Source organism: Delftia sp. WSY_10 (assembly GCF_043104705.1).
Classification (GTDB): Bacteria; Pseudomonadota; Gammaproteobacteria; order Burkholderiales; family Burkholderiaceae_C; genus Comamonas; species Comamonas tsuruhatensis.
On sequence record NZ_JBICKY010000025.1, the window covers coordinates 1 to 41,733 of the forward strand.

36 protein-coding genes and 1 pseudogene are annotated in these 41,733 nt (G+C 69.2%); 31 read left to right on the plus strand and 6 right to left on the minus strand.

The window, feature by feature from the left end; all coding sequences use genetic code 11:
• The 22 genes from ACF8ML_RS12460 to ACF8ML_RS12565 form a co-directional block, all read left to right on the plus strand.
• A partial coding sequence (locus ACF8ML_RS12460) for a hypothetical protein (protein ID WP_392422624.1) occupies positions 1-3,674 on the plus strand: 3,674 nt, incomplete at its 5' end.
• Between the two features lie 82 nt (positions 3,675-3,756).
• Positions 3,757-4,281, plus strand: coding sequence for an OmpA family protein (locus tag ACF8ML_RS12465; RefSeq protein ID WP_016450685.1), 525 nt, complete (start codon positions 3,757-3,759; stop codon positions 4,279-4,281).
• 136 nt (positions 4,282-4,417) lie between these two features.
• On the plus strand, positions 4,418-7,573 hold the full coding sequence (locus ACF8ML_RS12470) for a Mur ligase (protein WP_392405754.1): 3,156 nt from the start codon (positions 4,418-4,420) through the stop codon (positions 7,571-7,573).
• A gap of 99 nt (positions 7,574-7,672) precedes the next feature.
• Positions 7,673-9,517 (plus strand): peptidase domain-containing ABC transporter, encoded by a 1,845-nt coding sequence (locus tag ACF8ML_RS12475; RefSeq protein ID WP_392405756.1) that lies wholly within the window; start codon positions 7,673-7,675, stop codon positions 9,515-9,517.
• A complete protein-coding gene (locus ACF8ML_RS12480) occupies positions 9,514-10,911 on the plus strand; it encodes an HlyD family type I secretion periplasmic adaptor subunit (protein ID WP_016450682.1) in 1,398 nt (465 codons plus the stop codon). Before ACF8ML_RS12475 ends, ACF8ML_RS12480 begins: the two co-directional genes overlap by 4 nt.
• Positions 10,911-12,644, plus strand: a complete 1,734-nt coding sequence (locus ACF8ML_RS12485; protein WP_392405758.1) for a TolC family protein — start codon at positions 10,911-10,913, stop codon at positions 12,642-12,644. The genes ACF8ML_RS12480 and ACF8ML_RS12485 overlap by 1 nt, the downstream gene beginning before the upstream one ends.
• Before the next feature lie 98 nt (positions 12,645-12,742).
• Positions 12,743-12,919 carry a Flp family type IVb pilin gene (locus tag ACF8ML_RS12490; protein WP_013803749.1) on the plus strand — a complete coding sequence of 59 codons (177 nt, stop codon included), beginning with the start codon at positions 12,743-12,745 and terminating at the stop codon, positions 12,917-12,919.
• 109 nt (positions 12,920-13,028) lie between these two features.
• A complete protein-coding gene (locus ACF8ML_RS12495) occupies positions 13,029-13,205 on the plus strand; it encodes a Flp family type IVb pilin (protein WP_043792328.1) in 177 nt (58 codons plus the stop codon).
• Between the two features lie 2 nt (positions 13,206-13,207).
• Positions 13,208-13,792, plus strand: coding sequence for a prepilin peptidase (locus ACF8ML_RS12500; protein ID WP_080649882.1), 585 nt, complete (start codon positions 13,208-13,210; stop codon positions 13,790-13,792).
• Positions 13,793-13,984: 192 nt separating this feature from the next.
• Entirely contained in the window at positions 13,985-15,031 is a 1,047-nt protein-coding gene (gene cpaB / locus ACF8ML_RS12505) for a Flp pilus assembly protein CpaB (protein ID WP_016450677.1), read from the plus strand.
• 25 nt (positions 15,032-15,056) lie between these two features.
• A complete protein-coding gene (locus tag ACF8ML_RS12510) occupies positions 15,057-16,574 on the plus strand; it encodes a type II and III secretion system protein family protein (RefSeq protein ID WP_392405762.1) in 1,518 nt (505 codons plus the stop codon).
• Between the two features lie 4 nt (positions 16,575-16,578).
• A complete protein-coding gene (locus tag ACF8ML_RS12515) occupies positions 16,579-18,105 on the plus strand; it encodes a pilus assembly protein CpaE (RefSeq protein ID WP_126313053.1) in 1,527 nt (508 codons plus the stop codon).
• Between the two features lie 7 nt (positions 18,106-18,112).
• A complete protein-coding gene (locus ACF8ML_RS12520) occupies positions 18,113-19,435 on the plus strand; it encodes a CpaF family protein (protein ID WP_016450674.1) in 1,323 nt (440 codons plus the stop codon).
• On the plus strand, positions 19,432-20,394 hold the full coding sequence (locus ACF8ML_RS12525) for a type II secretion system F family protein (RefSeq protein WP_016450673.1): 963 nt from the start codon (positions 19,432-19,434) through the stop codon (positions 20,392-20,394). The genes ACF8ML_RS12520 and ACF8ML_RS12525 overlap by 4 nt, the downstream gene beginning before the upstream one ends.
• Positions 20,395-20,454: 60 nt before the next feature.
• Entirely contained in the window at positions 20,455-21,459 is a 1,005-nt protein-coding gene (locus tag ACF8ML_RS12530) for a type II secretion system F family protein (RefSeq protein ID WP_034368021.1), read from the plus strand.
• A 2-nt stretch (positions 21,460-21,461) separates the two neighbouring features.
• Positions 21,462-22,436, plus strand: coding sequence for a hypothetical protein (locus tag ACF8ML_RS12535; RefSeq protein WP_392405765.1), 975 nt, complete (start codon positions 21,462-21,464; stop codon positions 22,434-22,436).
• 10 nt (positions 22,437-22,446) lie between these two features.
• The gene (locus ACF8ML_RS12540) at positions 22,447-22,896 is read left to right on the plus strand and encodes a DUF3613 domain-containing protein (RefSeq protein WP_392405766.1); all 450 of its coding nucleotides are present in this window, start codon (positions 22,447-22,449) and stop codon (positions 22,894-22,896) included.
• A 32-nt stretch (positions 22,897-22,928) separates the two neighbouring features.
• Positions 22,929-23,444, plus strand: coding sequence for a TadE/TadG family type IV pilus assembly protein (locus tag ACF8ML_RS12545; RefSeq protein ID WP_026062699.1), 516 nt, complete (start codon positions 22,929-22,931; stop codon positions 23,442-23,444).
• A 140-nt stretch (positions 23,445-23,584) separates the two neighbouring features.
• Entirely contained in the window at positions 23,585-24,103 is a 519-nt protein-coding gene (locus ACF8ML_RS12550; protein ID WP_236884689.1) for a TadE/TadG family type IV pilus assembly protein, read from the plus strand.
• A 17-nt stretch (positions 24,104-24,120) separates the two neighbouring features.
• Positions 24,121-26,385 carry a TadG family pilus assembly protein gene (locus ACF8ML_RS12555; RefSeq protein WP_133073948.1) on the plus strand — a complete coding sequence of 755 codons (2,265 nt, stop codon included), beginning with the start codon at positions 24,121-24,123 and terminating at the stop codon, positions 26,383-26,385.
• Between the two features lie 47 nt (positions 26,386-26,432).
• The gene (locus ACF8ML_RS12560; protein ID WP_016450343.1) at positions 26,433-27,827 is read left to right on the plus strand and encodes a sigma 54-interacting transcriptional regulator; all 1,395 of its coding nucleotides are present in this window, start codon (positions 26,433-26,435) and stop codon (positions 27,825-27,827) included.
• A 34-nt stretch (positions 27,828-27,861) separates the two neighbouring features.
• Positions 27,862-29,136: a glycosyltransferase gene (locus tag ACF8ML_RS12565; protein WP_016450342.1), complete on the plus strand. Its 1,275-nt coding sequence runs from the start codon at positions 27,862-27,864 to the stop codon at positions 29,134-29,136.
• Between the two features lie 52 nt (positions 29,137-29,188).
• On the opposite strand, the gene ACF8ML_RS12570 is transcribed toward ACF8ML_RS12565, so the two are convergent.
• Both ACF8ML_RS12570 and ACF8ML_RS12575 read right to left on the minus strand, forming a co-directional pair.
• On the minus strand, positions 29,189-30,631 hold the full coding sequence (locus ACF8ML_RS12570) for an EAL domain-containing protein (protein WP_392405770.1): 1,443 nt from the start codon (positions 30,629-30,631) through the stop codon (positions 29,189-29,191).
• Between the two features lie 15 nt (positions 30,632-30,646).
• Positions 30,647-31,201: a hypothetical protein gene (locus ACF8ML_RS12575; RefSeq protein WP_392405772.1), complete on the minus strand. Its 555-nt coding sequence runs from the start codon at positions 31,199-31,201 to the stop codon at positions 30,647-30,649.
• 367 nt (positions 31,202-31,568) lie between these two features.
• On the opposite strand from ACF8ML_RS12575, the gene ACF8ML_RS12580 reads away from it, so the two are divergent.
• The 6 genes from ACF8ML_RS12580 to ACF8ML_RS12605 all read left to right on the plus strand — a co-directional run bounded on the left by ACF8ML_RS12580 (position 31,569) and on the right by ACF8ML_RS12605 (position 37,876).
• Positions 31,569-32,921: an ATP-binding protein gene (locus ACF8ML_RS12580; RefSeq protein ID WP_209672535.1), complete on the plus strand. Its 1,353-nt coding sequence runs from the start codon at positions 31,569-31,571 to the stop codon at positions 32,919-32,921.
• Entirely contained in the window at positions 32,906-34,252 is a 1,347-nt protein-coding gene (locus ACF8ML_RS12585) for a sigma-54-dependent transcriptional regulator (protein ID WP_392405774.1), read from the plus strand. Before ACF8ML_RS12580 ends, ACF8ML_RS12585 begins: the two co-directional genes overlap by 16 nt.
• Positions 34,253-34,425: 173 nt before the next feature.
• The gene (locus ACF8ML_RS12590; protein ID WP_047218997.1) at positions 34,426-35,094 is read left to right on the plus strand and encodes a hypothetical protein; all 669 of its coding nucleotides are present in this window, start codon (positions 34,426-34,428) and stop codon (positions 35,092-35,094) included.
• A 96-nt stretch (positions 35,095-35,190) separates the two neighbouring features.
• Positions 35,191-35,538 (plus strand): DMT family protein, encoded by a 348-nt coding sequence (locus ACF8ML_RS12595; RefSeq protein ID WP_012203978.1) that lies wholly within the window; start codon positions 35,191-35,193, stop codon positions 35,536-35,538.
• 11 nt (positions 35,539-35,549) lie between these two features.
• Complete coding sequence (locus tag ACF8ML_RS12600; protein ID WP_046987240.1) at positions 35,550-36,761, plus strand: MFS transporter; 1,212 nt, start codon at positions 35,550-35,552, stop codon at positions 36,759-36,761.
• A 140-nt stretch (positions 36,762-36,901) separates the two neighbouring features.
• Positions 36,902-37,876, plus strand: coding sequence for a DNA/RNA non-specific endonuclease (locus tag ACF8ML_RS12605; RefSeq protein WP_154835202.1), 975 nt, complete (start codon positions 36,902-36,904; stop codon positions 37,874-37,876).
• A 381-nt stretch (positions 37,877-38,257) separates the two neighbouring features.
• On the opposite strand, the gene ACF8ML_RS12610 is transcribed toward ACF8ML_RS12605, so the two are convergent.
• The 3 genes from ACF8ML_RS12610 to ACF8ML_RS12620 all read right to left on the minus strand — a co-directional run bounded on the left by ACF8ML_RS12610 (position 38,258) and on the right by ACF8ML_RS12620 (position 39,633).
• Positions 38,258-38,863 carry an ATP-dependent Clp protease proteolytic subunit gene (locus tag ACF8ML_RS12610; RefSeq protein WP_046240535.1) on the minus strand — a complete coding sequence of 202 codons (606 nt, stop codon included), beginning with the start codon at positions 38,861-38,863 and terminating at the stop codon, positions 38,258-38,260.
• 102 nt (positions 38,864-38,965) lie between these two features.
• The gene (locus tag ACF8ML_RS12615) at positions 38,966-39,322 is read right to left on the minus strand and encodes an SRPBCC domain-containing protein (RefSeq protein ID WP_047471196.1); all 357 of its coding nucleotides are present in this window, start codon (positions 39,320-39,322) and stop codon (positions 38,966-38,968) included.
• Entirely contained in the window at positions 39,319-39,633 is a 315-nt protein-coding gene (locus ACF8ML_RS12620; protein WP_016454521.1) for a helix-turn-helix transcriptional regulator, read from the minus strand. The genes ACF8ML_RS12615 and ACF8ML_RS12620 overlap by 4 nt, the downstream gene beginning before the upstream one ends.
• 238 nt (positions 39,634-39,871) lie before the next feature.
• Here ACF8ML_RS12620 and ACF8ML_RS12625 point away from each other — a divergent pair, with 238 nt between their 5' ends.
• Positions 39,872-40,456: a DUF4124 domain-containing protein gene (locus ACF8ML_RS12625; RefSeq protein WP_152683513.1), complete on the plus strand. Its 585-nt coding sequence runs from the start codon at positions 39,872-39,874 to the stop codon at positions 40,454-40,456.
• Complete coding sequence (locus ACF8ML_RS12630; protein WP_047325944.1) at positions 40,457-40,756, plus strand: hypothetical protein; 300 nt, start codon at positions 40,457-40,459, stop codon at positions 40,754-40,756. It abuts the gene before it with no gap.
• Between the two features lie 205 nt (positions 40,757-40,961).
• On the opposite strand, the gene ACF8ML_RS12635 is transcribed toward ACF8ML_RS12630, so the two are convergent.
• The gene (locus ACF8ML_RS12635; protein WP_392405779.1) at positions 40,962-41,267 is read right to left on the minus strand and encodes a hypothetical protein; all 306 of its coding nucleotides are present in this window, start codon (positions 41,265-41,267) and stop codon (positions 40,962-40,964) included.
• A gap of 187 nt (positions 41,268-41,454) precedes the next feature.
• On the opposite strand from ACF8ML_RS12635, the pseudogene ACF8ML_RS12640 reads away from it, so the two are divergent.
• Positions 41,455-41,733 (plus strand): annotated as a pseudogene (locus ACF8ML_RS12640) (hypothetical protein); the annotation flags it as partial.

Below are 41,733 nucleotides of genomic sequence, written 5' to 3' on the forward strand. Positions count from 1 at the left end.
CTAATCCGACCAACCCCACGGATCCCACGAACCCGACCAATCCTACGAACCCCACCAATCCGACCAACCCCACGGATCCCACCAACCCGACCAACCCCACCAATCCCACGGACCCGACGAACCCGACCAATCCGACCAATCCCACGGACCCCACCAATCCGACGGATCCCACGGACGGCCACGGCCTGATCACCTCCGTGCAGGACGTGGTGGGTGCGCTGTCCGGTGGCACGGTCGCCGGCCCGGTGGGCAACCTGATCGATACGCTGGTCAATCCCGGCAGCGGCACGCTGTCCGGGGTGACAGGGCTGCTGGAGAGCCTGACCAGCACCAATGGCGGGCCGCTGGGCGTGCTCACCGAGCTGGTGGACGGCCTGGTCAACATCCAGAACCAGGGCCTGGAGCCCCTGATCAGCACGCTCAATGAGCTGCTCAAGGGCCTGGACGAAGCGGGCTCCGGCGGCTCCATAGGCACGGTAGTGGACAACGTGCTCGGCGGCCTGCTCGACGAAGACGGTGCGCTGGGCGGCCTGCTCGCCGGCGTGGGTGGCCTGCTGGGCGGCCTGGTGGGCGGCGGAACGGGCAACCCGCCCGGCACGCCTGACAGCGGGGTGGTCACGTCCGTGCAGGACGTCGTGGACGGCCTGCTGGGCGGCACGGTGGCAGCGCCTGTGGGCCAGTTGCTGGATGCCCTGGCCAATCCCACGGACGGACTGCTGTCCACCGTGACCGGCGCGCTGGAGAACCTGACCAATGTCGAGGGCGGCCCCCTGGGTGTGCTGACCGAACTGGTCAACGGCCTCACCCAGGTGGACGGCGAAGGCCTGGCCCCGGTGATCGGCACGCTCAACGAGCTGATTGCCGGCCTGGGCAACGGCCTGGGCGAAGATGGGCTCGGCGGACTGGTCGGCAGCCTGCTGGGTGGATTGGTGCCCGGCGGCGGCACGGGTGGCGGCACGGGAGAAGGCCTGGTCACCACGGTCCAGGACGTGGTGGACGGCCTGCTCGGCGGCACCGTCGCAGCCCCTGTGGGCCAACTGCTGGACGCGCTGGCCAATCCCACCGATGGAACGGCCTCGGTCGTCACCGGCCTGCTGGAAGGCCTGACCAGCGTGGACGGTGGCCCCCTGGGCGTGCTGACCGAACTGGTCAACGGCCTGACCCAGGTGGACGGCCAGGCCCTGCAGCCGGTGATCGGCACCCTCAACGGCCTGATTGCCGGCCTGGGCAGCGGCCTGGGTGAAGGCGGCATCGGTGAACTGGTCGACGGCCTGCTGGGCGGCCTGATCCCGGGCGGCACGGGAGGCGGCAGCGGTGACGGCCTGGTCACCACGGTCCAGGACGTGGTGGACGGCCTGCTCGGCGGCACCGTCGCAGCCCCTGTGGGCCAACTGCTGGACGCGCTGGCCAATCCCACCGATGGAACGGCCTCGGTCGTCACCGGCCTGCTGGAAGGCCTGACAAGCGTGGACGGCGGCCCCCTGGGCGTGCTGACCGAACTGGTCAATGGCCTGACCCAGGTCGATGGCCAGGCACTGCAGCCCGTGATCGGAACCCTCAACGGCCTGATTGCCGGCCTGGGCAGCGGCCTGGGTGAAGGCGGCATCGGCGAGCTGGTCAGCGGCCTGCTGGGCGGTGACAGTGGCCTGCTGGGTGGCGTCCTTGGCGACGACGGCCTGCTCGGCGGTGACGGCGGCCTGCTGGGCGGCGTGCTCGGCGAGGACGGCCTGGTCGGCGGACTGCTGGGCGGCCTGGTTCCGGGTGGCGGCACAGGCAGCGGCGACGGCCTTGTCACCACGGTACAGAACACCGTTGGCGACCTGCTCGGTGGCACGGCCGGAGCGCCTGTGGGCCAGGTACTGGATGCGCTGATCGACCCCGGCACCGGCGCCCTGTCCGTGGTCACGGGTCTGGTGGAAGGCGTGACCCAGGTCAACGGCGGTCCGCTGGGTGTGGTGACGGACCTGGCCAACGGCCTCACGCAGGTCCCGGGCCAGGCACTGCAGCCGGTGATCGGCACCGTCAACGGCGTGCTGGCCAGCCTGACCGGCGGCGATGGCCTGCTGGGTGGTGTGGTCGGCGGTGACGGCGGCCTGCTGGGTGGCGTCCTTGGCGATGACGGCCTGGTCGGCGGCCTGCTCGGCGGTGACGGCGGCCTGCTGGGCGGCGTCCTTGGCGACGACGGCTTGGTCGGTGGCTTGCTCGGCGGTGACGGCGGCTTGCTGGGTGGCGTGCTCGGCGAGGACGGCCTGGTCGGCGGCTTGCTCGGCGGTGACGGCGGCCTGCTGGGCGGCGTCCTTGGCGACGACGGCCTGGTCGGTGGCTTGCTCGGCGGTGACGGCGGCTTGCTGGGTGGCGTCCTTGGCGATGACGGCCTGGTCGGCGGCCTGCTCGGCGGTGACGGCGGCTTGCTGGGTGGCGTGCTCGGCGATGACGGCCTGGTCGGCGGCCTGCTCGGCGGTGACGGCGGCTTGCTGGGTGGCGTGCTCGGCGAGGACGGCCTGGTCGGCGGGCTGCTGGGCGGCCTGGTTCCGGGTGGCGGCACAGGCAGCGGCGAAGGCCTGGTCACCACGGTGCAGAACACCGTCGATGACCTGCTCGGCGGCACGGCCGGAGCGCCTGTGGGCCAGGTGCTGGATGCGGTGATCAACCCCGGCACCGGCGCCCTGTCCGTGGTCACGGGCCTGGTCGAAGGCGTGACCCAGGTGAACGGCGGCCCGCTGGGCGTGGTGACGGACCTGGCCAACGGCCTGACGCAGGTCCCGGGCCAGGCGCTGCAGCCGGTGATCGGCACCGTCAACGGCGTGCTGGCCGGTCTGACGGGAGGCGACGGCCTACTGGGCGGCGTGGTTGGCGGCGTGGTCGGCGGCGACGGTGGCCTGCTGGGTGGCCTCACGGGCGACACCGGCCTGGTCGGCGGCCTGCTCGACACCGTGGCTGGCGACAACGGCATCGTTGGCGGCCTGCTCGGCGGCGACGGTGGCCTGCTGGGCGGCCTCACGGGCGACACCGGCCTGGTCGGCGGCCTGCTCGACACCGTGGCCGGCGACAACGGCATCGTTGGCGGCCTGCTCGGCGGCGACGGTGGCCTGCTGGGCGGCCTCACGGGCGACACCGGACTGGTCGGCGGCCTGCTGGAGACCGTGGCCGGCGACAACGGCATCGTCGGCGGGCTGCTCGGCGGCGACGGTGGCCTGCTGGGCGGCCTCACGGGCGACACCGGCCTGGTCGGCGGCCTGCTGGAGACCGTGGCCGGTGACAACGGCGTCGTCAGCGGCGTGCTGGACACGGTGGCCGGCGACAACGGCATCGTCAGCGGCGTGCTCGACACCGTGGCCGGCGACAACGGCATCGTCAGCGGCGTGCTCGACACCGTGGCCGGCGACAACGGCATCGTCAGCGGTGTGGTCAACACGGTCGTCGGCGACAACGGCATCGTCAGCGGACTGCTGGGCGGCGGCAGCAGTGGCGGTGGCCTGCTGGGCGGGCTGCTGGGGGGATCGTCCGGTGGCGGACTGCTCGGAGGCCTTCTGGGCGGCACTTCGCAAGCGGCAACGGCCTCTGCGGCCGAGCTGGATCCGATTGCCACCTCCATCAGCAGCCATGCCAGCAGCACGGCCGATGCAGCAGCCAGCGTGTTGACGCAGCAGTTGCACCACAACGCCCTGCTGTGAGCTGCAGCGGCGCCTGCGGGCGCCGCATTCCTTCCCTGCGCCGCCGCCTCGCGGTGGCGGCGCACGTCCCAGGAGATTTTCCATGTCACACACTCTCAGGCTGTGCACCATCGTGCTGCTGGCCGCAGGCCTGGCCGCCTGCGGTTCCACCGCCACCACCAGCACGCAGCGTTCCGAACACCACTACGCCTTCGGCAAGGCCCCGGCGCCTGCGCCGGCCAGCTCCGGCGTCGCACCCGTGGTGGCCACGAGCCAGGCCGACCAGCGCGGTCCCGCCAATGTCGCCCACATCGTCTACTTCGACTTTGACGCCTACACCATCCGCAGCAGCGACCGGGCCATCGTGGAAAGCCATGCGCAGTGGCTGCGCAGCAATCCCGGCCGCTCGGTGATGCTGCGCGGCCATACGGACAGGCGCGGCGGCATCGAATACAACCTGGCGCTCGGCCAAAAACGTGCCGACGCGGTGCGCAACAGCCTGCAGCTGCTGGGCGTGAATCCGGCCCGCGTGGAGTCCGTCAGCTACGGCAAGGAGCGGCTGGCCGACGAAGGCACGAGCGAAGACGCCCACCAGCGCAACCGGCGCGTGGAATTCGACTACCGCTGAGCCGCCGCGCTCCGCACTCGCCTGCCGCCGGGCCGCCATGAAAGAACAGATCCGTACGCGGTCAGCGCACCGCAGCCCGGCGTCCCGTTCCCACGGGAAGCGCAGCCTCCCACTGACCTTGACCGAGGCCGAGAGCATGTTGTCGCAGCAATTGGCAAATGGCCTGGAGTACCTGGCACGGCACATGGTGTTGCTGCCCGAGCCCTACCCCGGCTGCATTCTTTTCTTCACGGTGGCGGCCGAGAACAAGGCCGCCTCCGTCTTCCATGTACGCGCCACCACGCTGGAGGCCGCCTGGCGCGAGGGGGCGACCCGCGTGCGCCAGTGGGCCTGGGCCCGCAAGCGCGATGAGGTCGATCTGCGCATCGACTGGGTCCAGGACATCACACCCCTGGAGGCGGACAGTCCCCTGCCCGATTGCCGTGCCTGGACCGAGATGCCCCTGCGCTCCCTTGCCCTGGCCGATGCCAGCCTGGAGCGCGCGCAGTTGCTGCACCCCTTGCTGCCCGATCCGCCCCAGGGTGGGGCTGCCGACGCACCCGACGATGAGCCCCCCCTCCCACGCCCCCTGCATCCCCCCTGCCTGCTGCTGCACCTGCGCGGCATGTACATCAGCGGTGAGCATCCCGCCTTGGCCGTGCCGCGAACCGACCCGCCGCAGCAGCGCCTGTGGCCACACCTCGTGCCGGTGCACGCCGCGGTCCAGCAGCTGCTGGCGCAACAGGGCAAGGAAGGGAGCTGGCCCGGTTGCGAAGACGTGTGCGACCACCTGGGCGTGACCTACGCCCTGCTGCAGGCCCAGCGCCATGCGGGCAGCGCCGCACTGGCGCAGGCCATTGCGCTGGCCATGGGCCACGTGGAGCAGCGGCTGCAGCCGCTGCCCGGCGACTGCCTGTCCGGCGCGCTGGCCATGCTGGTGCTGGCCCGCCACCTGCGCAACAGTTTTGTGCTGGGGCCGGGGGCCGACAGCCAGGCCCGCGCCCGCATTCCGGCGCTGATGGACCCGCTGGCGGAAAGCCTGCTGTCCACCGCGGCCGCGTCGGCCAGCGCCACCAAGGCCGAGGCTGCTGCCCACGCCGATGCATCCCGCAGCGGCCAGCCCCTGCTGAGCTGGGCCGAACTGGCCATGCATGCCTATGCCAGCTCCCGCCCGCCCACCAGCGACAGCCCCACGCTGCGTGCGGCGCGCAGCGCCCTGCCCGAGACGGCCGTCCTGCCCGCCGCCTTCCTGCAGGCAGCGCTGCCGCCGCTGCTGCGCATGCCCGGCAGCCCCGATGACCGCCCTGGCGGGCAGGCCGACGACCCCTGCGCTCGCTGGATAGGCATTGCACTGGTCGAAAGCCTGCAGCTCGACGCTGGCCTGGAGCCACAGCCCACGGACCTGCTGCGCCAGTGGCAAATCGGCCTGCAGCGCCATCTGCAGGCCCTGGCCCAGCGCGCCATCTGGCCGGAACAGGCGCTGTACCTGCCGCCCGCCCGGCGCCGCCATGCCGCCTTTGCCGACGCCAGCCTGCGCCAGGTGCTGCAGTCCCCGCGCGAAATCGCCTGGCTGCTGGCATCCAGCCTGGCCGGCCTGGAGCTGCTGGACGCGCTGGCCCAGGCACTGCGCTCGGCTGCCAGCCACGCAGTGGCCGAAACCGAACCGGAGCACGAAACCGAAGGCGAAGGCGAGGCCGTGCCTGCGCAGGCCGGCAATGGCCCGGATGCGGACGGCAGCCCTGCCAGGGCCTGCTTGCCGGGGGCGCGCGACGGCGAGGCCGCGGGCCGGCCGGCTTTCTCGCCCGCGGCCGGGACCCTGTACCCGTCCATGTCCTGGGAAGGCCCTGCACTGGCCGAGCTGATGAACGGACGCTGGCTGGATGCCCCGTCAGCGCAAGGCAGAGGTGCCGGCACCTGCTGCGCGGGGCTGGACGCCAGCCGCCTGCACCATCAGCCCGGCGCCGCCGTGCTGGTGCGGCGTGCCGGCATGGCCCTGGGCGTGCAGGCCGCCGCGCTGCCCACGCTGCGGGCCTCGGCCCTGATCAGCAGCAGCCCGCAGGGCCTGCTGCACCATGGCGTGCCCGTGCTGCATGTGCCCGACATACAGGAAGGGTTGCGCAGCCTGGCGCAGGCCGCCCGGCGCCGCATCCAGGCGCCCGTGATCGCGGTCAGCGGCTGCGTGGGCAAGACATCCACCCTGGGCATGCTGCGCCAATGCCTGCAGGACGGCGGCGATGCACGGGGCGACGCCCTGCTGTCCCAGGGCACGGCGCTGCAGATGATCAACTGGAGCGAGGCAGCGCCCTGCGCCCTGCTGGAGTTGCCATTGCAGGCACTGCGTGGAGATCTGCCGCTGATTGATCCAGACATTCTGGTTATTACTAATCTTTCAATTAATGACATCCCCAGTACTGGTGATTCCGAGCAGTGCGGACCGGCCGGTCTGTCCGCCTGCCGCAAATACGAGGCGCTGCAGGAAGTCGTGGAAGCCATGCAGCACATGCACAAAGGCAGTGCATTGGTGATCGAACAAGACATAGGTGAAAACCCGTGCATTATTGAGAATGCCCAACGCATGGGAATGCGTCTCATCACCTTCGGTCCGCATTCCAATGCGCAGGTCCGTGAAATGGGATTTCACAATGGAAATCTGCAAATAAGCATAGACAACCGGCGCCTCGGGATTTCCCTGCAATCGGATGGTCACCACATGGCCCGCAATGCTCAGGCCGCGCTGGCCGCCATGCATGCGCTGGGCTATGCGCCTGCACAGGTCCAGGCCTCGCTCGCGCACTGGCGGCCGCTGATCGGCGCTGGCCAGCCGCAGCTGCTGCCCAGTGGAATCTGCCTGCTGGACCACAGCCTGAGCAACCACTTACTGTCCATGCATGCTGCTTTTTCCCAGCTGCAGGAGCACGCCCCCCATGTCAGCCGCAGGCTGATCGTGCTGGCCGGCATACAGCCGGGCCAGGTCAGCATGGACACTGCACAGCTGGCGCTGGAGCCGCTGGTGCGCGCGGCCCAGGCCCGGCGCGTGCTGCTGTACGGCGAGCCGCTGCGGCAGCTGGCGGCGGCGCTGGCAGATCTTCTGCACGTCAATTGGTATGACGATCTCAATCAATTGATCTGTTCACTTCTTCGCACAACCCATAAAGGCGACACGGTTTTGTTGGCAGGCCGCGCCACTACCAATCTGGCCCTGGCCGCAGATGCCATACGAGACAGTTTCAGTGGACACGGGGCCCACCTAATAGCATCCAGCCCCGCCATCCGCTTTGATCCACATCAAAATCAAATGAACATGCATTATTGATTGAATAAAACTTATAGAGGACTGTATATAACTCGCTACAGTATTTGGGAAACGAGCGCCTTTACATTTTGTAAAGACGTTTACTAAGCCCATCAGAACATGATCCGATACCTTCTTCCCCGCCAGTTGGCCAAGGCCACGGCGATGCCGTCGGGAACGGAGACGGTGGGGGCTTTTGCAACTGCCATCGCCGAGTCCTCCGACCGGGCCGCTCACCAGCTGCGCCGTGCCGCGTGGCTGTCCCTGCCCATCAGTGTGCTGGGCCTGTTGCCATCCATCTTCCTGCTGCAGGTCTACAACCGCGTCATTGCACGCGGCGGCACGGCCACGCTCACGGCCATGGTGGCCGGCGTGCTGTGCTTCCTGGGCCTGGAATGGTGGCTGCGCCGCCGGCGCGCCCGCGCCCTGCGCGAAGCCGGCGCCATGATCGACCGCGATGTCTCCCAGGCGCTAATGCATTCCATGCTGCGCCACCCGCTGGCCGCGCTGGAGCAGCGCTCTTCCAGCCAGTGGCTGCAGCTGTTCCGCGACGTGAGCGCCATGCGCTCGGGCATGTCCGGGGGCCTGGCGACCTCGCTGCTGGACCTGCCCATGGCCCTGCTGGCCCTGGTGGTCATCGGCATCATTGCCTGGCCCGTGCTGCCGGTGATCCTGGTGGCCATGCTCATCATGGGCGTGCTGGCCTGGTGGTGGGCCGACGAGGTGCGCAGCGGCCGCGTGGGGGAAATCGCCCAGGCCCGCATGCTGGACCGGGGCACGGCCGAAGTCTGCAACGCCCGCGCCACGCTGAAGGTGCTGGGCTACGACGCCGCCGCGCGCCAGAACTGGCAAAACGGCTATGACCGCTGGCTGGCCGAGAGCTTCGGCAAGAACGGCGAGATGGAAAACGCGCGCGAAGCCAGCACCGTGCTGCTGACGCTGTTCTCCATCGCGGTGATCACCGTGGGTGCCATTGCCATCAATGCGCAGTGGATGAGCATCGGCAGCCTGATGGCCGTGAACCTGCTGTCGGGCAAGGCGCTGGGCCCCATCTCGCAGCTGGCCAGCAACTGGCGCTCGCTGGCCCAGGCCAACGAGGCCGCACGCCGCCTGCAGTCCGTGCTGGAGGAGCCCGTCGAAATCACGGCCGAGACCGTGGACCTGCCGCGTCCCCAGGGCCGGCTGCGCCTGGACCAGGCCAGCTTCCACTACCCGGGCGGCCATGTGGCGCTGGAGCAGGCCTCGCTGGAGATCGGCCCCGGCGGGCTGCACGCCATCGTGGGGCGCAACGGCGCCGGCAAGTCCACCCTGGCCAAGCTGCTGGCAGGGCTCTACCAGCCCACGCAGGGCCGCATCTTCATCGATGAATACGACATGGCCCAGTTCCCGCGCGCCGAGCTGGGCCGCTGGATAGGCTGCCTGGCCCAGCAGGTGTACTGGTTCAGCGGCCCCATCGTGGACGGGCTGCGCATGGTCAATCCCGATGCCGACGACCACAAGATCGTCACCGCCTGCCAGATCTCGGGCGCGCATGGCTTCATCAGCCGCCTGCCCCAGGGCTACCAGACGGTGCTGGGCGAAGGCGGCGCGGGCCTGTCGGCGGGCGAGCTGCGCAAGCTGGCCCTGGCCCAGCTGTTCCTGCGCAACCCCTCCGTACTGATCCTGGACGAGCCCAGCAACGACCTGGATTTCGAGAGCGAAACCGCCCTGCTGCAGACACTGCGGCAGATTGCGCTCAAGCACACGGTCATCGTCGTCACGCACTCGCTGCGCGTGGCCTCCATGGCCCAGCACCTCTACCATGTGCGCGGCGATGGCGGCATCGAGCATGGCTCGCCCCAGCAACTGCTGCCCCAGCTGTTCGGCACGGCACGCGAGGCCGCCGTGCCCGCAGCGGCCCCCGCACCCGCCGACAAGGCCCCGCATCCCGACCAGCCCGCCGTGGCGCCGGAGCTTGCCTCATGAGAGCCGGCCGCTACGACGATCTGCCCCTGGTGCTGCGCCAGTCGCACCAGCCATCCCGCCCGCTCGAGGCCGGGCCGGCCGGGGCCGGCGCGGATGCATCCGGCGCAACGCCACCCGCAACGCCCCCCGTATCGCGCTGGGCAGGCCTGGCGCGCGGCAAGTGGCTGCTCGCCATCCCGGTCACCGCGCTGGTGATCACCGGCCTGTTCTATCCCGTGGAGAACGTGGTGGTGGCCAGCGGCCAGGTCATCCCCTCCGACCGCGTGCAGACCGTGCAGCATCTGGAAGGCGGCATCGTCACCGCCGTCCATGTGCGCGAAGGCCAGGCCGTGACCCAGGGCCAGCCCCTGCTGGAGATCGACCTGGGCGGCAACAGCCTCAACCTCGAACAGCTCACGGCGCGCATGGCCACGGCCCAGGCGGTCAAGGTACGGCTGGGCGCGGAAAGCCAGGGCAGGCCGCTGCAGCGCACCAGTTTCCCGGCCGACCTGGACCCGCAGGTGGTCCAGGCCGAGCTGGGCGCCTTCTCGGCCCGCGCGCTGGAACACCAGGGCAGCATTGCCGCGGCCCAGGCCCAGCTGCAGCAGGCACGCGGCGACGTGGCCCAGGTCCAGGCCCGCATCGAGGGGCTGGAGACCAATCTGCGCCTGCACCAGCAGGAAGCCTCCATTGCCGGGCAGCTCGCCGCCGAGCAGCTGATCGGCCAGCTGGAAGTGCTGGACAAGCAGCGGGCGCTGGAGCAGGTCCGCGCCGAGCTGGCGGCATCGCGCCAGACGCTGTTCAGCAACCGCGCCAAGATCGAGCAGGCCCAGGCCAAGCTGCAGGAGACCCAGGGCGCCTTCCGCCGCCGCGCCTCCGACGAACTGGCCCAGACCGAACGCGAGCTGGCCAGCCTCAACGAAGACCTGGTGCGCGCCCGGACCCAGCGCACGCGCACCGCCGTGCTGGCGCCCACCAGCGGCTTCGTCAAGGGACTGCGCAGCTCGGGTGCAGGCTGGGTGGTCAAGCCCGGCGAGCCCATCCTCGAAGTCGTGCCCGACAAGGACGAGGTCATCGTCGAAGCACGCCTGAGCCCCGCCGACCGTGGCTACGTGCGCACCGGCCAGCCCACCCGGGTGAAGATCTCGGCCTACGATTTCCTGCGCTACGGCTCGGTGCCCGGCCAGGTCACCCTGGTGGCCGCCGATGCCGACCGCGACCCCAACCTGGCCGACTCGCCCTCGTACTTCCGCATCCAGGCCAGCCTGGAGCAGCCCTGGGTGGGCCGCACCGACAACCGCATCACCACCGGCATGCAGGCCGAGCTCGACCTGCTGCTGGGCCACGAACCCTTTATCTGGTACTTGCTGCGGCCCGTGCTGCGCATCCAGAGCGAAGCCTTCCGGGAGCCCTGATGCAAGGCCGCCCGTCCACTCCCACCACAGGCTGGCACGCCCGGCTGCGCCAGCTGCTGGCCACTGCCTGCTGCGTATCGGCCCTGCAGGCGCTGCAGGCTGAGGCCGCGCCCATGGCGGCCGAGGAACCGGACCTGGCCACCACGGCTGCGGCGGGCACGGCGGACTCCGCTCACGCTCACGCTCACGCACCTTCACCCGAACCCGCATCCGTCCCGGTACCCGACGCCGTGGTCCTGCGCCTGGCCCAGCAGCTCACGCCCGGCACCCTGGCCAGCGACAGCGGGCAGCGCCGCCTGCTCGATGCCCTCTACGCCCTGCTCGACGAATACCCCGACGTGCGCAAGGCGCGCGCCGCGCTGGAATCGGCCGGGCATGACGTGAACACCGCGCGCGGCGCGCGCTGGCCCACCTTCAAGGTGGGCACCAACACGGGCGATGCCAAGCTCCGCCGGGGCCGCGAGTCGTACACCGCCGTCAATGCCGAAGTGCGCATGGCCCTGCTCGATGGCGGAGCCATCGGCGCGGGCATCCGCTCGGCCGAATCGCAGGAGGCGGCCCAGGGCAGCGTGCTCTACGGCACGCGCCAGAACGTGCTGCTGGAGGCACTGACCGCCCTGCTGGAGCTGCACCGCTTCGAGGACAAGGCGCGCGTGGCGGCCGAGTCGGCACGCATCATCGGCCAGCTCGCGCGCATCGAGGAGCGCCGCGCCGAACTGGGCGCCGTGGGCCGCAACGACCTGCGCCAGGCCGCCTCGCGCCAGGCCGGCGCCCTGGCCCAGCAGCATGCGCTGGAGTCGCAGCGCATGGATGCGCTGGCCCGCTTCACGCGCTACTTCGGCTTCACGCCCCAGGCCGGCTGGCTGCCCCAGCTCAATGTGCCCGAGCAATGGATGCCGGCCAGCGAAGACTCGGCCCTGCAGGCGTCCGAAGCCGTCAGCCCAGAGCTGCAGGAAATGCAGCAGCAGATCGAGAAGGCCCGCGCCGAAGTCGACCGCAGCAAATCCCAGCGCTTTCCCACCCTGGCCGCCGTGGTGGCCCACACGCGCGACCCCAGCGGCGTGCTCTATGCCGAGGGCACGCGCTACGGCGTGGAGCTGAGCTGGAACTTCGGCAACGGCTTCGAGCTGCGCGACCGCATCCTCAAGGCCATCAACGAACTGCAGGCCCAGGAAGCGCAACAGGAAACCGTGCGCCGCCAGGTGCGCGAGACCGCCTCCGCCGCCTGGGGCCGCACCCAGTCCGGCCGCCAGCGCGAAAGCCAGCTGGCCGACGCCGTGCGCGAGGCGCGCGCCGCCTTCGAGGGCCGCCGGCGCCTGCTCGAAGTCGGCCGCGGCAGCCTGGCCCAGGTGCTGGACGCCCAGCTGGACATGCAGCGCCTGCTGCTGGACGAGGCCGACGCCATCTACGACCAGCGCATCAACGAACTGCGCCTGGCGCGCACCACCGGCCGCCTGCTGCCGCAGGACCCGCCCGACCAATGGCTGAACGCGCTGTTCAGCACGCAAAAACCCATTCCAGCAGGTGGCGGCACGCCGGACCCCTCGCCCGGCACGGTGCCCGGCATGGCTCCCGGCCAGGCCCCCTCGCGCACCCGCCCCGACCCCATGGACGCTGCCGTGGCCACCCTGTCCGCCAGCGCCATGCCCCAACGAATCCAGCTGCGCCTTGAGCAGCAGTTGCGCCCCATTTCAGACGCTTTTCAAACCACCGCCGCGCGACAGCAGTGGTGAAGTGGGAAGCAGGGGTTCCCGTGCAGCGGCCGGCTTGGGCCCATCGCCAGCCGCTGCCATCGACAACGATGGGCTTTTGCAACCGAAAGGACGATGCCATGACCGACATCATCAAGAACTTCTGGAAAGACGAGGAAGGCGCCACCGCCATCGAGTACGGCTTGATCGCCGGCCTCATCGCCGTGGGGATCGTGGTGGGCGCCACTGCGCTGGGCACCAATCTGAACGGCCTGTTCACACGGATCGCCACCAAGCTCACCGGCTTCGTTCCCTGAGCGCCGGCTCCGGCGCGATCCGAGTGGGCCCGCAAGGGGTCGGCCCGATGCGCGATCGCCATGCCGGCCACCGGCCCCGAGGCAACTTGCAAACCGAAAGGACCATGACATGACCGAAACGATCAAGAACTTCTGGAAAGACGAGGAAGGCGCCACCGCCATCGAGTACGGACTGATTGCCGGGCTGATCGCCGTGGGCATCGTCGTGGGCGCCACCGCGCTGGGCACCGATCTGAACGGATTGTTCAGCCGGTTGGCCACCAAGCTCAATGGACTTGCCCCCTGAAGATGGAGCCGACCTCGCTATGGCTATGCGTCTGCATCACATGGCTCGCAACGATTGCGGCCATGGATCTGCGCATCCGCCGCGTGCGCAACTGGATGGTGCTGCTCGGCCTGGCCACAGGCGCTGGCGCACTGGCCAGTGGGGCCCAGCCGTTCCAGGTCTCGGCCTGGAACGCGCTGGCCGGCATGCTGGCGGGGTTTGCCGTACTGCTTCCTTTCTATGCACTGCGCTGGATGGGTGCGGGCGACGTCAAGTTCGGCGCGGTCGCGGGACTGTGGTTCGGGTGGGGCTTCGACCTGCTGCTGATCTGGACCGGCGGCAGCCTGCTGGCCGGCCTGCACGGTGTACTGGTTCTGTCGCTGCGCCACCTTCGGGACAGCCCCACCGGGCTGTGGCTGCAGGCACGGCTGCCACTGTCCAGCGCCGCCCTGTCCTGGACTGCCCGCCTGGCGCCCCTGGGCGCGACGCCCCGGCCCGCAGGCGCCACCGATGGACCGCGCCAGCCCCAGCGCTCCATCCCCTATGCCGGCTACATGGCCATTGCGGCCATCGCCCTGGCCTGGCGCCACAGCCAGCCACTTGTCTGAACCGGAGATGCCCATGCCTGTCACCTGCCTGCCTCCACGCCGTCCATGGACCGGCTCCGCCACACGCCATGGCCGTGCGCTGCCTGGACGCTTTCCTGCCCTGGAGGAGCTTCTCCGCCATGGCAGGAAAGCGCCAGGGCAGCCCCCGGCCCTGAACACCGTCGCAACGCACTTGCACCAGGAGTCCCAGCCATGAACCTCACCAAGATTCTTGCCGGACTGCTGGTGGGGCTTGCCATCGTGCTTGCGGGCCTTGCCTGGATGCTGGGCAGCCAGCCCGCACGCCCCGTGGCTGCCCCCTCCCCCGCGGCCTCGTCGCAGCCGGCCCCCGAACCGGCCCAGCTGCACGCCGTCGTGGTCGTGGCCCAGGCCATTGCCGCAGGCCAGCGCATCGGCAGCGACGATGTGAAGCTGGCCCAGCTGCCTGCCCCCGTGCCGGGCAGCTTTGCCGCAACCGACGACGTGCTGGGCCGCACCACGCTGATGCCGCTCACACCGGGCACCCCGCTGTTCGAGCAGCAACTGCTCAGCGGCCTGGCGCTGCAGCTGGAGCCGGGCCAGCGGGCCGTTGCGATTGCCATCCGGGAGCAGATGGCCGCAGGCCACCATGTGCGCCCCGGTGATTTTGTGGATGTCTACTTCACGCTGGACGGCAAGTCCGACCAGGCGCCCGTGGACGCGCAGACCCGGCTGCTGCTGGCGCGCAGCCGCGTGCTGGCCTATGGCGCCGGAAGCGTCGAGCGCCCGCCTCTGTCGGCGGCCCAGCGCCAGGCACAGCAGGACAAGGAGTCGTCAGGCTCGCCGCTGCGCCGCGCCAGCGCCGGCGATCAGGCAGGCCAGCGCCCGGAGAACGTGCAATCGGCCGTGCTGGCCGTGCCGCTGGACGATGTGGAGCGCCTCACGCTGGCCGAGAAATTCGGCCAGCTCACCCTGGCCCTGCGCAACCCCGACGACCTGTCCGTGCCCGATCCCAAGCTCTTCGCCGCCCTGCCCGGCGCGCTGCAGCCGGTGGCCGGCCGCCTCAGGAAGGACCAGACGCTGGAGGGTGCAGACCGCGCCTTCGCCGGCCTGCGCATGCAGGACCTGGCCACCGGCGCCGACGCCAGGAACATCCGCAAGCCGGCCGCGCAGCCCATGACGGCCCTCGCGCCCGCCGTGCGGCCGCAGCCGCAGCGGGCCCCGCGCGAACGCACGGTGGAGCTGCACAACGGAGCGGCCGTGCAGATGGTGAACTACTGACAACACACAACAAGAGGGAGATGCCATGAAGTGCAAGAACATCTCGACGGCCGGGGCCACGCCGCTGCAGAGGGCGGTCTGGACGCTGTGCGGCAGCATGGCCTTGCTGGCCTTGACGCCGGCGGTGTCTGCCCCAGCGGACACCGCTGCCGGCCAGGGCATGGCCAACCCTGGTGCCGGCGACATGCTTCCTGGCGAATCCCTGCAGCTGGTGGCCGGGCGCCAGCACCTGATGGCGCTGGCCGACGCCCCGGTCCGCATCGCCGTGGGCGACCCCAATGTGCTGGATGTGAAACTGCTGCGCGCCACGCCGGGCTCCGGCGCCAGTGCCGGCTCCGGCTCCGGCTCCGGCTCCGGCTCCGGCGGAACCGAGCTGCTGCTCACGCCCAAGGCCCAGGGCAGCACCAGCTTGGTGGTGTGGCCCCGCAAGGGCGGCGTTCCCCAGCGCTGGGAGGTTCAGGTCAGAGGCCAGCACCTGCTGCTGGAAAAGCGGCTGGCCTCGGTCCCCGAGCATGCCCAGGCCGTGGCCGAACTGCGCCTGGGCGCGCCCGCCCAGACGCCGCTGGTGGACAACGCGCAGATCGATGTCAGGAGCAACACCGTGCAGGTGGACGTGCAGGTGGTGGAGTTCAAGAAATCCGCCATGAAGCGCGTAGGCGTCAATATCTACAGCGGCGGGCGCAACAACCAGGGCTTCAGCTTCGGCAGCTTCAGCCCCGGCGTGGTCGGCAGCATCAGCACCAATACCAACGGCACGGGCACGGGAACGGGCAATACCGGGTCGGGCGGCACGGGCTCGGGCAACACGGGATCGGGCAGCGTGTCCAACAACACCTCCTCGGCCATTGCCAGCGCCATGAGCCTGGTGATGACCTTCGGCAAGGCCTTCAGCGGCGCCGGCATCGTCACGCAGCTGAGCATCCTCGAGGGCAACGGCATGGCCCGCGTGCTGGCCCGGCCGACCCTGCTGGCACAGACCGGCCAGAACGCCAGCTTCCTGGCCGGCGGCGAGCTGCCGATTCCCGTGCCTGCGCGCGACGGCAACATTGCCATCCAGTACAAGGAGTTCGGCATCAAGCTGCAGCTGACGCCCACCATCCTGTCGGACGAGCGCATCGCCCTGAAGGTCTCGCCCGAGGCCAGCGACCTGGACTTCAACAGCGGCGTGACCATCAGCGGCGTCACCGTGCCCGCCATCCGCACGCGCCGCGCCGACACCTCGGTGGAGCTGGCCGATGGCGAGAGCTTCGTCATCGGCGGGCTGGTCAGCCGCGCCACCACCTCCAACGTCAGCAAGGTGCCCGTGCTGGGCGACCTGCCCATCCTGGGCACCTTCTTCAAGAACCTCAACTACACGCAGGAAGAGACCGAGCTGGTGATCATCGTCACCCCGCGCCTGGTCCACCCGCTGCCCGCCAGCACCAACCTCGAAGCCCTGCTGCCGGGCGCGCGCTCCGAGCAGCGCAACGCCGGCAAGGTCTGGCTGCCCTACCTCGCCGGCGGAATGAACCAAGACACCGCCGTACCCGGTTTCTCGTACTGACGACATGACAAGCAAGCCCACCGCAACCGATTCGCCTGTGGACGCCACAGGCTCGCCGGCCATCGGCTCACCCACCTCGCTGGAGACATTGCTGGGTCTGCGTTCCTCGACCTCGCTGGCCGGCAAGCTGCAGCCCGCCACCGACGCGATGGCCCAGGAAAAAGCGCTGCTGGACAAGGCGCCACCGGACAGGATGGCGCCGCCCCATGCCGCAGCGGCGTCCGCCGCTGCATCGACCGCCGCGCTGCGCCAGCCGCCACAGCCGCTCGACGATGTGCTGGAGATGGAGCTGCTGTTCATCCATGCCGGCACGCCCGAAAGCGCGCTGGCCCAGTCCTGGATGCAGCGCATGCTGGACGGCACACGGCTGCACGTGGCGCGCTTCCAGGACAACATCACGGAGCAGGTACAGCGCTTCATGCCGCATGCCATCTTTGTGCATTTCGACCCGCTGTCCACCGACGAGGCCGCCCATCTGGCCTCCCAGCTGCACATCTCCCACCCCCACCTGCCCTGCGTGGCCGTGGGCCGCACCAAGTACCCGCAGTGCATGCTGGCCGCCCTGCGTGCCGGCGTGCAGGATTTCCTGGACGTGGACGCGCCCGTGCAGACCGCGCTGCAGACCGTGCGCGAGTTGATCAAGCGCATGCCGGCACCGCAGTCCAGCGCGCCCAGCGCGCCGCTGACGGCCATCCTGTCCGCACGCGCGGGCCTGGGCAGCAGCCTGCTGGTCTCGCACCTGGCCTGGTATCTGCAAAAGCGCCTGCACGGCCGGATCGAGGGCAAGGAAATCAGCGCCAGCGAAATCAGCAACGAAACGCTGGACGGCCTGCTCATCGACCTGGGCAATCCCAGCGGCGACTGCTCCCTGTACATGGGAACGCAAAGCGACTTCGACTTCATCGAGGCCGTCAACAACCTGCGCCGCTTCGACCGACGCCTGGCCTCCACCGGCCTGTCACGCCACGAAAGCGGCCTGCGCATGCTCACGCTGCCGCGCCAGTCCAGCCGCCTGCGAGATGTCTCGTATGCCGACGTCGATGCCCTGCTGCTGCGCCTGCGCCAGTACTTCCGCCACGTGATTGCCGACCTGGGCGCCGTCGTCCCCACCCACCTGGCCATGCGCGTGGCGCTGCGCGCCAGCCAGGTCTGGGTGGTCTGCGACCAGAGCGTGGCCAGCGTGGTCTCCACCACCGAACTGCTGCGGCAGCTGGACGAGCAAAAGATCGAGCGCGATCGCATGCACCTCATCGTCAGCCGGCACGACAGCCAGCTCGAACTGGAGGCCCAGCAGATCGCCAGGCAGCTGCAGCTGCCGCTGCTGGCCACCATCCCCGAGCGCCGCCGGGAGCTGGCCCAGGCCGTCAACCAGGGCCAGCTGCTGCCCAGCCGCCTGCAGCGGGAGCCCTATGTGCAGGCCGTGGACAAGCTCGCCACCTTGCTGATCACCACCCACCACCAGGCCCATGCGGGCGATCAGGCCGCGCCCGCCCGCGGACTGAACCGTTTCTTCCACCGAACAAGAAGCTGAACGCACCATGACGACCACGGCTTATTCCCATCTGGCGGACGCACAGGCCAGCGAGTTCGAGCAAAGCGCGCTGTTCCTCGACCTGAAGAACCGCACGCACGAGCATTTGCTCAGCCGCATCGAGGAGCTGGGCGCCGAGTTCGGCCGCTGGTCGCAGGCTGCCATCGCGCAGTTCGTGCTGATGGAGCTGGACAGCTTCATCCGCCTGCACTCCGTGCCCGTCAACGAGCAGGAGGCGCTGCAGGTGGCGCGCGCCCTCACGCGCGAACTCACGGGTCTGGGACCGCTGCAGCCGCTGCTGGAGGACCCCCGGGTCGAGGACATCCTCATCAACGGCCATGGCAACATCTACGTCTCGCGCGGCGGCGTGCTGCAGCGCGAGACCCTGCACTTCAAGGACGACGAGCATGTGCTGCGCATCGTGCGCCGCATCCTGGCGCCGCTGGGCCGGCGTCTCGATGAATCCAGCCCCATGGTCGATGCCCGCCTGCCCGATGGAGGGCGCATCAACGTCATCATCGAGCCGCTGTCCATCGACGGCCCCTCGGTCTCCATCCGCAAGTTCCGCAAGGACCCGCTGACGCCTTCCGAGCTGGTGCAGCTGGGCACCTTCAACCACGACATCTGCCGCATCCTGGAGATGGCCGTGCAGGCGCGCTGCAACATCCTGGTCAGCGGCGGCACCAGCTCGGGCAAGACCTCGCTGCTCAACGCGCTGGCCAGCTTCATCCCCTCCAGCGAGCGCATCGTCTCCATCGAGGACACGGCCGAGCTGGCCCTCAACCACAACCATGTGGTGCGGCTGGAAAGCCGCCCCGGCGGCTTCGACGGCTCGGGCCACGTCAGCATCCGCGACCTGCTGCGCAACAGCCTGCGCATGCGGCCCGACCGCATCATCGTCGGCGAAGTGCGCGGCGGCGAAGTGCTGGAGCTGCTGCAGGCCATGAACACCGGCCATGACGGCTCCATGGGCACCATCCACGCCAGCTCGCCGCGCGAGTGCCTGTACCGGGCCGAGATGCTGGCAGGCTTTGCGGGCTTCCAGGGCAGCGAGGTCAGCCTGCGCCGCCAGATCGCCAATGCCGTGGACTTCATCGTGCAGATCGGACGCCTGTCCAACGGCCGCCGGCGCCTGCTGTCGCTGACCGAGGTCACGGGCATGACCGACAACATGATCTCCATGCAGGAGCTGTACCGCTACGAGCCCCAGGTGGGCGGCGACGGGCAGGAAATCGACCACTGGGTCTCGCTGGGCATCTCGCCCCACTCGCCCAAGCTGCTGAGCTGGTGGCGCTCGCAGCAGCAGGCCGGCAGCGGAGGCGTGCGATGACAGGCCTGGCACCCGTCATCCTCATCCTCGGCGCGCTGGCCTGCCTGCTGCTGGCACTGGCGCTGTGGGTGATCATGCGCGGGCGCCGCAAGGAGCATGAGCAGTCGATCAAGCTGCACCTGCAGCGCAGCGTCGAAGGCCACAGGGAGGCGATTGCGCCCGCGCTTGCCATGGCCGAGCCTGTCTACAAGCCCGCCGCGCCGCAGCCTGCGCCGGCGCCTGCCGCGGTGCAATGGCTGAACCAGCGCCTGGGCATCCAGTCCTGGGGCATCTCATCCAACACCCTGGCCCTGTTCGCCATCACCGGCCTGGTCCTGGCCCTGCTGGCTGCCAGCCAGGCAGGAGCGGCGGCAGGGCTGGTGGTGGCCGTGCTCTATGCCGTGCTTCTGGGCCTGGGCATCTGGCGGCGGCAGGCCAAGCGCCGCGAAAGGCTGCTGCAGCAGCTGCCCGGCTTCCTGGACAACATGGTCCGCCTGATCTCCATCGGCAACTCGCCCCATGCAGCCTTCCAGATGGCGCTGAACAACGTCCCCGATCCGCTGGGCGATGCCCTGCAGCAGGCGGCGGCCATGCTCAGTGCCTCGCCCGATCTGGGGCAGGCCATGGGCCAGCTCGAGCGCAACTGGCGCCTGCCCGAATTCGGCCTGCTGGCCGCCGTGTTCCGCATGAGCGTGCGCTATGGCGGCCGCGCCGACCTGGTGCTCGAGCGCGTGTCGGCCTACATCCGCGACCGCCAGTCCGCCGAGCGCGAACTGCATGCGCTGTCCTCCGAGATCCGCATGTCGGCCTGGGTGCTGGCCCTGCTGCCCCTGGTGGTGGGGACGCTGATCATGGTGATCAACCGGGGCTATTTCATGCGCATGTGGAACGACGACAGCGGCCAGACCATGGTCCTGGTCGCCGCCGCCCTGGAAGCCCTGGGCGCCTTTCTCCTGTACCGGCTGGCCAAGCTGAGGTGAACCCATGACAGCACAGGCACAAGCACACGCCCGCCCACCCGTCTGCGCAAGGAGCCACGCATGAACACGCAGCAACTGTGGATCGCCAGCATCGGCCTGGGCGCTCTGGGATTGGTGCTGTGGGCGTCCACCCTGGTGTGGAGGCTGTGGCGCTCGGCACGCGCCTCCAGCCAGGTCGCCAGGATCCTGCAGGCGCGCGACTCGGCATCGACCACGAAGGCGGCCACGAAGAGCGCCATGCAGGCCAACGACGCGCAACTGCTCAACCCGCTGTCCATCAACGTGCGTTCGTCCGATTCCCCGCAGGCGGTGGCGGCCAACCTGCCGCCACCGGCCTGGCTGCAATGGGGCGTGGCCAAGGCCCTGCTGGCCGATGAGGACCGCAAGCTGCTGGACCAGGCCGGCGTGGGCACGCGCAACGGCAGCATGGCCTATGTGGCCAGCCGCATGGTGCTGTGCGTGGTCCTGCCCCTGCTGGCGCTGGGTGTGCTGCGCCCCGGCGAGAACGCTGCGCTGGTCTACGGCTTTGTGGCAGTGAGCCTGGGGCTCATGCTTCCCAAGTGGTTTCTGCGCTCGCGGGCCAAGGGCCGGCGCGAGCAGGTGGTCGAGGAACTGCCGCTGTTCGTGGACCTGCTGAGACTGCTGCAGGGCGTGGGCCTGAGCGTGGACCAGAGCCTGCAGATCCTGGCCTCGGAGTTCAAGGGCGTGCTGCGCGTCATCAGCGGCGAGCTGGCCCTGGCCAACCAGCTCTACAACACCGGCCGCACGCGCGAGCAGTCCTTCCAGCGCATGGTCAACATGAGCGCGGACGACGACATGAGCGCCATCGTCAACCTGCTGGTGCAGGTGGACAAGCATGGCGGCGCAGTGCAGGAGCCGCTCAAGGAATTCAGCATCCGGCTGCGCGAAAAGCGCCAGGCCAGCTTCAAGGAAAAGATAGGTTCCATCACCGTCAAGATGACGGGCGTCATGGTCCTCACGCTTTTGCCCGCCCTGCTGGTCATCACGGCGGGCCCCGGTTTCCTGGCCGTGATCAGGGCATTGACCACCATGGGAGGACGCTAGGCATGAAACACCACAAAGGCCCCCCCGCCGGGCGGACGCCAGCGCTGACAGCACTGACAGCGCGGACAGCCCTGGCCCCCCTGGCCATGGCCCTGGCCCTGGCCGGCTGCGCCGGCAAAGGGCCGCAAGGCTACGGCGCCACCTCTTCGCAGCAGGAGACCGCAGCCCAGGCACAGCAGCAGCTGCAAAACGCCCAGCAGGCCACCCAGGTCGACAACGCCCAGACCTATCTGGACCTGATCACGCAGATGCAGCAGGCCGGCCAGTGGTATGCATCGCTGGCGCATACCGAGGCCTTCGAGCAGCAATACGGCACGCAACCGGAATCGCGCCTGATGCGGGCCGACGCGCTGCGCAACACCGGCCAGGCCGAGCAGGCCCGGCAGGCCTACCAGGCGCTGCTGCAGGGCGCCACCACGGCACGCGCGCGGCGCGGCCTGGGCCTGCTGCACGCAAGCCAGGGCGAGTATGGCCAGGCCGTGGAACAGCTGGAGAAGGCGCGCCAGCTCAATCCCATAGACGCCAACGTCCTCAGCGACCTGGCCTACGCCCACATGCTCGACGGCCAGCTGGCCGCCGCGCAGATGCCCATCATGCAGGCCTCGCAGCTGGCCCCGGCCAACGCGCGGGTGCAGCTGAACATGGCGCTGTTCTGGCTGGCCAGCGGCAACGAGACCCAGGCCTCCCAGCTGCTGCGCCAGCTGGCGCAGCCCCAGGCCAAGGGCGCCCTGCCCATGATCGACCAGACCTCGCTGCAGACCCTGCAGTCCCAGCTGGCCAGCGTGAACGAGGCGGTGCGCCTGCGCGGCGGCCAACTGTCCGCAGCGCCCGCGCCCGGGACCCGGCAGGCGCGGGGCGTGGAGCCCGTGCCCAGGCCCGCCACCGACGCGAGCGCCCTGCCGGCCGGCATCACCCGGCGCATTCTTCTGTCCGAGCCGTCCGGCGCCGCTGGCGCAGCACCGGCCTCGCCACTTTGAGGACCACGACATGCCAGACACACACCGCATGCATTTGCCCCGCCGCGCAGCCGCCGCAGCGCTGGCGCCCTGGCTGCCGTCTGCCGGCCTGGCCCTGACACTGGCCCTGACCCATACGACCCCGGCACACGCCCAGGCCTTTGGCGAAGTGCAGAGCCCGCCCGAGCAGGTGGATGCACGGCCCCATGTGTCCGCCGAGCCCTCCACCGACTCCATCCTGGCCGGCTACACGCTCTACACCAACCCCGATGGAACCGTGATGTACGTGCCCCGGCGCGAGATCGACATCGGCGGCGGCACCCTGCGGCTGTTGGGAATGCAGCACAGCCAGCCGGGCCAGCGTGCCCGCCCCATCGACGGCGAGCAGGCGCGGCGCAGCTATGCGCGCTACCTCAAGAGCTTCGAGACGGAAATCCCCGCCTTGTACAAGACCGGCGTCGAAGCCGGCGGCAAGAACTGAGCCCGCCCCGGCCAGCAGCTTGAGGAACGACCATGATCCGGCGCCCACTCCGCGCTCACCACCCCCACCGGCCTGCCAGCCTGCGGCAGCGGGGGGTGTACGCGCTGGAGTGGGCCATCATCTTCCCGGTGTTCTTCGCCCTGCTGTACGCCTGCATCAGCTATGGGCTGGCGTTCCTGGTGCGCGAATCCATGCAGGCCGCCGCCGAGGACGCCGCGCGGGCCACGCTGCGCTACCAGACCAGCCGCAGCGCCCGCCTGGACGCAGCCCGCAGCCTGGTGCAGCAGCGGCTGGACTGGCTGCCGGCCGACCTGAGGCCCACGGCAGGCAGCATCGACGTGCGCATCTGCAGGCTGCAAAACAGCGAGCTGTGCTCGGCCACGCTGACCTGCGGCGTGCTGGTGGCCGAACGCTGCATGGTGCGCGTGGGCTTCACCATCCCTTATGGAACCAGCCCGATAGCACCCGCCCTGCCGGGCTTCGGCCTGGTCATGCCGACGACGCTGACCGCCAGCGCCAGCATCATGGTGGACAGGGGGGGGCTATGAAGCTCCCCCTGAGTCGCTTCGCGCCTTCCCCCTCTCTCGCTTCGCGGGAGGGGGGCATCCGGGCAACCGGCGACACCCTCGGGGCGGGGCGGCGCGGCCGGCTTAGGCCCTTCCTCGGTGTCCCTGGGTTGGGGCATGCCGTGCGTGGGGCACGCCCTGCTGCATCGGCCGAGTTCATGCAGGACACCGGCGATACCTTCGCGGCAGGGCTGCGCAGGCGGCAGCGCGGCGTGGCGGCGGTGGAGTTCGCGTTGATCGCCGGGGTGATGGTGATGCTGCTGATGGGCATGTTCGTGTACTGGCGCGTGCTGCAGGCCCAGCAGTCGGTGGCGCGCGCCACGGGCGACGGCGCGCGCATGGTCCAGCATCTGGCCTTCGGCGGGATGGCTGGCTTCAATCCGGCCAAGCCGGCCGAGCGCGCCAACATCCTGCAGGCCACCACCGACGTGGTGAACCAGAGCCTGACGGCCAGCGGCATTCCGCCCGGCACGGCGCCCACCCAGGTGCAGATCGACTGGACCAGTTCCCAGGCCACGCTGAGCGTGGTGTACATGCTTCCCCCCGTGCTGGGCCAGGGCCTGCAGGTGGGCAGCCAGACCCTGGGCGAACCCACGCGCCTGGAGGCCCGCAGCCTGATCAGGCTCGCCCCCGGCAGCTAAGACAGGAGGACCAGAGCATGCTCACCCACCTCCCCGCATCCGTACGACGCCCCAGAACGCGCCGGCAAGGGCGCCGGCAAGGCGGCAGCCTGCTTGTGCAGTTCGCCCTGCTGGGCTCGGTGCTGTTCCTGCTGCTCGGCATCGTGGACCTGGGCTATATGTACTACGCCAAGCGCGACCTGCAGCGCATTGCCGATCTGGCAGCCACCCAGGCCGCCCAGACCATCAATGCCGAGCGCAGCAACCGCGCCGCCTGCGTGACGGCGGGCGAGGACAGCATCACGGCCAACTGGCCGGTTCCCCTGACCCGCAGCAGCGCCCAGACCCTGGTCAGCTGCGGCAACTGGAACCCGGCGGACCCGGCCAGGCAGTCCAGCGGCGGCCGCTTCTTCGACGCCGCCTCCGGCCCGCTCAACGCGGCGCGCGTCACGGTGGGCGGCACCTCGCCCACCATCTTTCCCGGCACCTGGAGCCGCCTGGTGGTGGCCGAGGCCATTGCCATGCGCAACGACTCGGTGGCGTCCTTCCAGGTGGGCTCGCAGCTGCTGCGCTTCAACAAGGACACGCCGCTGGGCGGGCTGCTGGGCCTGGTGGGGCTGGACGTGGGCATGCTGACCCTGCTGGACTCCAAGGGCCTGGCCGACGCCAAGATCAGCCCGGCCGGCCTGCTCAAGGCCCTGGGCGTGAACCTGGGCATAGAGCAGCTGCGCGCGCTGTCGCCCGAGGGCCTGGCCAACATCGCCAGCGTCACCCTGCTGAACGTGATCGATGCCTCCATCAGCGCCATCACCGACAACGCGCTGGCCGTGCAGCTCAACGCGCTCAAGACCCAGATCATCAACGCGGGCCTGAGCACCATCAAGATCCCGCTGGGCAGCCTGGATGACCAGAAGGGCCTGTTCGCCTTCCTGGGCGCCGGCCGCACCGATCCGCTGAACGCGGCCATGGACGTGCAGCTGGGCATCGGCGACGTGCTCAAGACCGCCATCGCCATCGGCGCCAACGGCCATGCGCTGCAGGCCAACCAGCTCGATGTGGCCGGCCTCATCAAGGCCCAGCTGACCATCGTGCAGCCGCCCACCATTGCCGTGGGCCCCGTCGGCACGCAGGGCTACAGCGCGCAGATCCGGCTGAACCTGAACGTGGACACGGACCAGTTGCTGGGCGGCGCGCTCAAATGGCTGGTCAAGGACATCCTGGGCACCCAGGTCAAGCTGCCCATTGCCGTGGACATCACCAACGCCACGGGCACGCTGACGGCGCTGCAGTGCAGCGCCAGCCCGCAGACCATGGACCTGTCGGTCAAGTCCTCCATCCTCAATGCCTGCGTGGGCAAGATGGACCCGGCCAACAAGCAAAGCTGCGAGAAGGGCCTGCAGGACGAGCAGCTCATCACCCTGCTGCACCTGCCCGTGCTGACCGGCAAGCTGTGGGTGCCGGCCCTGGAGTACACCGACTCCACCACGGGCCTGGGCATGGAGCCGGGCTACGAAGATCCGGCCGACCCCAACTGGTCCAAGACCAACCGCTCCACGCAGGTGAACCAGCTGGCGCTGGGCGACACGGTCGACAACATCGTCACGGGCCTGCTCAACCTGCTCAGCGGACTGCTGCAGCCGCCGGGCACCACGCCCACCGACATCACCACGCGGCTGCTGGGCTCCTATCTGGACGCCTCCATGGTGAACGGGCTCTACAACGTGACCAGCCTCACCAACCTGCTGCTCAACGGGCGCGGCGTGGCCAGCGACAAGGACTACATGCCGCCGCTGCTCACCTCCAACTTCACGTTCAACAACGCCATCGCCAAGTCCTGCCTGCTGGTGGCCTGCCCGTCCTCCACCTGGAACAGCGGCACGTTCTCGGCAGCCCTCAACTCCTACACCAGCGTGCCCGGCGGCCTGCTGGATGTGCTGGGCATCTCCACCTACGACAACGGCTACCAGAGCTGCGCGGGCCTGCTCAGCTCGCTGCTCAACTGGAATGGCTGCGTCAAGCACAACGTGACCAAGCTGCTGACCTCGCACCCGCAGTACCTGTACGCGATCAACGCCAACAGCCCCGAGATCCAGTCCCTGCTCAACCGCGACAACAACCTCACCTGCACCGGCGCCCTGTGCACCCTGCTCAAGCCGGTGATCACCGGCGTGCTCAAGCCCATCCTCAACGGCGTGGGCACGCTGCTGACCACGGTGCTCAAGGACACGCTGGGCCTGGAGGTGGGCCGCACCGACATCAAGGCCCTGTCCATCGGCTGCGACACGGCGCAACTGGTTTTTTGAACGGCACAGGCCATCCAATCCATGAATCGACAACGAGGGAATGCAACGTGAATCTGGACGAGCTCGTCATCTATGTCTGGGAAGGCCAGGCCGACATCGCCGAGCGGGTGGAGCGCTGCGTGCTCAACCTGGGCGTGGACGTGGTGCGCGCCGACGGGCTGACCCTGCCCGCCGACACCAGCGAGCTGGGCAATGCGATCGCCGTGGTCAGCGTCTCGGTGCTGGAGGGCGCGCGCTTCACGCGCCAGGGCGTGGAGGGCACCTTCGGCATGCCCGTGCTGTGGGTCAGCGCCAAGCAGCGCGACGCCAACGCCGGCACCTATGCCATGGAGTACTCGCATGTGCTGCCCTTCGACTTCACGGGGGCCGAGCTGCGGGCCATGCTGGTGCGCATACTGCGGCGCATGCAGAGCAACCAGCGCCAGGTGCAGCGCTCGGAGGACATCATCGCCGTGGCCGACTGCATGCAGCGCCTGCTGCGCGACGTGGACACCTTTGCCGACTGCGAGCACAGCGTGCTCATCATCGGCGAGACCGGCGTGGGCAAGGAGCGCATTGCCGAGCGGCTGCACGAGCGCAACAACCGCTACGGCCAGGGCCCCTTCGTGGTGGTCAACTGCGGCGCCATCCCGGACGGGCTGTTCGAGTCCCTGTTCTTCGGCCACGCCAAGGGCTCGTTCACGGGCGCGGTCAATGCCCACAAGGGCTATCTGGAGCAGGCCAACGGCGGCACGCTGTTCCTGGACGAGATCGCGGACCTGCCGCTGTACCAGCAGGTCAAGCTGCTGCGCGTGCTGGAAGAGCGCGCCATCACGCGGCTGGGGTCGGCCGCCGCCGTGCGGCTGGATTTCCGGCTGGTGGCGGCCACCAACAAGCCGCTGCGCGGGCTGGTGCGCGAGGGACGCTTTCGCGCCGACCTGTTCTTCCGCCTGGCCGTGATCGAGCTGCAGATCCCCAGCCTGGAGGAGCGCGGCGAGGCCGACAAGCTGGCCATCTTCCACGCCATCCTGCACAAGGTGGTGGGCGAGGCCACGATGAAGGAGCTGGGCGAGCCGCCCTTCTTCATCCTCGACGCCGTGGCCCAGATGTACTTCCCCGGCAATGTGCGCGAGCTGCGCAACCTGGCCGAGCGCATCGGCGTGGCCGCCCGCCAGACGCGCGACTGGAACGCCGACGGCGCCACGCAGCGCATCCTGCAGCACGCCCAGGCCCTGTCGGCCACCACCTTCCCGCCGGACGCCGGCGCCGCCGAGCCCCTGCTGGCCGACCGCAGCAACTGGGACATGGACGAGCGCAACCGCATCATCGCGGCGCTCAACACCAATGACTGGAAGCGCCAGAACACGGCCCAGCACCTGGGCATCAGCCGCAAGGTGCTCTGGGAAAAGATGCGCAAGTACCAGATCAGCGACGGCGAGCCCGAAGTGCCCGTGCCGGGCTGAGCACCCCCTCCGACACATCCCCATCCCCCACGCCATGGAGACTTCCACGAACATGCAGGACAAGCCGGTCATCATCTTCGTCAGCGCCGTCTACCCCAGCCAGTACAGCCTGCTGTGCAGCCACCTTCGCGCCAGCGGCGCGGCCGACAGCTGGTTCATGACCATGCCCGGCCATGCCGAGAACTACGCCAGCCAGTGCGACCACCTGCTGTCGTTCCGGCCCGATGGCGACATCGTCGGCCCGCAAAGCTACTACTACTCCAGCAAGGTGGAGCGCTCGGCGCGCATAGGCCGCGGCCTGCTGCAGGGCCTGCAGGCCTTCGAGAAGGAAAAGGGCAAGCGCATCGACGTGGTGGTCGCCCACTCGCTGTGGGCCGCGCCCAACCTGCTGTACGGCGAGATCGATGCCGCCATCGTCAGCTACATCGAATTCCCCAGCTACCGCGTGCACGGCAACGAGCCCGACTACCCGCCCGACCTGTCCCAGCGCCTGGCCGACCGCAACATGGAAATGCTGCACTACCACCAGGTGCTGTGCAGCGACCTGACCATCGCGCCCAGCGCCCATGCGCGCTCGCTGTTCCCGCCGCTGCTGCAGGAGCGCGTGGCCGTGCAGTTCGAGGGCTTCGACATCCAGGCCCCTGACGAGCAGGCCGAGCCGGTGCCGCGCCAGGACGCGCGCTTCACCGTGGCCTTCTCATCGCGCGACCTGTCCAGCTCCAAGGGCTTCGAGACCTTCATGCGCCTGGTCGACCGCCTGGTGCGCGAGGGCGATGGCCAGCAGATGCGCTTCATCGCCCTGGGCGACCCCACGGCCGTGACCTACGGTTACGAACAGCAATGGGTGGAGCGCCGCTACCAGGGCAAGGTGGCCAGTTTCCGCGACCATCTGCTGCAGATCCACCCGGCCGCACAGGTGGTGGAGTTCCCGGGCAAGCTGCCGTACGACGAGTTCGCGCGCACCCTGGCCTCGGTGGACCTGTTCCTCTACCCGCTGCGCTACGGCGTGGCCAACTGGGGATTGATGGAGATCCTGGCGCGCGGCGGCTGCGTGATCGGCTCGAACTGGGGCTTTGTGCCGGAGCTGGTGCAAAACGACGTCAACGGCCTGCTGCTGCCCGACAGCGACGACGCCTGGATCGGCGCCATCCGCCAGCTGCGCGACGACCCGGCCCGGCGCCAGCGCTACAGCCGGGCCGCGCGCGAGACGGGCAAGCGCTTTCACATCTCCAACGTGGCACCGCGCTTCATGGACCTGTTCCGCCTGGCCATGGCGCGGCGCAGGGCGAGCCCGCTGATGCTGGAGTGAGGTGCAATGCGGGCCGGGCCCGGCCTGCGTTCAGGTGCGGGCCCTTGCGCGCCTAGGCGGCGGACAGCGCCGATGCAGGGGCCCCGACAGCCCCGACAGCGCCGACGGCCCCGCCAGTCCCGCCGTCGGCAGCCGAAAGAGCCGTCACACGGTCCATGCCACTCCAGCTCAGGGCCATGCTCAGTGCCATGTCCAGCGCGTCGCCCTCCTGCGCCTCGGACGCCTGTAGCACCTCCAGCACATCGGCCACGCACACCACCTGGTCGAGCAGCCCATGCAGCGATGGCCGGGCTATGAAAAACCCCTGCACGCCATGCGCCCCCGCAAGCGCCACGGCCTCCATGCCCTGGGCGGACTCCACGCCTTCCACGATCACGCAGGCGCCGCGGTCGGCGCACAGGCTGATCAGGCCCTGCAGCATCCGGGCCGACGGCCGGGCCTGCAGGCTCTGGTCCAGCACGGACTTGTCGATCTTGACGATGTTGGCGCGCAGCTTGCCCAGGATGTCCAGGCCGCCGCGCCGGGGAACGATATCGTCCAGCGCCACGCGCACGCCCAGGATCTGCAGGTGCCGCACCAGGCCCAGCGCGGCCTTCTCGCAGGGGAAGACACCGGTCTCGGTGATCTCCAGCACCAGGCGCTGGGCGATCTCGGGCCGCTCCTCCAGATAGTCGAACACGCCTTCCCACCAGGCCTCGTCGCAGAACGAGGCGGCCGACAGATTGCAGCCCAGGCTGTGGCCGGTCTTCATCTCCAGCGCCCCTATCACCGACCACAGCACGCTGCGGTCCAGCCGCGCGGCCAGGCCCAGCCGCTCCAGCGCCTCGATGGCATGGGGCACGGCATAGTTGTCGTAGGCAGAGAACACGCTGCGGCGCAACAGGCACTCGTGGTAGAGCGTGCGGCCCGTGCCGGTCCCACTGCCTCCCCCTGCCATGCCCCCGGGCTCCAGCAGCGTCACGGGCTGGAATGCCAGCGCCAGATGGCCCAGCCGCAGATCGTCCAGCAGGCGGCCCGCCAGCTGCATGTCGGCCTGGTAGCCCTTGATGAGCCTGGCGGGCATTCTGCGCACCGCCATGTCCTGGCCGCCCGCCGTGGCGTGGGCCTTGCCGCGTATCTCGTGCAGCCCCGCGAAGGAGACGCAGCCCAGCGCCTGCACCTCGGCCCGCAGATAGGCCTGGCGCGAGCCGTGCACCACGGGCTCGCTCACCAGGGCGGACTCCAGCGCATGCATCCAGCCATGCCGGGCATGATGGCCGGGCAGCACCGTGTCGGCCAGCGTGCGGGGGTCGAACCCGCGAACCAGCAGCGTATCGCCCGCGCGCTCCAGCGATTGGGCATCAATGCCCAGGCCCTTGAGCCGGTCCATGCAGGCCTGCATGGCCTCGTCGCAGAAACCGTTGCCATAGACGCTGCGCCAGGCCTGCAGGGGCGGCAGCCAGATGGCCAGATCCAGGGGCATGTCGCTGTGCGAGGGTTCGATGATGTCGTGCATGGTGAGCGCCTTCGTTCAACGGCCTGCAATGGGTTGTGAATAGCAGTGAAATCCGATCGCCCTGCGCCCCCGGCCGGCCGGCCCGCCGCCGAGCATGCCGGCATCCACGGCCGACAGCGCCAGGTCCACATGGCCGGCCACCAGGTCAAAGACCACCGAGCAGGCATCCGCCTTGCGGCTGAAATACGCCAGCGTGGCATCCGTTCCGCCGGCAAAGCTGCCCAGCAGCGCCTGCCCGTCCTGCTCCTGGAACACCGCCTGCGCGCTGCCCTGCTGCGGCACGATGACCCGGTCGCCCTGCTGCAGCAAGGCGCCGGCCTGCGCCACGATCACATCGCTGCGCCGCACGATGCGCACGCCCTCGCTCACCCGCGTGAGCAGCGCCACCGGCGCCGCCTGCGCCATCTGCGCATGGGGGCTTCCGTCGCCCGCCTCGCGCGCAGCGGTGCGCGGCACGGCGGCAGACGCAAACGACGCGGGCACGTTCAACGGCTTGCTGCGCGCCCTTTCCGGGTAGGCGCGCAGTCGCGGCAGGGGCATGCCTGCAAACGACAACGAGACAGCGGCCATGGTTTCTCCTCCGAAAGACAGCGATCAATGGGGCGGCCGGCGCAGCACACGGTTTTCCAGACACTGCGACAAGCTTTTTGCATCCTGTTGCAACAAGCGTGCCATGGGCCTGGACGTCTTCATCCAACGCAAATCCATCTGTAACCTATTGATTTATTTGGGCACCCAAGCACAGCCACCACCGTGTCACCCTGCGGCGTTACGTGCGATGTCACGTAACGCCGGCACGCCACGGCGTTACTTTCACGGCGGCCGCGCAGGACGACGCTGCCCTGGCTGCCAGGCGCGGCCCCCTTTCGGTGTATGTTCCAGCGCATCACTTCAGGAGCCGGCCCTGTCCCCGCAAAAGTCCATCCAACGGGATCTGGTGATCCTCTGGCTCACCATCTCGGCCGTCGCCCTGGTGCTGGCGTGGCTGCTGCTGCTGCTGAGCCGGCAGGGCACCGACCAGCAGGTTGCCCGCGCCCGCGACGCCGCAGGCGTCAGCTGCAGCGCGCTGCAGGCCGGGGCCGTGCGCATGGGGCTGGCGGGGCTGACGGCAGATACGCCATCTGCCCAGGCCCGGTCCGCCGCGCAGGCCGTGCTGGACCTGGCGCTGCGCGAGCGCCCGGGCATGGAGGGCGGCTTCTGGCGCGAGGGCCCCGGCGTGGTGGCCTATGCGTTTCCCACCTATGACGGCTCGGGCATCAAGCGCGATGCGCCCAGTGCGGAGATGGAGCGCATCGCCTCCACCGCCCAGCGCGCACGGGACAGCGCCGGGCTGGTGACCGACCTGCGCCCCGGCCTGCGCGAGGCGGTGGTCTTTGCCGCCTGCCCGGCCCAGGCCGATGCGCCCGCCCTGGTGGCCTGGACGCTGATGCGCGTCCCCCTGATCAGCGCCGACGTGGTCAACCCCCTCATCCTTGCCGTCAGCCTGCTGCTGGGCATGGTCCTGGTCTCGGGCCTGTGGCTGGGCAGAATGCTGCGGCGCTGGCAGCGGCAGTCGGCACAGATGGAGCAGCAACTGCTCGGCGCCGAACGGCTGGCCACCCTGGGCCGGCTGTCGGCCGGCCTGGCGCACGAGATCCGCAACCCGCTGGGCACCATGCGCATGAAGGCCGAGAACGCCCTGGCCGCGCCCGAGCCACTGCGGCAGGCCCGCAGCCAGGGCGCCCTGGAGGCCGTGCTGGCACAGACCGCGCGCCTGGAAGACCTGGTATCGAGCCTGCTGGCCTTGACCCAGCCCTTCCGCGTGCACCCGGAGCCCGTGGACCTGCAGCAGCTGCTGGACGAAAGGCTCCAGGCCCATGCAGAAATGGCCCAGGCCAGCGGCGTGCAGCTGGCAACGGCGGTGTCCACCGGCCTTGCCCGGGACCTGCGGGAAGGGCGCCGCCCGCTGCTGGACCCCGCACAGATGGCCCGCGCGCTGGACAATCTGCTGCTCAACGCCCTGGCGCACACGGCGGACGGCGGCCGGGTGGAACTGGGCGCGGACCGGGACGCCAAAGGCTGCCTGCGGCTGTGGATTGCCGATGACGGCACCGGCATCGCGGCCGAACTGCGCGACACGCTGTTCGAGCCCTTCACCACCGCACGCCCCGGCGGCACCGGGCTGGGATTGGCGCTGGTGCGCGAAATCGTCCAGGCCCACGGCGGCCGGATCGCCCTGGCCAAGACTGCACAAGGCAAGACTGCACAAGGCACCCGCATAGAAATGGAATTTCCATGGCCCGCATCCTGATCGTGGACGACGACACGGCCTTCCGTGAAAGCCTGGCCGAGATGCTCGGCGACCTGGGCCATGGGGTCAGCCAGGCCCCGACCGTGGCGGCGGGGCTGCAGATCCTGCAGGCCGGGTCCGTGGATGCGGCCATCGTGGACCTGCGCATGCCGGGCGAGGACGGCCTGGCCTTCCTGCGCAAGGCCCGCGGCCTCTCGCGGGCGCCCTGCATCATGCTCACGGCCTACGCCAGCGGCGGCAACACCATCGAGGCCATGCGCCTGGGCGCCTTCGATCACCTGACCAAGCCCATTGCCAGAACCTCGCTGGTCGAGGTGCTGGAGCGCGCCTTGCTCAGTGCCGGCCAGGCCGGCAGCCCCGAGAACGCCGCACAGAATCCGGCGCAGAACCCGGAGCAGGATGGCGATGAAGCCGAGCTGGTCAGCGGCAGCGAGGCCATGCGGCAGGTCTTCAAGCGCATCGGCCTGGCGGCGGACAGCGACGCCACCGTGCTGGTGCTGGGCGAGACCGGCACGGGCAAGGAACTGGTGGCACGCGCCCTGCACCGCAACAGCGTCCGGGCGGAACGCCCCTTCGTGGCCGTCAACTGCGCTGCCATTCCGGCAGACCTGATGGAAAGCGAACTCTTCGGCCATGTGAAGGGCGCCTTCACGGGCGCCGTCAGCGACCGCGCCGGGCGCTTTCGCGAGGCGCAGGGCGGCACGCTGTTCCTCGATGAAGTGGGCGACATGCCGCTGCCCACGCAGGCCAAGATCCTCCGGGCGCTGCAGGAGCGCGAGATCACGCCCGTGGGCGCCAGCCGGGCGCTGCCCGTGAACGTGCGCATCATCGCGGCCACGCACCGCGACCTGCCGGACGCCGTCAGGCAGGGGCGCTTTCGCGAGGATCTCTGGTACCGGCTCCAGGTCGTGCCCGTGCACCTGCCGCCGCTGCGCGAGCGCCTGGGCGACGTGCTGCTGCTGGCCGAGCATTTCCTGCGCCAAGGCGGCGGCGCCTCGCCCAAGCGCCTGGGGTCCGACGCCGCGCGCCTGCTGCTGGCGCACGACTGGCCCGGCAACGTGCGCGAGCTGCGCAACGCCATGGAGCGCGCGGCCCTGCTGTGCCCCGGGCCGGTCATCGGGCCCGAGCACATCGGCCTGCAGCCTGCGGCGGCGAACGGCCCCGCCATCGACTGGAACGGGCCGCTGGCCCCCGCCGTCGCCCAGCTGGAACGTGAAATGGTCACGCGCGCCCTGGCCGCAACCATGGGCAACCGTGCCGAGGCCGCACGCCGCCTGGGCCTGTCGCGCCAGCAGCTGTACCGCAAGCTGGCGGAGTTCGGCCTGGGTTGAGGCAGCAGCGGGCACAGGCGCCGCCTGCGGTGTCCGAATGGGTGACACCCCCTGTCGCCATCTCGGACACATGGCCCGAACCAGCGACCGCAAGCCCTTGATTTCATGAGGTTTCCGGATGGCATGGCGCTTGCATTGGACTGTGCATGTCCATCGCCAACCCAGGAGCCATCATGACCCGTCTCACCCTTTCTTCCGCCGCCCTGTGGCTGGGTGCCAGCGCACTGAACGCGCATGCCGCCCCGCCCCTGCCTGCCCACGGCCCTGGCGCGCCCCACGCGGCCATGCCGCACGCGCAGGCCGTGCTCGAGAGCCCAGTCGCCCGGCTGCTCACCAACCCTTACGGGGAAGTGGACGGGCTGCGCCTGACCGACGGCACGGTGGTCCGGTTCCCGCCCCACATGGCCGATGCGCTGACGACCGCCGTGAAGGTGGGCGACACGGTGCGCATCATCGGCCGCAGCGAAGCCGGTGGTGCGGTCAAGGCCGACGCCATCGTGAACACCGCCACCGGCCAGACCGTGTATGACCAGCCACCGGAGCCCGGCCGCGCCCGCCCCATGCCCCCGCACCTGCGCATGGCCGGACTGCAGACGCAGCAGGCCCAGGGCCGCATCGAGGCCGTTCTCACCGGCCCGCGCGGCGATGCCAACGGCGTCATCCTGTCCGACGGCGCCATCGTGCGCTTTGCCCCCCATGCGCTGCAGCAGCCGTTGCAGCCGGGGCAGCTGTTTGCCGCCTCGGGCCTGGGCACGCGCAACGCGCACGGCACCTCGCTGGAGGCCATCAGCATGGGTGCCAGCCTGTCGGACCTGCAGCCGCTGTACGACCGCGCGCGCTGACGCCACCGCCCGGTCCCCGGGGCCGGGCGGGTTCCTGCCCCTTCCTGGTTTCCTGCTTCCCTGCTGCCCTGCTCTCCCGCTTTCACCGAGCCCGCCATGTCCCCCAAGATCGCCCCCGTCCTGCTGCTGCTGATCTCCAACGTCTTCATGACCTTCGCCTGGTACGGGCACCTGAAGTTCGAGAACCGGCCGCTGTACCTCGTCATCCTGGTGAGCTGGCTGATCGCGCTGGCCGAGTACTGCTTTGCCGTGCCCGCCAACCGGCTCGGCCATGAGGTCTACAGCGCGGCCGAGCTCAAGACCATCCAGGAGGTGATCACGCTGGTGGTCTTCGCCGTTTTCTCCGTGCTCTATCTGGGCGAGAAGCTCACCCTCAACCACCTGGTGGGCTTCGGCTTCATCTGCCTGGGCGCCTTCTTCGTGTTCAAGGGCCCCTTGCGCTGAAGGAAGCCGCCATGCACCGCACACACCACCATGCGCGGCGCTGGCTGCCGGGGCTCCACTTCTTCCTGGCCGATGTGCGCGACGGCCTGGGCCCCTTCCTGGGCGTCTTCCTGCTCGCCCAGGGCTGGCGGCTGGACGACATCGGCTACGTCATGGCCCTGGGCGGCATCACGGGCATGCTGGCCACCACGCCGCTGGGCGCGCTGGTCGATGCCTCGCGCCGCAAGCGCAGGCTGCTGGCAGCGGCCATCGCCCTGCTGCTGGCGGGCAACCTGGCCATCTGGATCGCACCGTCGCTGGCCGTGACGGCGGCATCGCAGGTCATCACCGGCGTGGTCGCGGCCTTGATCGCCCCCTGCCTGCTGGGCATCACGCTGCAGATCACCGGCCATGCGGACCTGCCCCGGCAACTGGGCATCAACGAAGCCTGGAACCACGCCGGCAACGTGGCCACGGCCGCACTGGCGGGGGCCATGGGCCTGCGCTGGGGACTGCCTTCCGTCTTCGTGCTCATGGCCTTGATGGGCTGCGCCTCGCTGGCCTGCCTGGCGCTGATGCGGCTGGATGAAACCCCGCAAGGCACGCCGCCCCCAGAGCAGGCCGGGCCTTGCGCACCCGGCCTGATGCACGTGCTCACGGGCACGCCGGCGCTGCGGGTGCTGGCCGTGGCCATGCTGCTGTTCCACCTGGGCAATGCCGCCATGCTGCCGCTGCTGGGCCAGGCCGCCGTGGCGCGCGGCCATGCCAACCCCAGCGGCTTCACGGCGCTGACCATCATCGTGGCGCAACTGGTCATGATCCCCATGGCCCTGCTCGCCGGGCGCCACGCCCAGCGCAGCGGCTACTGGCTGCTGGTCAAGGCGGCCCTGCTGTCGCTGCCGCTGCGCGGCCTGGTCGCCGCCACCTGGGACTCCGACTGGGCGCTGATCCCCGTGCAGGTGCTGGACGGCGTGGGCGCCGGGCTGCTGGGCGTTGCCCTGCCGGGCCTGGTCGCGCAGACGCTGCGCGGCACCGGCCACGTCAACGCAGGCCTGGGCGCCGTGATGACGCTGCAGGGCCTGGGCGCGGCCGCCAGCCCGGCACTGGCGGGCTGGATCGCGCAGCGCTTCGGCTTTGATGCGGCCTTTCTTTCGCTGGGCGGCATCGCGGTGCTGGCGCTGGCGCTGTGCTGGTTCGGCGCGCCGTCCGAACACCGGGCGGCCCGTCTCCAGCCCAAGGCCTGAGGACCGGCAGGGCACGGCTCGCTTTCGGAGCACCTGGACACATTTGGAGGCCTGGAAACATAGGAGAATTCCTAGGACCCGAACCAGAACCCGCGCCATTGCGGACTTGCCTCCCTGCGGCCAGCGCCTGCCGCCCCCGAATGACAGTCAAGAACAAGAAGCCTTCCGCGCGCAAGCGCAGTTCCTCCCCCGCCTCCAAGAAGAAAGCCTCCGGCCGCAGCGGCCGCAGCGGACTGTGGCGCTCCGTGATCGCCGCCGTGGTCGCGGCAGCGGGCACCTTCCAGATCGCCAGCTGCAGCCTGGACCCGAACTGGCATCCCAAGCTGCCCGAGCCGCCCCTGCTGTCCACCCTGCCCATCCCCGGGCTGGAGCACCTGCGCAAGCAGCCGGAGACAGGTTCGGGCACGGCCTCCGGTGGCGCCAGCCCGCCTGCCGGCAGCCTGGCCACGGGCTTTTCGCACTGCCGCGATTTCTTCCCCGGTGGCGAGCCCCCCGCCCTGCAGGTCCAACCCCTTCAGCGCGAGCTGTGCTTCAGCGCCTTCGCCGTGCTGCACAGCGGACAGACCAAGACGCCCGTCTTCGTGGTGGAGCGCCTGAACCGCCAGTTGCTGGAGCAGGGCCAGGGCCTCAAGCGCAGCGACAAGTTCTATGCCGATGCCCGCCTGCCGCGCGCCGAGCGTGCCGAACTGGACGACTACCGCCGCTCCGGCTACTCGCGCGGCCACATGGCGCCGGCCGGCGACATGTACTCGCCCGAGGCCATGGCCCAGAGCTTCAGCCTGGCCAACATGGTTCCGCAGGACCAGACCCACAACGGCGGCGTCTGGAGCAAGGTCGAGCAGGACACGCGCCGCTACGCCCAGCGCGCCAAGGGCGATGTCTACGTCTTCACCGGCCCGGTGTTCGACGGCCAGCCCCTGACCATCGGGCCGGGCAAGGTCCATGTGCCCAGCCATATCTTCAAGCTGGTCTACGACGCCAGCACGGGGCGTGCCTGGGCGCACTGGCAGGCCAATAGCCCGGATACGCGGATGAGTGCGCCCATCAGTTATGAGGAGTTCACTCGGAGGACGGGGATGCCGTTGTTGGCGGGGGTGATGAGGGGGCGGGGTTAGCGTTTCGCGCTGGTTGCTGGCGTGGGGTGGGGGTCCTGTTTTTGACCCTGCCGGGGGGGTGTTTTTCGAGGCCGGGTTTCGGCCCGGCGGCCGACTGCCCTTTCTTGATTCGCCAAGAAATGTCAGATCAAAGAAGGCGACCCGGATGTCCGCGACCCTCCGCTTCGCTGCGGGCAACCTGCGTCGTGGCGGTTGCGGGGTTCGCTGCGGAACTCGCTTTGCGCTTCGCGCGCCGCTCAAACAACCGCAGCGAGTCAGATCACGAAGCAGTCCTGTCCTTCGGCAGGACTGCAACCCCGCAACCACCACGACGCAGGCGCGGACATACGGGATTGGGGAGAAGGGGGCGCGCGGTGCGCTGCGCCCTGCTGGCGCTGCGGCTCAGGGAGTTACTGTGCGTCGGTCCAGAACCTTGTCTATCAGGCCCCATTCGCGGGCTTCTTCTGCGGTCATGAAGCGGTCGCGGTCCAGGTCGCGTTCCACCTCTTCGTAGCTGCGGCCGCAGTGCTGGGCGTACAGGCGTGTCACGCGGTCCTTGGTGCGCAGCATTTCCTCGGCATGGATGCGGATGTCGGAGGCCTGGCCCTGCACGCCGCCCAACGGCTGGTGCACGTGCAGGCTGGCGTTGGGCAGGGCCATGCGGTGGCCGGGCTCGCCGGCCATGAGCAGGAAGGATCCCATGGAGCGCGCCGTGCCCATGCACAGCGTGTGCACGGGGGATTGGATGAATTGCATGGTGTCGTACATGGCCAGCCCGCTGGTGATCACCCCGCCCGGCGAGTTGATGTAGAGGTGGATGGGCTTGTCCGGGTTCTCCGCCTCCAGGAACAGCAGTTGCGCGCAGACCAGGGCAGAGACCGCATCGTTGACCTCGCCGTTGAGAAAGATCACGCGGTCGCGCAGCAGGCGCGAGTAGATGTCGAAGGACCGCTCTCCGCGCGCCGACTGTTCGACAACCATGGGGACGAGCATCATCGATTCGCGCATGGGCGAACTCCTGTGTGTGGTGGTGAAAAAGAAAGGGCTGCGGCCCTGCGCCGCACGCCCCGTTGCCGGGGCCCTCAGGTCACGTGTATCAGGTCAGGTGCATCAGGTCGCGTACATCAGGAAGCCGCCGTCGTTGGCCGCTTCCCTGGCCGGCTGCACCCGCGCATCGGTCAGCACATGGACGATGCGCAGCAGCGTGCCGCCATCGGCGCCGGGGCTGATCTGCAGGTCCACCGTGCTTTCAAGAAAGGGAGGCTCCGCCTCGCGCAGCCGCAGGCGCAGTTCCTGCTGCGGCACCTGCTGCAAAGGCTCGGCATGCTCGGTGCCCGGCAGCCACTGCGCGCGCAGCTCGGGAATGCTCAGCGCGCGCCAGACCTTCTCGGGCGGGGCGTCCAGCGCGTACTCCTGCACCAGCTCGCGGGCCGCATCGTCGGTGTCCATATCGCTCATCTTGTTCATTGGTCCATGTCCTTGAGCAGGCCCTTGAGTGCATCCACGCGCTGCGGCCAGTAGGCGCGGTACTTCGCCAGCCAGCCCGCAATCTGCGCCAGCCCTTCGGGATCAACCTCGTAATGCATGAAGCGCCCCTGCCGCTGCTCGCTCACCAGCCCCGCATTGCGCAGCACGGCCAGATGCTGGGACATGGCCGACTGGCTGATATCCATCCCCTCGCGCAGCGCGCTGGCATGCATGCTGCCAGCGGCCAGCTTCTCGAAGATGGAGCGGCGCGTAGGGTCGGCCAGGGCCTTGAAGATGTCGTTCTCGGGCATGGCGACACTTTAGCAACCACTTATTTCAAATGCAAGCGGTCCATGGCAAACGCCACCGACAAGGCCTGCTCAAGGAAGTCTGGCTCGGCGGGTGAATTGGTGGGTTGAAGTGGCTGACGTATAACCGCTGCACGGGGCCGCAAAAGAGTCAGGAAACCCGTCATTTCCAGCCCCGCAGCGCATTGGCAAAGCCGAGGGCAAAGGCTCGCAGCAGCCAGTTCACTTCATTGGAGACTCAATGGCCCATTCATCCACTGGCGGCAGCAGACCTGCAAAGCACACTTCCCTCAAGCCACCCCGAAACAAGACCGCTCTGCTGAAAAGCCTGCTGTGGATAGCGGCCGCAGTCGGCCTGGCCCCCGATGCCCAGGCCGTCATGAAATGCCTTGCCGACGGAAAAACCTGGTACCAGGATGCCCCTTGCCCGCAAGGCACCACCGCCAAGCCCATGCAACTGGACCCGCCCCCTGCATCCTCCAGGCCTTTGCGGGATGCGATGCCGACCGAGCCCGCCACCAAGCCCGCGTCTGCCCCCGCACCACAGGCTGTATCGCCCTCCTCCATGCTGGAGGAAGAAGCGCGCATGTGTCTTGACTGGTACCAGAAGAATGCCGGCCTGCCCCCGGGCGCAACGTACCTGAGTGCCACCAAGGATCGCCGGGTGGTGACCCTCGTGATTGCCGCCCCCGTTTCCATGACAAACCACACGGGCGCCAGAGTGCAGGGCACGACGCAGACGCCAGCTTCCTGCGAGATCAACGGCGGCAAGCTCGATGACGGATGGACGCGCACCCATGCCCGGCGTGGCAACTGGATTCAGTGAATGCAGCCCCGCAGCAAAACTTTGAAATTCAACCCAATGGACACGCGCATCCTGCTTTTGCATCTGGAGCACCCGCTGCAAGCCTATTCAGGCAGTGCATCGCCCGTTGAAATCGTCCTGGCCGGCCTGGGCTACGAAGCCTCCGACTACTGGCCGGGCCTGGCCATCGAATGGCTGGAGCAAGGTGCACCAGTGAACGCTGAGGTGCTTCAAGCGCTGGCCCTGGTATCTGAGAACAAGCACATTTCCCAACGGATTCGGCATCGCTGCTTCGCCGTTCTGCGCCGACATAAGGCGTAGCTGCATAGGGAACGGTTGCCAACGCCAAGCCTCTAGCGTCGCCAAAAAAAGCCCAATCAGTACGAGCCTGCAGCGACGAGCATGGCTCTGTTCAAAACTCCGTCGCCACAGTGCACGAATTCATGGCTCCGGCGAACTGCAGCCTTCCAACGCACGCAGATTCCCTGCATGTGAAGCGCAGGCAATATGTTCGCGCCCTCCCCCATCACGACACCCCAGCCGACAAGCCTTCATCCGCAAACCGCTTGGCCGCCTTGAGCAGATAGCTCACGGCATAGAGGATGGGGTCGTCAGCCTCGTCGCCATTCAGGTGGTCCACCACCTCGATGGCATAGCCCAGGTTCACCGCCGTGTCGTGCAACAGGCCCAGCAATTCCTTGTCCTCAGGCTCCAGCGACTGCGCCTGATCGGCCTTCACGTAGTAGATGCGCAGCAGATCCCGGCAGACGCAATTGATGGCCGTGATGTTGTGGCGTGCGTGCAGGTCCAGCACATCCAGCGCGGCGCCCATGTGCAGGACGGCGTCAATGGCGAGGTCGGCGAGCCGAGGCGCGGCAGAAGCAGCCGTTGAATGATCGGGATGATGAGGCATCCTGCGATGCTCGTTGAATCGGCGAGGGGCGTCTCTACGGAATTCGTAGAAGGAAGCCGAGCCAGGATGGTTGTCTTCGGCTTGGATACGACGATGGCGGCCACCCGTGGAAAAGTCTCACCGGATTGCGCAAATCCTCGGAGTGCCGACTGCCTACCTTTACTGCGAGGACGATGATCTTGCTGAAGTGATCCTGGCGTGGAGCACGCTTGCTCGCGGCGGTCGGGCGCAGGAGAAAAAAGCTGTATTGGGGTTGGTGGCTAGGCGGCAGGGGGAACGCCTGGGCAGCCGCTATGACGGGATGTCGGCAGGATGGGGCGGCAAGAGATTGCTGGCTGCGTATCGATATCGCCAAGAGAAGCTGCTCCTCTCAGACGACGGCAAC

What these genes read in the sequence shown, in the direction of transcription:
- ACF8ML_RS12465 (WP_016450685.1), top strand. Translation starts at nt 3,757, where the DNA reads ATGTCACACACTCTCAGGCTGTGCACCATCGTGCTGCTGGCCGCAGGC.
- ACF8ML_RS12470 (WP_392405754.1), top strand. Translation starts at nt 4,418, where the DNA reads ATGTTGTCGCAGCAATTGGCAAATGGCCTGGAGTACCTGGCACGGCAC.
- ACF8ML_RS12475 (WP_392405756.1), top strand. Translation starts at nt 7,673, where the DNA reads ATGATCCGATACCTTCTTCCCCGCCAGTTGGCCAAGGCCACGGCGATG.
- ACF8ML_RS12480 (WP_016450682.1), top strand. Translation starts at nt 9,514, where the DNA reads ATGAGAGCCGGCCGCTACGACGATCTGCCCCTGGTGCTGCGCCAGTCG.
- ACF8ML_RS12485 (WP_392405758.1), top strand. Translation starts at nt 10,911, where the DNA reads ATGCAAGGCCGCCCGTCCACTCCCACCACAGGCTGGCACGCCCGGCTG.
- ACF8ML_RS12490 (WP_013803749.1), top strand. Translation starts at nt 12,743, where the DNA reads ATGACCGACATCATCAAGAACTTCTGGAAAGACGAGGAAGGCGCCACC.
- ACF8ML_RS12495 (WP_043792328.1), top strand. Translation starts at nt 13,029, where the DNA reads ATGACCGAAACGATCAAGAACTTCTGGAAAGACGAGGAAGGCGCCACC.
- ACF8ML_RS12500 (WP_080649882.1), top strand. Translation starts at nt 13,208, where the DNA reads ATGGAGCCGACCTCGCTATGGCTATGCGTCTGCATCACATGGCTCGCA.
- cpaB (WP_016450677.1), top strand. Translation starts at nt 13,985, where the DNA reads ATGAACCTCACCAAGATTCTTGCCGGACTGCTGGTGGGGCTTGCCATC.
- ACF8ML_RS12510 (WP_392405762.1), top strand. Translation starts at nt 15,057, where the DNA reads ATGAAGTGCAAGAACATCTCGACGGCCGGGGCCACGCCGCTGCAGAGG.
- ACF8ML_RS12515 (WP_126313053.1), top strand. Translation starts at nt 16,579, where the DNA reads ATGACAAGCAAGCCCACCGCAACCGATTCGCCTGTGGACGCCACAGGC.
- ACF8ML_RS12520 (WP_016450674.1), top strand. Translation starts at nt 18,113, where the DNA reads ATGACGACCACGGCTTATTCCCATCTGGCGGACGCACAGGCCAGCGAG.
- ACF8ML_RS12525 (WP_016450673.1), top strand. Translation starts at nt 19,432, where the DNA reads ATGACAGGCCTGGCACCCGTCATCCTCATCCTCGGCGCGCTGGCCTGC.
- ACF8ML_RS12530 (WP_034368021.1), top strand. Translation starts at nt 20,455, where the DNA reads ATGAACACGCAGCAACTGTGGATCGCCAGCATCGGCCTGGGCGCTCTG.
- ACF8ML_RS12535 (WP_392405765.1), top strand. Translation starts at nt 21,462, where the DNA reads ATGAAACACCACAAAGGCCCCCCCGCCGGGCGGACGCCAGCGCTGACA.
- ACF8ML_RS12540 (WP_392405766.1), top strand. Translation starts at nt 22,447, where the DNA reads ATGCCAGACACACACCGCATGCATTTGCCCCGCCGCGCAGCCGCCGCA.
- ACF8ML_RS12545 (WP_026062699.1), top strand. Translation starts at nt 22,929, where the DNA reads ATGATCCGGCGCCCACTCCGCGCTCACCACCCCCACCGGCCTGCCAGC.
- ACF8ML_RS12555 (WP_133073948.1), top strand. Translation starts at nt 24,121, where the DNA reads ATGCTCACCCACCTCCCCGCATCCGTACGACGCCCCAGAACGCGCCGG.
- ACF8ML_RS12565 (WP_016450342.1), top strand. Translation starts at nt 27,862, where the DNA reads ATGGAGACTTCCACGAACATGCAGGACAAGCCGGTCATCATCTTCGTC.
- ACF8ML_RS12570 (WP_392405770.1), bottom strand. Translation starts at nt 30,631, where the DNA reads ATGCACGACATCATCGAACCCTCGCACAGCGACATGCCCCTGGATCTG.
- ACF8ML_RS12575 (WP_392405772.1), bottom strand. Translation starts at nt 31,201, where the DNA reads ATGGCCGCTGTCTCGTTGTCGTTTGCAGGCATGCCCCTGCCGCGACTG.
- ACF8ML_RS12585 (WP_392405774.1), top strand. Translation starts at nt 32,906, where the DNA reads ATGGCCCGCATCCTGATCGTGGACGACGACACGGCCTTCCGTGAAAGC.
- ACF8ML_RS12590 (WP_047218997.1), top strand. Translation starts at nt 34,426, where the DNA reads ATGACCCGTCTCACCCTTTCTTCCGCCGCCCTGTGGCTGGGTGCCAGC.
- ACF8ML_RS12595 (WP_012203978.1), top strand. Translation starts at nt 35,191, where the DNA reads ATGTCCCCCAAGATCGCCCCCGTCCTGCTGCTGCTGATCTCCAACGTC.
- ACF8ML_RS12600 (WP_046987240.1), top strand. Translation starts at nt 35,550, where the DNA reads ATGCACCGCACACACCACCATGCGCGGCGCTGGCTGCCGGGGCTCCAC.
- ACF8ML_RS12605 (WP_154835202.1), top strand. Translation starts at nt 36,902, where the DNA reads ATGACAGTCAAGAACAAGAAGCCTTCCGCGCGCAAGCGCAGTTCCTCC.
- ACF8ML_RS12610 (WP_046240535.1), bottom strand. Translation starts at nt 38,863, where the DNA reads ATGCGCGAATCGATGATGCTCGTCCCCATGGTTGTCGAACAGTCGGCG.
- ACF8ML_RS12615 (WP_047471196.1), bottom strand. Translation starts at nt 39,322, where the DNA reads ATGAACAAGATGAGCGATATGGACACCGACGATGCGGCCCGCGAGCTG.
- ACF8ML_RS12620 (WP_016454521.1), bottom strand. Translation starts at nt 39,633, where the DNA reads ATGCCCGAGAACGACATCTTCAAGGCCCTGGCCGACCCTACGCGCCGC.
- ACF8ML_RS12625 (WP_152683513.1), top strand. Translation starts at nt 39,872, where the DNA reads ATGGCCCATTCATCCACTGGCGGCAGCAGACCTGCAAAGCACACTTCC.
- ACF8ML_RS12630 (WP_047325944.1), top strand. Translation starts at nt 40,457, where the DNA reads ATGCAGCCCCGCAGCAAAACTTTGAAATTCAACCCAATGGACACGCGC.
- ACF8ML_RS12635 (WP_392405779.1), bottom strand. Translation starts at nt 41,267, where the DNA reads ATGGGCGCCGCGCTGGATGTGCTGGACCTGCACGCACGCCACAACATC.